This window comes from Massilia frigida, assembly GCF_011682175.1.
GTDB classification, from domain to species: domain Bacteria; phylum Pseudomonadota; class Gammaproteobacteria; order Burkholderiales; family Burkholderiaceae_D; genus Telluria_A; species Telluria_A frigida.
This window is the reverse complement of record NZ_WHJG01000039.1, coordinates 1-56496: the sequence shown is the minus strand read 5'-3', so window position 1 is coordinate 56496 and position 56496 is coordinate 1. Positions and strand designations below refer to the sequence as shown.

The 56496-nt window shown below is 64.9% G+C and carries 54 protein-coding genes and 1 tRNA gene (1 of these 55 only partly in view); 22 read left to right on the top strand and 33 right to left on the bottom strand.

The window, feature by feature from the left end:
• From F2P44_RS27390 to dgoD, 13 genes are all read right to left on the bottom strand, one after another.
• A protein-coding gene (locus F2P44_RS27390) for a hybrid sensor histidine kinase/response regulator (protein WP_167091594.1) crosses the window boundary here: on the bottom strand, positions 1-42 show its 5' portion. It extends 2490 nt beyond the left edge of the window; the window shows 42 of its 2532 coding nt (coding positions 1-42); its start codon is at positions 40-42; the stop codon falls past the left edge of the window.
• A gap of 143 nt (positions 43-185) precedes the next feature.
• A complete protein-coding gene (locus F2P44_RS27385; protein WP_167091592.1) occupies positions 186-611 on the bottom strand; it encodes a 4-fold beta flower protein in 426 nt (141 codons plus the stop codon).
• A gap of 91 nt (positions 612-702) precedes the next feature.
• Positions 703-1467, bottom strand: a complete 765-nt coding sequence (locus F2P44_RS27380) for an SDR family NAD(P)-dependent oxidoreductase (RefSeq protein WP_167091590.1) — start codon at positions 1465-1467, stop codon at positions 703-705.
• Positions 1468-1508: 41 nt separating this feature from the next.
• Complete coding sequence (locus F2P44_RS27375; protein WP_167091588.1) at positions 1509-2132, bottom strand: 2-dehydro-3-deoxy-6-phosphogalactonate aldolase; 624 nt, start codon at positions 2130-2132, stop codon at positions 1509-1511.
• Positions 2133-2134: 2 nt separating this feature from the next.
• Positions 2135-3010 (bottom strand): 2-dehydro-3-deoxygalactonokinase, encoded by an 876-nt coding sequence (locus F2P44_RS27370; protein WP_167091586.1) that lies wholly within the window; start codon positions 3008-3010, stop codon positions 2135-2137.
• Between the two features lie 8 nt (positions 3011-3018).
• Entirely contained in the window at positions 3019-5583 is a 2565-nt protein-coding gene (locus F2P44_RS27365) for a TonB-dependent receptor (protein ID WP_167091584.1), read from the bottom strand.
• A gap of 133 nt (positions 5584-5716) precedes the next feature.
• Positions 5717-6676 (bottom strand): LysR substrate-binding domain-containing protein, encoded by a 960-nt coding sequence (locus F2P44_RS27360; RefSeq protein ID WP_167091582.1) that lies wholly within the window; start codon positions 6674-6676, stop codon positions 5717-5719.
• A gap of 169 nt (positions 6677-6845) precedes the next feature.
• Positions 6846-7832, bottom strand: coding sequence for an L-arabinose ABC transporter permease AraH (gene araH / locus F2P44_RS27355; protein WP_167091580.1), 987 nt, complete (start codon positions 7830-7832; stop codon positions 6846-6848).
• A complete protein-coding gene (araG, locus tag F2P44_RS27350) occupies positions 7829-9352 on the bottom strand; it encodes an L-arabinose ABC transporter ATP-binding protein AraG (RefSeq protein ID WP_167091578.1) in 1524 nt (507 codons plus the stop codon). The genes araH and araG overlap by 4 nt, the downstream gene beginning before the upstream one ends.
• 6 nt (positions 9353-9358) lie before the next feature.
• Positions 9359-10348, bottom strand: coding sequence for a substrate-binding domain-containing protein (locus tag F2P44_RS27345; protein ID WP_167091574.1), 990 nt, complete (start codon positions 10346-10348; stop codon positions 9359-9361).
• A 17-nt stretch (positions 10349-10365) separates the two neighbouring features.
• Entirely contained in the window at positions 10366-11208 is an 843-nt protein-coding gene (locus tag F2P44_RS27340) for an SMP-30/gluconolactonase/LRE family protein (RefSeq protein WP_167091572.1), read from the bottom strand.
• A 4-nt stretch (positions 11209-11212) separates the two neighbouring features.
• Positions 11213-13651 carry a beta-galactosidase gene (locus F2P44_RS27335; RefSeq protein ID WP_167091570.1) on the bottom strand — a complete coding sequence of 813 codons (2439 nt, stop codon included), beginning with the start codon at positions 13649-13651 and terminating at the stop codon, positions 11213-11215.
• Positions 13652-13699: 48 nt separating this feature from the next.
• Complete coding sequence (gene dgoD / locus F2P44_RS27330; protein ID WP_167091567.1) at positions 13700-14848, bottom strand: galactonate dehydratase; 1149 nt, start codon at positions 14846-14848, stop codon at positions 13700-13702.
• Positions 14849-15033: 185 nt separating this feature from the next.
• Here dgoD and F2P44_RS27325 point away from each other — a divergent pair, with 185 nt between their 5' ends.
• The 4 genes from F2P44_RS27325 (at position 15034) to F2P44_RS27310 (ending at position 19366) form a co-directional block, all read left to right on the top strand.
• On the top strand, positions 15034-15636 hold the full coding sequence (locus tag F2P44_RS27325; RefSeq protein WP_167091565.1) for a PEP-CTERM sorting domain-containing protein: 603 nt from the start codon (positions 15034-15036) through the stop codon (positions 15634-15636).
• A 78-nt stretch (positions 15637-15714) separates the two neighbouring features.
• The gene (locus F2P44_RS27320) at positions 15715-15915 is read left to right on the top strand and encodes a hypothetical protein (RefSeq protein ID WP_167091562.1); all 201 of its coding nucleotides are present in this window, start codon (positions 15715-15717) and stop codon (positions 15913-15915) included.
• 393 nt (positions 15916-16308) lie between these two features.
• Positions 16309-17634, top strand: coding sequence for a PLL family lectin (locus tag F2P44_RS27315; RefSeq protein ID WP_167091559.1), 1326 nt, complete (start codon positions 16309-16311; stop codon positions 17632-17634).
• A 376-nt stretch (positions 17635-18010) separates the two neighbouring features.
• Complete coding sequence (locus tag F2P44_RS27310; protein ID WP_167091556.1) at positions 18011-19366, top strand: DUF4214 domain-containing protein; 1356 nt, start codon at positions 18011-18013, stop codon at positions 19364-19366.
• A 171-nt stretch (positions 19367-19537) separates the two neighbouring features.
• Here the strand turns inward: F2P44_RS27310 and F2P44_RS27305 are convergent, their stop codons facing one another.
• Together F2P44_RS27305 and F2P44_RS27300 are read right to left on the bottom strand one after the other, a co-directional pair.
• A complete protein-coding gene (locus F2P44_RS27305) occupies positions 19538-20695 on the bottom strand; it encodes a PQQ-dependent sugar dehydrogenase (RefSeq protein ID WP_167091553.1) in 1158 nt (385 codons plus the stop codon).
• Positions 20696-20851: 156 nt separating this feature from the next.
• Positions 20852-22348: a DUF1565 domain-containing protein gene (locus tag F2P44_RS27300; protein WP_167091550.1), complete on the bottom strand. Its 1497-nt coding sequence runs from the start codon at positions 22346-22348 to the stop codon at positions 20852-20854.
• A 196-nt stretch (positions 22349-22544) separates the two neighbouring features.
• Between F2P44_RS27300 and F2P44_RS27295 the strand changes: the two genes are divergently transcribed.
• The 3 genes from F2P44_RS27295 (at position 22545) to F2P44_RS27285 (ending at position 24195) form a co-directional block, all read left to right on the top strand.
• On the top strand, positions 22545-22916 hold the full coding sequence (locus F2P44_RS27295) for a DUF1566 domain-containing protein (RefSeq protein ID WP_167091548.1): 372 nt from the start codon (positions 22545-22547) through the stop codon (positions 22914-22916).
• Between the two features lie 135 nt (positions 22917-23051).
• Positions 23052-23243, top strand: a complete 192-nt coding sequence (locus F2P44_RS27290; RefSeq protein WP_167091545.1) for a Thivi_2564 family membrane protein — start codon at positions 23052-23054, stop codon at positions 23241-23243.
• Between the two features lie 103 nt (positions 23244-23346).
• Complete coding sequence (locus F2P44_RS27285; RefSeq protein WP_167091617.1) at positions 23347-24195, top strand: MBL fold metallo-hydrolase; 849 nt, start codon at positions 23347-23349, stop codon at positions 24193-24195.
• Between the two features lie 7 nt (positions 24196-24202).
• Here the strand turns inward: F2P44_RS27285 and F2P44_RS27280 are convergent, their stop codons facing one another.
• The 6 genes from F2P44_RS27280 to F2P44_RS27255 form a co-directional block, all read right to left on the bottom strand.
• Positions 24203-25639 carry a M20/M25/M40 family metallo-hydrolase gene (locus tag F2P44_RS27280; protein WP_167091542.1) on the bottom strand — a complete coding sequence of 479 codons (1437 nt, stop codon included), beginning with the start codon at positions 25637-25639 and terminating at the stop codon, positions 24203-24205.
• 139 nt (positions 25640-25778) lie between these two features.
• On the bottom strand, positions 25779-26051 hold the full coding sequence (locus F2P44_RS27275; protein ID WP_167091539.1) for a hypothetical protein: 273 nt from the start codon (positions 26049-26051) through the stop codon (positions 25779-25781).
• Positions 26048-26215, bottom strand: coding sequence for a hypothetical protein (locus tag F2P44_RS27270; protein WP_167091536.1), 168 nt, complete (start codon positions 26213-26215; stop codon positions 26048-26050). Before F2P44_RS27270 ends, F2P44_RS27275 begins: the two co-directional genes overlap by 4 nt.
• Positions 26216-26287: 72 nt before the next feature.
• Positions 26288-26935 carry a DNA methyltransferase gene (locus F2P44_RS27265; protein ID WP_167091533.1) on the bottom strand — a complete coding sequence of 216 codons (648 nt, stop codon included), beginning with the start codon at positions 26933-26935 and terminating at the stop codon, positions 26288-26290.
• Positions 26936-26937: 2 nt separating this feature from the next.
• Positions 26938-27014 (bottom strand) — tRNA-Pro (locus F2P44_RS27260).
• Between the two features lie 75 nt (positions 27015-27089).
• Positions 27090-28223 (bottom strand): metallophosphoesterase, encoded by a 1134-nt coding sequence (locus F2P44_RS27255; protein ID WP_167091530.1) that lies wholly within the window; start codon positions 28221-28223, stop codon positions 27090-27092.
• A gap of 214 nt (positions 28224-28437) precedes the next feature.
• Between F2P44_RS27255 and F2P44_RS27250 the strand changes: the two genes are divergently transcribed.
• A complete protein-coding gene (locus tag F2P44_RS27250) occupies positions 28438-28971 on the top strand; it encodes a YMGG-like glycine zipper-containing protein (RefSeq protein ID WP_167091527.1) in 534 nt (177 codons plus the stop codon).
• A gap of 190 nt (positions 28972-29161) precedes the next feature.
• On the opposite strand, the gene F2P44_RS27245 is transcribed toward F2P44_RS27250, so the two are convergent.
• Positions 29162-29707 (bottom strand): AraC family transcriptional regulator, encoded by a 546-nt coding sequence (locus F2P44_RS27245; RefSeq protein WP_167091524.1) that lies wholly within the window; start codon positions 29705-29707, stop codon positions 29162-29164.
• 141 nt (positions 29708-29848) lie between these two features.
• Here F2P44_RS27245 and F2P44_RS27240 point away from each other — a divergent pair, with 141 nt between their 5' ends.
• The 4 genes from F2P44_RS27240 to F2P44_RS27225 are packed head-to-tail and all read left to right on the top strand — an operon-like array spanning position 29849 to position 35178.
• Positions 29849-30853, top strand: coding sequence for a serine/threonine-protein kinase (locus F2P44_RS27240; RefSeq protein ID WP_167091521.1), 1005 nt, complete (start codon positions 29849-29851; stop codon positions 30851-30853).
• Positions 30850-33246, top strand: coding sequence for an FtsW/RodA/SpoVE family cell cycle protein (locus tag F2P44_RS27235; RefSeq protein ID WP_229423784.1), 2397 nt, complete (start codon positions 30850-30852; stop codon positions 33244-33246). The genes F2P44_RS27240 and F2P44_RS27235 overlap by 4 nt, the downstream gene beginning before the upstream one ends.
• Complete coding sequence (locus tag F2P44_RS27230; RefSeq protein WP_167091518.1) at positions 33207-34724, top strand: hypothetical protein; 1518 nt, start codon at positions 33207-33209, stop codon at positions 34722-34724. Before F2P44_RS27235 ends, F2P44_RS27230 begins: the two co-directional genes overlap by 40 nt.
• A gap of 10 nt (positions 34725-34734) precedes the next feature.
• Positions 34735-35178: an SH3 domain-containing protein gene (locus F2P44_RS27225; protein ID WP_167091515.1), complete on the top strand. Its 444-nt coding sequence runs from the start codon at positions 34735-34737 to the stop codon at positions 35176-35178.
• Between the two features lie 6 nt (positions 35179-35184).
• Here the strand turns inward: F2P44_RS27225 and F2P44_RS27220 are convergent, their stop codons facing one another.
• On the bottom strand, positions 35185-35640 hold the full coding sequence (locus F2P44_RS27220) for a GNAT family N-acetyltransferase (RefSeq protein ID WP_167091512.1): 456 nt from the start codon (positions 35638-35640) through the stop codon (positions 35185-35187).
• A gap of 115 nt (positions 35641-35755) precedes the next feature.
• Here F2P44_RS27220 and F2P44_RS27215 point away from each other — a divergent pair, with 115 nt between their 5' ends.
• The 3 genes from F2P44_RS27215 (at position 35756) to F2P44_RS27205 (ending at position 39694) form a co-directional block, all read left to right on the top strand.
• Positions 35756-37009 (top strand): MFS transporter, encoded by a 1254-nt coding sequence (locus F2P44_RS27215; protein WP_167091509.1) that lies wholly within the window; start codon positions 35756-35758, stop codon positions 37007-37009.
• Between the two features lie 66 nt (positions 37010-37075).
• Complete coding sequence (locus F2P44_RS27210) at positions 37076-38059, top strand: PP2C family protein-serine/threonine phosphatase (RefSeq protein WP_167091506.1); 984 nt, start codon at positions 37076-37078, stop codon at positions 38057-38059.
• 117 nt (positions 38060-38176) lie between these two features.
• Positions 38177-39694 carry an FHA domain-containing protein gene (locus tag F2P44_RS27205; protein WP_229423783.1) on the top strand — a complete coding sequence of 506 codons (1518 nt, stop codon included), beginning with the start codon at positions 38177-38179 and terminating at the stop codon, positions 39692-39694.
• A gap of 2 nt (positions 39695-39696) precedes the next feature.
• On the opposite strand, the gene F2P44_RS27200 is transcribed toward F2P44_RS27205, so the two are convergent.
• Positions 39697-41043, bottom strand: a complete 1347-nt coding sequence (locus tag F2P44_RS27200) for an MBL fold metallo-hydrolase (protein ID WP_167091503.1) — start codon at positions 41041-41043, stop codon at positions 39697-39699.
• Positions 41044-41161: 118 nt separating this feature from the next.
• On the opposite strand from F2P44_RS27200, the gene F2P44_RS27195 reads away from it, so the two are divergent.
• From F2P44_RS27195 to F2P44_RS27175, 5 genes are all read left to right on the top strand, one after another.
• Positions 41162-41872, top strand: a complete 711-nt coding sequence (locus F2P44_RS27195) for a hypothetical protein (RefSeq protein WP_167091500.1) — start codon at positions 41162-41164, stop codon at positions 41870-41872.
• Between the two features lie 52 nt (positions 41873-41924).
• Entirely contained in the window at positions 41925-42464 is a 540-nt protein-coding gene (locus F2P44_RS27190; RefSeq protein ID WP_167091497.1) for a hypothetical protein, read from the top strand.
• A gap of 64 nt (positions 42465-42528) precedes the next feature.
• Complete coding sequence (locus tag F2P44_RS27185) at positions 42529-43515, top strand: thioredoxin domain-containing protein (protein WP_167091494.1); 987 nt, start codon at positions 42529-42531, stop codon at positions 43513-43515.
• A gap of 53 nt (positions 43516-43568) precedes the next feature.
• Positions 43569-43868 (top strand): hypothetical protein, encoded by a 300-nt coding sequence (locus F2P44_RS27180; RefSeq protein WP_167091491.1) that lies wholly within the window; start codon positions 43569-43571, stop codon positions 43866-43868.
• Between the two features lie 15 nt (positions 43869-43883).
• Complete coding sequence (locus F2P44_RS27175) at positions 43884-44564, top strand: thioredoxin domain-containing protein (RefSeq protein WP_167091488.1); 681 nt, start codon at positions 43884-43886, stop codon at positions 44562-44564.
• 54 nt (positions 44565-44618) lie between these two features.
• Here F2P44_RS27175 and F2P44_RS27170 read toward each other — a convergent pair whose 3' ends face one another.
• Complete coding sequence (locus F2P44_RS27170; protein ID WP_370662754.1) at positions 44619-46493, bottom strand: glycoside hydrolase family 16 protein; 1875 nt, start codon at positions 46491-46493, stop codon at positions 44619-44621.
• 784 nt (positions 46494-47277) lie between these two features.
• On the opposite strand from F2P44_RS27170, the gene F2P44_RS27165 reads away from it, so the two are divergent.
• Positions 47278-47781: a hypothetical protein gene (locus F2P44_RS27165; protein ID WP_167091486.1), complete on the top strand. Its 504-nt coding sequence runs from the start codon at positions 47278-47280 to the stop codon at positions 47779-47781.
• A 216-nt stretch (positions 47782-47997) separates the two neighbouring features.
• Here the strand turns inward: F2P44_RS27165 and F2P44_RS27160 are convergent, their stop codons facing one another.
• The 8 genes from F2P44_RS27160 to F2P44_RS27125 form a co-directional block, all read right to left on the bottom strand.
• Complete coding sequence (locus F2P44_RS27160; protein ID WP_167091483.1) at positions 47998-48975, bottom strand: DUF2804 domain-containing protein; 978 nt, start codon at positions 48973-48975, stop codon at positions 47998-48000.
• Positions 48976-49130: 155 nt separating this feature from the next.
• A complete protein-coding gene (locus F2P44_RS27155) occupies positions 49131-49541 on the bottom strand; it encodes a hypothetical protein (protein WP_167091480.1) in 411 nt (136 codons plus the stop codon).
• A 10-nt stretch (positions 49542-49551) separates the two neighbouring features.
• Positions 49552-50748 (bottom strand): porin, encoded by a 1197-nt coding sequence (locus F2P44_RS27150; protein ID WP_167091477.1) that lies wholly within the window; start codon positions 50746-50748, stop codon positions 49552-49554.
• 371 nt (positions 50749-51119) lie between these two features.
• The gene (locus F2P44_RS27145; RefSeq protein ID WP_167091474.1) at positions 51120-51530 is read right to left on the bottom strand and encodes a hypothetical protein; all 411 of its coding nucleotides are present in this window, start codon (positions 51528-51530) and stop codon (positions 51120-51122) included.
• Between the two features lie 10 nt (positions 51531-51540).
• The gene (locus tag F2P44_RS27140; RefSeq protein ID WP_167091472.1) at positions 51541-52737 is read right to left on the bottom strand and encodes a porin family protein; all 1197 of its coding nucleotides are present in this window, start codon (positions 52735-52737) and stop codon (positions 51541-51543) included.
• A gap of 372 nt (positions 52738-53109) precedes the next feature.
• Complete coding sequence (locus F2P44_RS27135) at positions 53110-53979, bottom strand: pirin family protein (protein WP_167091469.1); 870 nt, start codon at positions 53977-53979, stop codon at positions 53110-53112.
• On the bottom strand, positions 53976-54380 hold the full coding sequence (locus F2P44_RS27130) for an OsmC family protein (RefSeq protein ID WP_167091466.1): 405 nt from the start codon (positions 54378-54380) through the stop codon (positions 53976-53978). The genes F2P44_RS27135 and F2P44_RS27130 overlap by 4 nt, the downstream gene beginning before the upstream one ends.
• A 104-nt stretch (positions 54381-54484) precedes the next feature.
• Positions 54485-55015, bottom strand: coding sequence for a hypothetical protein (locus F2P44_RS27125; RefSeq protein WP_167091463.1), 531 nt, complete (start codon positions 55013-55015; stop codon positions 54485-54487).
• Between the two features lie 314 nt (positions 55016-55329).
• On the opposite strand from F2P44_RS27125, the gene F2P44_RS27120 reads away from it, so the two are divergent.
• On the top strand, positions 55330-56379 hold the full coding sequence (locus F2P44_RS27120) for an IS4 family transposase (RefSeq protein ID WP_229423782.1): 1050 nt from the start codon (positions 55330-55332) through the stop codon (positions 56377-56379).
• Positions 56380-56496: the final 117 nt, after the last annotated feature.

The window sequence follows — 56496 nt, the reverse complement described above, 5'->3', positions numbered from 1 at the left end:
GAGTTCTCCGCCGTTGGAGAGAAAGTCAAATGTCAGACGCATCCAGTGCCCGGGTTATTGTCGTCGATGATGAAGGCATGCGGCCGGCCAAGCGCTGGCGCATGCGTGATCGCGATCGTATCATCATGCTCGGGTAAGCGACGTACCGTTTGTCTAGCGTCGGCGTGCTGCAACACCGGGCGCCGTCAGCCCGGAAGCTCGTTCAGCGCGGCGCGCGCTGCGGGCTGCGGTGTCTCCAGCGCGGCCAGGGTGGCGCTGGCGTCGATGTAGCCCGGCAAGCCATGCGGCGACCAGCCGCCGGCGGGCCGGCGCACCGGCCGCGCGCGCAGGGTCGGCACAGTCGGGCGCTTGCCGAACACCGGTTCTGGCGGCGGCGGCAACAGCGCCGGAAAGTCGTGCGCCATGCCCCTGGCGCCCGCCAGGAAGCCGAGGCGTTGGTTGTCGACATCGTACAACACCCCATCCTCGAACCAGCCGATATGCTCGCCCCTGAGTGAAAACGCGCTCAGGCCGAACACCAAGCCGGCCGGCTCGCCACCGAGGGTGCGCAAGCAGAATTCATCCAGGATGGCGGCCGCCCTGCCCGCCTCGTCATATAGCCAAGTAAGCAAAAATCACCCCCTCAACGCGCTTTATGGTTTCCTCCCTCGATTTTAACTTGCAACATTCACAACTTGGCGCACCGTTGAAACGTGGGCCGCGTCACGTCCAGCCGGCATCGACGACGAATTCCTGGGCCGTCACCATGCGGCTATCGTGCGCGCCTAAAAACAGCGCCATGCTGGCCACGTCCTGGCCGACGATGCGTCCCGGCAGGCACTGGTTTTCATCCATGGCGCGCTCGCCGGCCGGGTCGACCCATTTGTCGAGCTGGCGCGGGGTCATGACCCAGCCCGGCGTGAGCGTGTTGACGCGAATGCCGCTCTTGCCGAATTCGCGCGCCAGGCTGCGCGTGAGGCCGTTCACGGCCGACTTGGCCGAGGCGTACACCGGGTAGCCGGCCACCTTGTTCTTCCAGCCGGTCGAGCCGAGGTTGATGATGGCACCGCCGCCGCGCCGCTGCATGCCTTCCATCACCGCCTGGGCCGCGAAGAACGCCACCTTGAGGTTGATCGCGATCTTGGCGTCGAAGTACTCCGGACTGACCTGCAAAAAATCGTGGCGCTCGTCGTTGGCGGTATTGTTGACCAGCACATCGAAGTCGCCCAGTTGCCCGGCCGCCGCCTTCACGCTGGCGCGCAGCGCATCGATGTCGGACAGGTCGCAGCCGATGAAGTACGGGGTGTGCGGCACCGTGCCGGCCAGGCCGTCGACCAGCTCGGTGGACGAGGCGAGGTCGCGGTCGGCAAAGGCCACGCGCGCGCCCTGGCGCGCAAAGGCGGCCACGATATCGGCCCCGATGCCCGAACCGCCGCCGGTCACGAAGACGGCTTTGCCGGCCAGGCTCGGGTAATTCGCAAATTCCATGGTGTTTCCTTGTTCTCGTTGTGGAGGTGTGGTCCGGGCGGCTAGCCGGCCTGGGTGGCGCGCCAGGCGGCGACAAATGCGTCCGCACGCACGCCCAGCTGGTCCGGCGTGACGCCGGGCGTGTACAAGGCGCCGCCGATGCCGAAACCGGTGGCCCCGGCCGCGACCCAGGCTGCCATGGTGTCGGGCGAGACGCCGCCGACCGGCCACAGCGGCGTGCCTGGCGGCAGCACCGTCTTGAACGCTGTCAGGCCGGCATAACCGACCATCTCAGCCGGGAAGATCTTGAGCGCATGGGCACCGGCGCCGAGCGCGTCGAACGCTTCGCTTGGGGTTGCCACGCCGGGCGCGCACAGCATGCCCAGGGCGGCGGCGCGCGCGATCACTTGGGTGTTGCAGTTCGGCGCGACCAGCATGCGCCCGCCGGCCGCATGCACCGCGTCCACATCGGCCACGCTGAGCATGGTGCCGCCGCCGACGATGGACCCGGCCGGCGCCATGCGCGCGAGCAGCGCGATCGATTCCAGCGCGCCGGGGCGGTTGAGGGGCACTTCAAGCAGGCGAAAGCCGGCCCCGAACAGGGCCGCGCCGGCCGCCTCGGCGTCAGGCGCTTGCAGGCCGCGCAAGATGGCGACCAGTGGTGGCGTGAATTGGGTCAGGTCCATGCTCAGAGTCTTTCAAAAAAGTGGGCCAGCGCGGCCAGGTAGACCTCGTCCGGATCGTGGGCGCGCGCCGGCATGCCGTAATGCGCGGCCGCGCTCTCGTAGCGGGCACTGAGCGCGGGCGAGGCGATGATGTCGATGGCGCTGTCGGCGTGGCCCTGCGCCGCCACGAACTCGGTGCCGATCAGCAGGCCGCTGACGAAGGAGCGCGCCTGCGCCGCCGCCATGGACTTCGAGACCACACGCGCGCGCACCCCGAACAGCGCGTTCGATAGCGGCCGCGCGCGCCGCGCTTCCTGCAGGCCGGCGGCAAAGGCGCTGTCGTCATCGGGGCCGTCGGCCATCAGTGTGGACAGGGTGCCGCCAGCTGCCAGCATCGAAAACAGTTCGCCGGTCATGTAGGTGACCAGCTGGTCGATGCGCCCGCCGCGCAGGTAGACCCACTTGCTGTGGGTTCCCGGCAGCACCACCCAGCCGTCGCCCAGCCCGCGCCCGACGGCGCCGAGCAGTTGCGTCTCTTCGCCGCGCATCACGTCCACCGCGCCGTCGCGGGTACAGTAGCCGGGCACGATGAAGCAGCCGGGGTGGCCCGCCACGCTCGCCAGGTGGGCTGGCAGCGCGGTCAGCGGCACGCTGGTATCCAGATACGCTACTTCCTGCCAGCCGCTGGCCGAACCGACCATGCCGGACATGACGACCGGGATGCCGGGGTCGACGCCCATGCTGGCGCGCAGCGCCGCCAGCGCGCCGGCAAAGTCGCCGCCGACGGCCAGCATGCCCTGGTCGTCGGCATGGTGCGCGAGACATTTGCCATCGCGTCCGACCAGGTAGGCGCGGCGGTTACTGGTTCCCCAGTCGATGCCAAGTAATTGCGTGTGCATGGTTCCTCTCATAATTTGAACGACAAGCCCAGGTTGAAACGCCGTCCGAACTCGGTGACTTCCTGCTCGTACGGATTGTTGGCGCTGGTGTAGACGACTTTTTGGTTGGTCTGGTTATCGACACCGAAACGCAGCTGAAGTGTCGGCGTGAGGTGCTTGGCGAACGATAGCGCGACGTAGGTTTCCGCGTCGTTTTCGACCAGTTGGCCCGCGCCCCAGGTCGGGTTGCGCACAAACGCGCTGTGGTAGTTGGCGGACGTGCGTGCTTGGTAGCCGGCTTGTTCGTACCAGACGGTCAGGCCGCCGTTGTGCCGCATCAGCCCTTCGATCGGGAACGGTTTGCCGGCCGGGATATTTTCGTGGACGTTACTGGCAGTGTAGGCGTAGTTGCTGGAGACGCCAAGGCGGTTGGCGAACGATTGCTGGTACACCAGCTCGACCCCGCGAATATTGCCGCCCTTGCCGTTGAGCGAGCGCGTCACCAGCGCACTGCGCCCGTCCAGCGTGGCCTGGTCGCTGGTGATGCCGATGTAGCGGCTGATCTCCTTGTAGAACAGGCCCGCCGACAGCAGCGCCCCTTTGTCGAAATACCACTGGTACGCCAGGTCGATCTGGTCGGCCAGCATGGGCTCCAACTGCGGATTGCCGGCGCTGCCGGTGAGCGGCTGGGCGGGATTGGCGTCCACGTTCAGGTTGCGCGAGGCACGCATTTCGTCGAGCGGCGCGCGCGACATGGCACGCGCGACGCTCAGACGCAGCTGGCGTTCCTGCTGGTCGTCCATGTTGAAAATCAGGTTCACGCTGGGCAGCACTTCGGTGTACGAGGTGCCCTCGCTGACCGCCGTCGGCGCGCCGCCGTTGAGCGCCTGCATGCCTTCGCCGGTCTGTTTGGTGTGGACCACGCGCACGCCGGCGTTGCCGCGAAAGGTCTTGCCGAACAGCGTGCCATCGAGGTCGGCCTGGCCGTACAGCGAGGCGCCGCGCTCGCGCACCGTCCAGCCCGACAGCAGGTCGTTCTGGCTGCGCGGGCAGCCCGCCGCGTCGAAAGCGCCCGGGCCGAAAGCGGCAGCCGTGCTGGCGCCGAAGTCGCGCAGCGCGATATAGGGCGCCATGCCGGCCACGTTGACGGTTTCGTAGTCGGCGTCGGGAATCGCCGCCAGCGGCGCGACCTCCCAGGTGGTCTGGCCGTACGATTTTTCGCGGTGGGTGGCGCGCGCGCCGAACTTGAGGCGGTTGACGGGACCGACGTCGATATCGCGCGCCGCGTTCAGGTGCAGCGCGCCCAGTTCATCCTTGAGGTGGCCGTCGGTATCGATATGCATGGTCGGCCCCCAGAAGCCGGCGGGGTTGCCGCTGTCCTGGCCGAGCGAGAAGTCTTGCCGCTCATTGCCGGTGAAGGACCAGCTGATGGTGCCCGTGCCACGGCTGAACTGGCGCAGGTCGCGCCACTGGCTGGCGCGCTGCGCGCGCGAGGTGGACAGGTCCGCTTCGAGCTTCCACGCGCCGGCCGTGGTTTTGCCGTTCACGCCCAGCGCCAGGGTGCGGGTATCCTGCACCCATAGCGAGTCGTGGTTGCTCAAGCCCACATCGGCCACGCTGGCGCCGGCCACGTAGCCGTCGCGGATATCCAGCTTGCTGTAGCGCGTCTTCTGGGCGTTGTCCCAGTTGCCGATGTCGCCGCTCCAGTGCTGCAAGCCCGGTTCGCGAATCTTGGCCAGCGCGTAGTAGGCGTCGGCGCTGAGCAGGCTCTCGCCATTTTTCCATTCGGCTTTCCCGAGGACGCTGGAGCGCTCGTCGGTGCCGCGCAAGACCTTGTCCTGGAAGCCCCACGGCGTTTTGTCGGCCTTGCCGTCGCCATCCAGGTCGCCCGAATGCGTTTCGTTGAAGCCCCAGTGATCCTTGTTCTTTTGCAGCGACGGCTGGTCCTGGTAGCTGAACGCGAGCGCCACGCCGAGCGACTTGCCGAAGAACTGGTCAAGGTAGATGCCACCGACGCGCGGCGCGGTTTTTTTCGCGCCCGGGATATCGCGCCCCAGCGCGTAGTACAGCGCATCGGCGCGCAGCCAAGCCTGGCGGCCGCTGTATTTGAGCGGCTGCACGGTTTTCAGGTCGATCGTGGTGGCCACGCCGCCTTCCACCAGTTCGGCCGACTGGGTCTTGTAGACAGTGGCGCCGCTGAGCGACTCCGATGGAAACTGCTCGAAACGCACCGAGCGATCCGGCTCCGAGGTGGCCAGTTCGCGTCCGTTCAGGGTGGCGCCGATGAAGCGCGGTCCCAGGCCGCGCGCCACCACCTGGCTGGCGTTTCCACGGTCCATGCCGGACGACAGGCCGGGCAAGCGCGCGAGCGATTCGGCGATGGTGGTGTCGGGCAGCTTGCCGATGTCTTCGGAGGCGATCACTTCGACCATGCTGTCCGACGCTTCCTTGACCGCCAGCGCATTGCGCACCGAGCAACGGATGCCGGACACGCTCACTTGCTGCACCTGGTCCGCTTGGGCGTGGGCGTCCGCCGCGGCGAGCGGCAAGGCGAACAGGCTCGCGATCAGCCAACTGAGCTTCTTCTGTTTCATACGGGTCTCCTGGATTGTAGGGTCCTGCCATGCACAGTTCGCTTTGCTGTCCGCGACTCCGGGTCATGGTCAGGATCGTACGGACTCCAGGGATATGATTCCAATTGCTTATTTACAAAAAAGCATGCTCAAATCATATGGCTTGAGAAGGGGGATAGCGCAGGGCCGCCACTTCGCGCATCGTGGCCAGCATGCTCTCGGCGCCGGGCGACAGCTGGTGATGGCGGCGCGTGATGATGCCGTACATGTCCATGCGGATGTTCAGGTCGAACGGCAGCACGGTCAGCAGGCCCGTTTGCAGGTAGGGCTGGGCCAGTTCCAGCGGCAGCGCCACCACCATGTCGCTGCCGGTCAGCAGGTGCGCGATCACGGGCAGGGCCAGCGTTTCGACCGTTTCGGCTGGCGGTTCGAGGCCGCGCGCGAGGAACAAGGCGGTCAGGCGGTCGCGCAGGATGCTGCCGTTGGGCGGCAAGATCCAGCCCTGGCGCGCCAGTTCGTCGAGCGTGAGGTTGCTGCGCTCGGCCAGCGGATGGCCGGCGCGCACGATCAGGCTGTGGGGTTCGTCGGTGACCGGTTCGAAATGCAGTTCGGCGGCGGCGCCGGTGTCGAGAATGCGGCCGATCACCAGATCGAGTTCGCCGGCGCGCAGGCGCCGCACCAGGATCTTGCTGGTATCGACGCTGATCGAGACGTGCACGCGCGCGTGGCGCGACTTGAGCAGGTTGACCGCCTCGGGCACCAGGCTGGTGGACGGCGTGAGCACGGTGCCGACGTCGACCCGGCCGCGCAGGCCGGACAGCAGTTCCATCACTTCCTGGTGGGCGGCGTCCATCTCGGCCAGGGCGGCGCCGGCGCGGCGGATCAGCACCTGGCCGTACCAGGTGGGCGCCACGCCGCGCGGCAGGCGCTCGAACAGCTGCACGCCAAGGGCGTGTTCGAGTTCGCCGAGCAGCTTGGAGGCGGCAGGCTGGGTCAGGTTCGCGGCCTGCGCGGCGTGCATGATGGAGCCGTGCCGGCCCAGTTCGACCAGCAGCACCAGGTGGCGGGTCTTGAGATGCGAACGGACAAAGCGGTCGGAGCGTGGATCGGACATGGATGGCTGTCGGGAATCAGGGAGGTCGATGATATATGCTCACTAGCCAAAACGTCAACACATATGACATCGGACGTTCCGATCACTATCTGTCGTTCCCGCGCAGGGCTAGACGCGGGAACGACGAGAAAGTGGCGGGAACGACGTGCAGGTGGTGGCGGAAACGAACTTAGGTCCGGCGCTCTCCCCGCGCTTTCAACTGATCGAGCAGCACCGCGGCCAGCAAAATCGACCCGCGCACCAGATACTGGTAAAACGAATCGACGTTCAGCAGATTCATGACGTTCTCCACGGTCCCCATGATCAAGACCCCGATCAGCACACCGAAGATGCGCGCCTTGCCGCCCTGGAGCGACACGCCACCGAGCACGCACGCCGAAATCACATCCAGTTCGAAGCCCTGCGCCGCATTCGGCTGGCCGCTGGTAATGCGCGACGCCAGGATCAGGCCCGCCAGCGCGGTCACCAGCCCTTGCAGCAGAAAGATCCACACGCGTAGCTTCTCGACCTTGACGCCAGCCAGGCGCGCCGCTTCCGGATTGCCGCCGATGGCCAGCGTATTGCGTCCAAAAACCGTATGATTGAGCAGCACGCCGAAAATCAGGAAGCAGGCGCCGGCCACCAGCACCGGCAGCGGCAGCCCGAACACCTGGGCGTCGCCAAACGCGATAAAGGCGTCGGAATTGATGCCTACCGCCTGCCCTTGCGAGGCGATGAAGGCCAGCCCGCGCACCATCAGCATGGTGGCCAGGGTGGCGATCAGCGCGTTGACGCGCAGGTAGGCAATCAGCACGCCGTTGCCGGCGCCGATCAGCGCACCCGCGCCCAGGCCGGCGCCCACCGCCAGCGTGACGCTGCCGGTGCGTTCCAGGACCATGGCCCCGAGCACGCCAGCAAAGGCGATGGTGGAGCCGACCGACAGGTCGAAGTCGCGCGAGGCCAGGCACAGCATCATGGTGCAGGCGACCATGCCGATCTGCGCCACCGACAGCATCAGCCCGACCACGTTGGCGACCGAGAAAAAGTTATCGACCGTGGCCGCCAGCACGGCGAACAGCACCGCATACGCCAGCGGCATGCTGTATTCGATCAGGAGCGCGCGCTGGCGGCCTGCCGGCGCGGGGACGCCGGTGTGGGTGAGTGGGATGGTGCTCATGCGGTTCTCCGGGAGGTGATATCAGCGTTGTCGCTGTCGTTATTGGTATCGGGCAGCGCCAGGCGCAGCACCGCTTGTTCGTCGGCGTCGGCACGCGCCAGCTGGCCGACGATGCGGCCGCCGCGCATGACCGCCACGCGGTCGGAAATGCCCAGCACTTCGGGCAGTTCGCTCGACACCACGATCACGCAGCAGCCGCGCGCGGCCACTTCGTGGATGATGCGGTAAATGTCGTTCTTGGCACCCACGTCGATGCCGCGCGTCGGTTCATCGAGCACCAGCACTTTCAGGCCCGGTTCGGCCAGCCAGCGCGCCAGGATCACTTTCTGCTGGTTGCCGCCCGAGAGCAGGCGGATTTCCTGCTCGCGGCTGGGGGTCTTGATGCGCAGGCGGGCGATGAATTCATCGGCCAGCGCCGCCTCGCGCGCATGGCGCAGGAACACGCCGCCCAGCAGCGCGTGGCGGCGGCAGCTGATGTTGATGTTCTCGGCCACCGAGGACTGGGCCAGGATGCCCTGCTCCTTGCGGTCTTCGGGACAGAGGACGATGCCGGCGCTAATAGCCGCCGACGGCCCGCCCATGGCGACCTGCGCGCCGTCGAGGACCACGGTGCCGGGAGCGCGCTTGTCGGCGCCATACATCTGGCGCATCAATTCGCTGCGGCCGGCGCCCACCAGGCCGAAGAAGCCCAGCACTTCACCGGCGCGCACCGAAAAATCGCAGCCGTCGGCCATGCCGCACACCGTCAGGCGCTCGGCACCCAGCTCGCGCTCGCGGTAGTCGTAGATGTCGCTCAGCTCACGCCCGACCATGTCGCTGATCAAACGGTCGCGCGGCACGTCGGCCATCACCGGATGGGTGGCGACCTTGCGCCCGTCCCGGAAGATGGTGCAGGCGTCGCACAGCGCATACAGTTCTTCCAGCCGGTGCGAGATGTAGATCAGCGTGCGGCCTTCGGCGCGCAGGTCGCGCACCAGGCGAAACAGGATTTCCGTTTCGCGGTGCGACAGGCTGCTGGTCGGTTCGTCGAACGCAATGACCTGGGCGTCCTGCATCACGGCCTTGCAGATCTCGACCATCTGGCGCTGCGCGATCGACAGGTCGGCCAGGCGCGCGTTCGGGTCGAGGTCCACGCCGATCTTGGCAAAACGCTCGGACACCAGCTTGTTGGCGGCGCCCTTGTCGAGAAAGCCCATGCGGGTCGGCATGCGGCCCAGCAGGACGTTCTCGGCGACCGTCAACTCGGGAACGTACTGCAGTTCCTGGTGGATGATCGACACGCCCGCCGCGATGGCGTCGCTGGCCGACCCGAAGCGCACTTCGCGCCCGTCCAGCAGCAGGCGCCCGCCGTCCGGGCGGTACTGCCCGCCCAGGATCTTGAGCAGGGTCGACTTGCCGGCGCCGTTCTCGCCCAGCAGGCCATGCACGGTCCCGGCATGGGCCTCGAAGCTGACGCCCCCGAGCGCAATCACGCCGGGGAAGTGCTTGGAGACCTGGTCAAACTGGAGGTAAGCGGACATCGTGGATCACTGCTCCATTTCGGCGTGTACCTTGGCGGCATTGGCACGTGTCATCAGCGTGCCGGCGGTGAGCGTTTCCGCAGCCGCCGCCTTGTTGGTGGCGATCCAGTCGTACAGATTGGCGGCGGTTTCATAGCCATGGCGTTTCGGGCTGATCATCACGGTGCCGAAGAAACCGGTCGGCTGCGGCTTGGCGAATTCGTTCAGCGCCGTCTTGCTGCCGCCGATGCCGATGCCGATCATGGCGTCGCCGCGCATGCCGCGTCCTTCGGCCGCGCGCACGGCGCCGAGCACCGCTTCATCGTTCAGGCCCACCGCCACCCAGCGCTTGAAGCGCTGCTGCTTGGTGTAGGCGATGTTGGCGGCGTTGAAGGCCGATTCGGTATCGGTCTTCGATTGCGCCGCATCGACCACATTCGCCGCCGGCACGCCGGCCGCTTTGAGCGTATCGACCGCGCCCATGGTGCGCTCGCGCGCCGTCGGCAGCTGGTCGTACGACACGCGCAGGATGCCGACTTCGGCCAGGTTCCAGCCGCGCGCCTTGATTTCGGCGGCCAGTCCGGCACCGGCCTGCTTGCCGATTTCGTAGCCCGAAATGCCCATGTGCGGCACCGATGCCAGCGGTTTGCCGGCGCCATCGAGCAGGCGGTCGTCGACCGAGATGACTTTCATGTTATTGCGCGTGGCGGCGCGTTCGACCGCCTTGCCCAGCTTGACGTCCGGCGCGCAGATGACGAAACCTTGCGCTTTTTGCGCGGCCAGGTTGTCGATCGCGGCAATCATTTTTTCGCCATTCGGGATGCCGATCTTGATCAGCGTGAAGCCCTTGTCCTTGGCGGCTTGCTCGGCGAAGCGCCATTCATCCTGGAACCATGGTTCCTCGGCCTGCTTGACCAGGAAGCCGATCTTGACCGGATCGGCCGCCTGGGCGGCGCCGAAAGCGCATGCCACGACAGCGGCTGCGGCCAGTCTTGCGAGAGTAGGGAAGGTTTTCATGGTGGTCTCCTGTTGAATTATTGTGATGGATGATCGTCGAATGGACTGTCTGGCTGGCCCGCGACGCCGGGTACAGACACGGTAAACAAACCGCCCTCGCCTACCGCGGCGAGCTGCGTAAGACCAGCACCGCCAAAAGCGATGCTGCTGCAATCGAGCGCAATGCGCCGTACTACTTTGCCGCCGGGCGCGTACTGGACCAACTGGCCCGACTGGGCGTTCCACAGGCAGCCGGCGGCGTCCAGCGCCGCGCCGCGCGGGGTGGCGCCGGCATCGAGCTGCGCGAACACCCTGACGGCGCCCACGCGGCCACGCTCGGCGTCGTAGTCGCAGTCGAGCAGTTGGCTGCCACGCGCGTCGGCGAAGAACATGCGCTTGCCGTCGGCACTGAAGCAGATCGCGCTCGCCTCGGCCACGACCGGCAACGCCAGCCGGCGCAAGCCGTGCTTGCTTGACAACTGATAGAAACTGCCGATCGCGCGCCCATCCTTGGCCACGTTGCGGGTACCGAACACCAGGAAGCCGCGGCGGTCGGTGCAGCCGTCGCTGATCGCGGTGCGCGGCTCGGCGGCGTCCACCGCCACCAGCGGCTGCACACGCAACTGGCGCGCTCTGGCGTCGCGGCCCGGCTCGGAAAAGCCGAGGCGCTTGCTCAGGCCGAGCAGCACGCGCCCGGACGCGCAGTGCGCCAGCAGGCCGGCGGCATCGGGCAGGCGGCAGGCCAGCGGCGCCGGGTCCCGCTCGGCGACGGCGTGCACCGCGTGCGCGCCGTCGCCCGCCCACCACCAGCGGTGGCTGCGCGCGTCCCAGCGCAGGCAGCGCCCGGGGTGCTGCGATAAACGTAAAGATGGCGCCGTCATCGGTTCACGGCTTCACGTCGAGACGGTAAATCGGGGTCACGCGCACGGCGCGCAGTTCGGCGATCGGCTCCTTGCCGCCGAAGTCCGGGCGGCCTTCTTTCGGAATATAGACCGGGGCGTCGGCGCGCAGTGGCAGCACCGACAGGGTCAGCGGACCGCTGCCTGCGTGGCGCGCCGCGAATTGCCAGCCGTAGCCGCTGTAGTACCAGTCGTCCAGCATGCGGGTGCCGTTGAACAGGCGTCCGATGTCGCCGACGAAATCGAGTTCGACCAGCGCATCGAGCCGGTTCGTGTCGCGCGGCAGGTCGATCGACCAGGCTGCGGCGGCGCTGAAACTCTCGGGCAGCGGTTGCAGCGCGGCGTTGGCCAGGCCGCCGATCATTACCGGGCGTGCCGGACGCGCCGCGCGCACCGGCTTGAACGTCGCCTCAGGGCTGCGCGCCGGCAGCGTGGCGGCAAACGACTGGAACATGCCGTCCTGGCCGGCGTGGAGTGGCATGTCGGCTTTCGGCATGCGCGCCAGCGCCGGATAGACGGCGAAGCGGAAGGCCGGATTGCCGTCCGAGCGCATGCGCAAGCCACCGTCGGCAAACCAGGTTTGCTGGGCGCCGATCACGAGACGGCGCTGGCCGGCCAGCTGGCCGATGGCCAGTTGCTCCGATTGTTCCGGCGTGAGCACCAGCAGCGTCACGGGTGGCTTGCCGTCGCGCCGGATCGTCACCGCCGCCTGCGTGCCGGGAGTAATGCCGTCGATGACGGTCTTGCCGCCGTCCTGGGCAATGCGGGCGCCGGGCGCTGTCAGGCTGCTTGCGGCGGCGGCGGCGAACCCCAGTTCGACCGGAATGCCGGCGCTGGCCGCGAACACGTACACGACGCCTGCCTTGCCGTTATCGAGCCGCGCCACCGGCTGCGCCGTGGCATACGCCAGGCGGGTGCCGTCCAGGTCCATGTTGACCGGCCAGATGAAATAGCTGCCGTCGGCCAGGTCGACCGGCTGGCGCGGGAACTCCACGGTCTGGGCGGGCAGCTTGACCGAGAAGCGCACCTGGCGCTGCACCGGCATCGGATACTGGCGCACGTGGTTGCTCACGAACAGAAACGCGCTGTCACCCTGGCTGCGCACGGAAAAGCGCGGCGTTTTCAGGTCGTCCGGGCCGGTGGGCACCACGTCGGGTTTACGCACCGTCATGGGCGCGAGGCGCTCGCCGAAGTCGCGCATGAACAGGTGAAAGGGACGCAGGCGCGTGAGCACGGGACGCTGCTGGCCATCCGGGCCGAGTGGCGCCTGGAAGTCGTAGCTGATCATCGGCGTGTCGTTGTAGCCGCCGGTGAGCGTGCTTTCTTCGAGCGTGGTCATGCCGGCCGGATTGCGCCCTCCGTGGAACATGTAGTAACCGACCAGGTTCACGCCGGAACCCAGCTGTACCGGCAGCATCGACGCGATGTCGTCGCTCGACACTACCGGGCGGCGGCGGTACATGAACGGCAGGCCCGCGCCATATTCGGCGCCCAGGAACGGGGTTTTGTCGATATCGGTGTCGGCGGTGCCGCGCGCGCTGGCTTTGGTCTGCGCACCAAGGTCGCCGCTGACGCGGCTGTCGAAGCGGAAGGCGTAGGTTTCTTTCGGCGGCAGTTCACCGGTGGCGCGTGCCCATGGCTCGTCGGGATAGCCGCCGAACACCGGCGTGACTTCACCGGACCGATACACGGTCTGCTCCCAGCCGGTGACGGTGTACAGCGGCACGTCCAGGCCGGCGGCGCGCGCCATGCGCTTGAGGGTGCTGATATGGCCGGCGCCTTCGCCCGGGCCATTGAGGTTGTATTCGTTTTCGATCTGCACGCCGATCACGCGGCCGCCATCCTTCCACAGCAAGCCCTTGAGCTGGCGGCCGATCTGGCCGTACAGGCCTGCCACCTGGCGCAGGTACTGCGGGTCGTCGCCGCGTGTGGGCATCGCGCCCACGACCCAGTCGGGAATGCCGCCATAGCGCACTTCCGCGTGCACCCAGGGGCCGATCCGCACCACCACGTCGAGGCCCGCGCTAGCGGCCAGTTGCACGAAGCGGCGCAGGTCGCGCTGGCCGTTCCAGACGTAAATGCCCTGCCGCTCTTCGTGGTGGTTCCACATGATGTAGGTGGCGACGACGTCGATGCCGGCCGCCTTCATCTTGCGCAGCTCCGCTTCCCATTCGTCGGCCGGGGTGCGGCTGTAATGGAATTCGCCCATCACCGGCATCCACGGCTTGCCGTTGCGGGTCAGGTACTGGCTGTTGGCGCCGATGCGCTCACCCGACGGCGACACCGTGGCACCCATTTGCAGCTGGTTTTCGAGCGGCGCCCTGGCCGGCGCGCTGGCGTCGATGTGCAGCAGGGCCTGGCCGCACGCGGTGCTGGCAAAGGTGCCCGCCACCAGCAGCGGCAGGCATTTAACGCTCAGGTGCATCTTGTCTCCGTTATTATTATGGTATTGCTTGCGTCTTTTTTTTGACTGCTACCACTCGGCGACGCTGCCATCTTCATGGCGCCACAGCGGATTGCGCCAGTCGGGCGCATGCTTGCTGGCCTCGATCACGCGTTCTTCGTCCACCTCGACACCCAGGCCCGGCTTGGTCAGGGCCGCGATGTAGCCGCCTTCCATGCGGAAGTCTTCCTTGTTCTTGACGTAGTCGAGCAGTTCGGCGCCCTGGTTGTAATGGATGCCCATGCTCTGCTCCTGCAGCACGGCGTTGTGCGATACGAAGTCGAGGTGCAGGCAGGCCGCCAGCGCCACGGGGCCGAGCGGGCAATGCGGGGCCACGGCGACGTCGTAGGCTTCGGCCATGGCGGCGATCTTGACGCATTCGGTGATGCCGCCGGCATGCGACAGGTCCGGTTGCAGGATCGCCAGGCCGCCCTGTTCAAGCACGCGCTTGAATTCGAAGCGCGAGTACATGCGCTCACCGGCCGCCAGCGGGATCGAGGTCGATTCGGCCAGGCGCGGATAATACTCGGCCTGCTCGGCCAGCACCGGCTCTTCGACAAACAGGGGGCGGTACGGTTCGAGGGCGCGCAGCAGCACCTTGGCCATGGGCGCTGCCACGCGGCCGTGGAAGTCGATGCCGAATTCGATCTCGTTGCCGAAGGCTTCGCGAATTTCGGCGATGCGTCCGACCGCCTGGTCGACCGAGCGGGCGCTGTCGAGCATGCGCATTTCCTCGGTGCCGTTCATCTTGAAGGTGTCGATGCCGACTTCGCGCAGCTTGCGGATGCCTGCGATGACGTCCGACGGACGGTCGCCGCCCACCCAGCTGTACATCTTCATCTTGTCGCGTACCCGGCCGCCCAGCAGGTCGTAGACCGGCACGCCGAGCAGCTTGCCCTTGATGTCCCACAAGGCCTGGTCGATGCCGGCGATGGCGCTCATCAGGATCGCGCCACCACGGTAGAAACCGCCACGGTACATGGCTTGCCACAGGTCGTTGATGCGGCCCGGGTCCTGGCCGATCAGGAATGGCGTCATCTCGTGGACCGCCGCTTCGACCGTGCGCGCACGGCCTTCGATCACCGGTTCGCCCCAGCCGACGAAGCCTTCGTCGGTCTCGATCTTCAACAGCATCCAGCGCGGCGGAACCCGATACGTCGTCAGTTTGATGATTTTCATTGCTTAGCCATTAGTCAAGAATGACAAGCAGTCTAAGCCTCCGAGCTAGCTCTGAAATATGAATATTCGATAAAAAGCTATACGCAAATCGCATAGCTCTGGCGCCATCGGGTAGTCGCTATGATGGGACTTCTCCGTCGTATTTCATCCTTGGAAATATCAGATCTGATGCAGGGAGCGCGCGCATGACATTCTTTTCTCGACTCATTGCCGGCGGCGTGGCCTTGACCGCGCTACTCGCGCCCGGGGCGGCGTTCGCCATTCCCATCGCCTCGCCCGGAACCGAGGGGCTGGCCGTGCTCGCCGCGAACGCGGGCGCCATCGTGGCAACTTATCAGGGCAGCTCGGCCAACTATGCCAACGACCTGTATTTGTTTACCGATGACGGGATCGACAATAACGATGTGTTCATGTTCAGCAACCGCAGCACGCCGCCCGGCGGCATCTTCAACCTCGGCCGGTTCGTGGTTGGCAGTGAACTGATGTTTCGCCTGCACGTGAATACGACGGGACGCGATTTTTACAGCGGTTCCGCCAGCCGCAATCCGGACCGGCGCCCGCACGCGCGGGTGCAGCAGGATTGGATGCCGGGAAGCGCGCTGGTCAGTTTTGAAGATTTGCGTGGCGGCCCTTACCAGTTCAACGATCTGAGTTTCTCGTTGAGCAATGCGACGACCACGGTGCCGACCATTCCGGTGCCGGTTCCGGTGCCGGAGCCGGCTTCGCTCGGCCTGATCGGCATCGGCGTCGCCGGCCTGCTGATTGCACGGCGGCGCCACGCCGGTTGATGCGCGCGCACAAACCGGGCGGGAACTTTGCAGGGTACGCCCTTGTCCAACGAGTCATCACTTTAGTGGAGACTTGCCATGTCCAATGCTCACGAAAACGACCAGTCCGGCGCCATGCCGTCACCCTTGTCGCGCACGCGCGGCGTGCCGGACGCGAGTATCCCGTTTCCGGACGACGATCTGCAAACGCCGGACGGACCGGATGACGACGAAGAAGATGACGACGATCTGCGGCTGATGGCGGACACCATGCCTGGCGAGGGGCCGGGCGACGACTAGCGAAGGCGCCGGCGGCGGCACCGGTAGCAGCGGCAACGGCAGCGGCAGCGGCAGCGGCAACAGTACCGGCAGGACGGGCACTGGCGGCAACGCCAGTACCGGTGCCAGTGCCAGTGCCAGTGCCAGCGCCAGTGCCAGTGCCAGCGCCGCAGGGTGTCGCAGGCGGCAAGTTCGCGCGGCAGGTGTCGCAATTTAGTTTCCAGCTGGAAATCTATTGCTTTGATTTCTCGATAGGTATTTTTATTCCCGCATCCGGAAACGGCAGCGTCGCCCCTTCACCCCCGTCAAAAGTTCCCTTGTGGAATGCGTCGATAATTTATACAGGCCTGCGCGTCTGCGCCGTCATCACGACGCCGTGCAGGAAGACCATCAACGAACCGAAAGGGAAACAGCATGAAATCGATGCAATCGGAAATGACGGATTCAATCACCAGTGGCGGGATGTCGGACGCCGGCAGCGCCGCCGCCCCGGCCAGCGCGCACGGCATGCCGGGCGCTCACATGATGAGCCAGCCTGCGGCGGCCGGCATGGCGCAGGCGGACACGCCCGACGCGCAAGCGCTGGCGATGCAGGCGGGTCCGCGTCGGCCCAGTTCGTCCCCGGTGGTGTCGTGGGGTCCGAACCGGCTCGACGTGTTCGCGCTGGGAACGAACCGTGGCATGAACCACAAGTGGTGGAATGGCGCCAGCTGGAATCCGTCCGTGACCGGCTACGAATTCATGGGTGGTATCGGCACCAGCGCGCCGCAGGCGATCTCGACCCAGCCCAACCGCCTGGACCTGTTCGTGACCGGCACCGACAGCGCGCTGTATCACAAGTCCTGGAACGGCAGCACCTGGTCGCCTTCGCTCACCGGCTATACCAATCTGGGCGGCGTGTGCATCGGCGACCCGCGCGCCATTTCGTGGGGTCCCAACCGGCTCGACGTGTTTGTCATCGGCACCGACCGCGCCCTGTACCACAAGTGGCGCAGCGGATCGACCTGGGGACCATCGCTGACCGGCTACGAAAACATGGGCGGCATCATCATGGAGCAGCCCGAAGTCGTCTCGTGGGGACCGAACCGGCTCGACGTGTTCGTCGTCGGCACCGACCGCGCGCTGTATCACAAGTGGTGGGATGGCAGCAACTGGGGGCCATCGCTGACCGGTTACGAAAAGCTGGGCGGCGTATGCACCTCGGCGCCGCGCGCGGTGGCATGGGGCAACAACCGCCTCGACGTCTTCGTCACCGGCACCGATGGCGCGCTGTATCACAAGTGGTGGAACGGCAGTGCCTGGCTGCCTGCCGGGAACAACCTGGAACGCCTCGGCGGCGTGTGCGTTGGCAACCCCGAGGCGGTGTCATGGGGTCCGAACCGCATCGATGTGTTCGTGGTCGGCACCGACAGCGCGCTGTATCACAAGTGGTGGGACGGCAGCAACTGGGGTCCGTCGCTGACCGGGTTCGAATACATGGGCGGTATCCTGTCCTCGCAACCGCGCGCGGTGTCGTGGGCCGCCAACCGGCTCGATGTGTTTGCCACGGGCTCGGACAGCGCGCTGTACCACAAGTGGTGGAACGGCTCGTCGTGGGGGCCGTCGCTCACCGGGTATGAGTTCATGGGCGGCACCATCCAGTCCTTCGGCCAGACGCCGGTAGGGGCGTCCGAGTCTGCCAGCAGTGGCGCGGGCGCATCCGGCCAGAGCGCGCAGTTGAGCAACGATACGGATAGCTGACGCTTCTTCCGTCCGCGGCAGCGCGGCGCAGGCGAACCCGACGCCGGCGCCGCTCGCTGCCCCATTGCGGCTGGCGCGGCGGTAACGCCCTTGCCCAGCCAGGAAACAGCCCACGCATGCGTGGGCTTTGCTTTGCCGCTCATGCTCCACCCGCGCCGGCGCGTACTTTGCCTTGCGCAGCGAAACGAGCGATGCGGGAAACGGCAACGCGTCCCCTGAGCTATCGTGGCGCCCGTTCATCCTGCGACGTCATCAGCATCGGCAGCGGCGCTCGTTATCCAATACGCAAAATTATATATTTACAAGCTCTTCCTTTTTGACCAGCATTGCCCTTAGAATCCCCGCTTTGGCTTCGGCCGGCCGATAAGGGCGCAGCATGACGACCACGACGATAACCACCGAATTTCACTTGCTTCCCGAGGACATGGCTGCGGCCACCAGGCTAAACTTGCAGGCTTACATCCCCGCGCCCATGGAATTCGGATGGGATCTGTCGGCTGGAGTCGGCGACCCGGCTCCGGGCCCCAACTACAAAAAAGTCCTGAGCTGGACTGCAGTGGCCGGCAAGCAATACGCGATTCGCGCGACAGACGACCAGCAAGCGCCCATGATTTGGGTATACAACGAACGCGGCGAAGCAATTGTCCAGGAATACCGCTATTCCGCCGATGGCAGCACTTATCTGCACGATTTCATTGCTCCCTCCTCGGGAACCTTCTATGCCAGCGTCTTGATGTACCCGGGGTCATCCGGCAGAAGCGTGCGTCTCTACGCGGACCTGGAGACGGCGACGGTGAGCACGCCCACCCCCATTGCCGGCACCAGCGCAAACGACAAGCTCTCTTCCACCATGGGCGGCGAGAAAATCGATGGCGGCGCCGGCGACGATGCCCTGATCTATTCCGGCGACCGGGCGGCCTACAGCATGGTCAATATGGGTACCCGCCTGACGATCTCAGCCAAAGACGGCCTGGAGGGTACCGATGAGGTGCGCAATGTGGAGCAGGTCGCCTTCGCCGATGGCGTTATCGACCTGCGCTACAGCATGCTGGCGGAATCGCTGTATCTGGGCTATTTCGGACGCGCCGCCGATCCGGCCGGCTTGCGCGCCTTCCAGTCGCAGCTGGCGGCGTTGAAGGCACCCGACAACGTCAGCGAATTGAGCGGCAAATACGGCAGTGATGCGGGCATCCGGAACCTCATCGACTCGTTCGGTACGAGCGCCGAATCGAAGGCGCTGTACCCCGGCGACACCCACGTGTTCGTCAAATCCATCTTTAACAATCTGTTGAACCGCGACCCGAACCAGGCAGGGCTCGATTTCTGGACGTCCGCCATCGATTCGGGCCAGCTCACCCGCGCCAATGCCTCGCTCGCGATCCTTGGGGGTGCGCAGTCGAACACATCGGCCCAGGGACTGACCGACAAGCAAACCATCGCAAACAAAGTCAGCGTTGCCTGGAACTTCACGGCCGAGCTGGATGTGCCCACAGAAATTGCCGCGTATAAGGGCAGTGACGCAGCCGCGGCAGCGCGCACTCTGCTGTCGATGGTGTCGGCGACGACGGCAATCGATAGTTACCAGGTGCACGTCGACTACGCAATCCTGTTGTTTTCACCGCAGCGCACGCCGTCCGATCATGCGAACGACATGCCGTCCGCATTCGCGCACGACACGACGATCGACCTGTTGGGCATGGATACCGCAATGGTCTCGACCTTGTTGGCCTGACCCGAGGGAACGCGGGCGCACCGGCGCACCGCGAATCCGGACCCGGCTCCGGGCCGTCCGCGCCGGAACAGCGCCGACCCGAGCCTGCCGCGCCGCTGCCGGGAACATGGCGGTGCGGGCGCTGGCCCACCCTGGCCCAAGCCCGATACCCGTATCGCCACCCGGCGCCGCTTACTGCGCCACGATACGCAGCAACTGGCCGTTGTCTTCATCGGTAATCACGTACAAATGCCCGTCAGGCCCCTGGCGCACATCGCGCACGCGCTTGCCGATTTCCAGCCGCTCCTGCGACAGCACATTGCCGTCCTTGTCCAGCACGATGCGCCGCACGTCGGTACTCGCCAGCCCGCCGCTGAACAGGCTGCCGCGCCATTGCGGGAACTGGCTGCCGCTGTACTGGGTCAGGCCGGACGCGCCCGGCGAAGGCACCCATGCAATCTTCGGTTGCGTCATGCCGGGCACGACCAGCTGGCCGACCGGTTCACCCGTTCGATAATCGCGCCCATAGCTTTGCACGGGCCATCCATAGTTTTGACCCGCTTCGACCAGATTAAGTTCATCGCCGCCGCGCGGCCCGTGTTCGGTGGCCCACACGCGGCCATTGGCATCGAGCGCCATGCCCTGGATGTTGCGGTGGCCGTAACTCCAGATTTCCGGCAGCGCACCCGGGCGCGCCGCCAGCGGATTGCCGGGCACCGCCTTGCCGGCATCGGTCAGGCGCAAGATGGAGCCGTTATGGCTGCCCAGGTTCTGGGCCTGGTCGCGCGCCAGCATGCCGCCCACCTGCTGGGGCGGATTGCCGCCGTCGCCGATGCTCATCAACAAGCTGCCATCCTTTTGCCACAACAGGCGCGCGCCGAAATGCTGGCCACCACTCTTGTCGGGCTGGGCGCGGAACAAGGTCTTGATGCCATGCACGCGATTGCCGTCGAACACGCCCTGGACCAGGGTGGTGCGGTTGGCCTCATCGGTGCCGGTGGCCATGGTCATGTAAATGCGCGGATTTTTCTTGTCGCCCGGATGGATGGCAATATCGAGCAGGCCGCCCTGCCCGTTCGTAAACACCGGCGGCAAGCCCTCCAGCGCGACTTGCTGGAAACGCTTGCCCTTGAGCAGATGCAGCGTGCCTTCCTTGGTAGTGACCAGCAGGCGTCCGTCAGGCAACCACGCCATCGACCACGGATGGGACAGGCCTTCGCTGACCAATTCCGCGCGCCAGCCTTTGGCGGCAGGCGCCGCATCGCTGGTGGGCAACTGGGCCAGCGCGGCAGGCAGCGCCAGCGTCATCAGCGCAACGCTCAGGCAATGGGACATCGGAATTCGCAACATCGGGGATCTCCTTCAACAATGGGGGTTCGCCCTTCATCGTACCGGATCGCTGCGCGAAGCGCACGCCCGGCTTGGATACCGGACGTGGCGTATTGACATGCGCCGGCCATGACAGGCCGGTGGCATCGGGGAAGTTTACCGCTGTTTTACCGCTGTTTAGTGCTGATAGGCGCCGATGTCGAAACCGGTGGTCGCATTGCGCGGATTTTCCAGGAAGTCGTAGTCGAGCGCCTCGGTCGGCGTACCGCGTCCGATCGCAGGCGAGCTGCTGCTCAGGCGCAGGTCCGGCGTGCCGGTCCGCGCGTACGCCACGAACAAGGGATCGGAGGTGACCGTCTCGGTATGTTTCAAGCCATTGTTGAGTTTCCAGTTATAGGTCGAGTTCTGGAACACCAGGTTGTTGCGGTAGGTATTGTTCTTACCGGTCTTGCCCTGCTCCGACACGCCCATCTTGTTGTCGTACACGATGTTGCTGTACACCGCAGTGAAATCGTTCGGTCCCCTGGTGTGATAGAAGTCGCCGCCGCCGACGATGATGCCGGTGTTCGAGGTCGTCACCGTGTTGTTGGTGATGATCACGTGGTTGGCATCGTGCCACAGGTGGATCGCCCCTTCCGCCACGCGGTACACCACGTTGTTCTTCACGCTGCCCGAGGTGCTGACGTAAATACCCTGCACAAAGCGGCAGCCGGCGGGGCCGATGTCGTGCACGAGGTTGCCGATCACGTCCGACTTGACGCCCTTGTAGTAGCTGTCCACGCCGATGGCCGAGCCGCCGGCGCTGGTGCAGCTGACGCCCTTGGCGATGTGATGCACGTAATTGGCGCGGATCATGTCGTAGGAGCCGCCGTTGTAGATGCCCCCGGTCCACTTGCCGCCACTGCCGTCGACGTGAAAGCCGACGATGTCCACATAGCTGCCCCGGTTATCCCAGCCGGTCTTGCCGCTGGAACCGGCAGCCACGATCTTGGCGCCCCACTTCGTGGTCGACACGAAATAGATACGTCCATTCGCGGAGCCGCTGACGTTGGTCTTGATGCCACCCGGATAGGTGCCGGGCGCCACGAACACGGTGGTGCTTGCTTTAGCCGCTTTCGCCGCGCGCGCCAGCGTCTTGAACGGCGCGGAGGCGCTGCCCGCGTTACGATCGTTGCCGTTCGGTGCCACGTACAACGTGTAGGTGGTCGATGGAATGACGGGTGCCGCCTGCGCCGCTCCTTGCGCGCCGGCGGCGGTGGCGGTGGTGGCCGTGGCGGCGGCCAGGGCGGCGGCATCGCTGGCGCCGTACGCCATCGCGCCGGTCCGGGCTGGCATGGCGTCGCCGGCGCCATAGCCGGTCAGGGCGAAATCTTTCTCGGTGTAGATCGTTGCGCTGCTGCTCGCGGTATCGGCACCAGTGTCCTGCGGAGCAACGGCGGCGGGTTCGGCCTGGTCGCCGGCGGCGCGGGTCGCCATCAGCGCATCGACCGGCGCCGTGGCGGCAGCGGTCGTTTCGGTGCTGACGATATAGCCGGCCGTCTGCGTTTGCTGCTTAGCCTGGGACAAGCCCTGCTCGTCGGCACCACCGCCGCACGCGGTCAGCAAGACCGTCATGCTACTGCACAGCAACGTACCGACACGGATGTCCGAAGCAAAAGTGACAAATTTATTCATTACAGGTTCCTTACCTTGTGACGTGAATGAGTAAGGTTTGAGCCCGATCAAATGTTTAGGTTCAACTGTTTGACAGGAAAATTTTTGTCAAGTATAAGAACCGCACTTCTAATTCCCATATAGAAATCAAACACTTAAGTGCAACTTGGCTTCGTCCGGCCGCTCTAAGCAAGACATGTAAACTGACGGAGAACCCATGCGCGACTATACGAGTGTCAAACACACCCTGCCCACTGGCGAGCTCTATGCCGGTCTGATTCTTGGAAAGAACAACTGCCGGGACCACCATCTGGTGTTGCTGCCGGACGAGCTAGAAGAGGTTCCGTGGGGACTTGCGTGCGACTGGGCGGCGCAATGCGGGGGCGAATTGCCAACCCGGCGCGAGCTGGCGCTGCTGTACGCCAACCTGCGCGAGCATTTCCAGCGCATGTGGTATTGGTCATGCGAAATGCAGTTGCCGCGCGCGCACCTGGTGTGGGGACAAAATTTCACCAGCGGCATCCAGACCATGTACGGCCGGCCATTTCGCGGCCGGGCACGCGCCATCCGCCGCCTGCTTATCGATTGACAGCAGCCACGCCGGCGTCATGCAAGCATGCGCTATGTGCCCTACCGAACGGATCGACCGATGCTTTTCCGATATCGTCCGTTCTGTCTACTCCGAAGCACTACTTATATAACAACAGCCGTATTGGAAACCATCATGAATATCCTCATCAGCCTCATCGTTTACCTGGTCGTCTTCGGACTGATCTGGTGGCTCGTCAGCATGCTGCCACTGCCGGCGCCTGTGGCGCAGATCGTCCGCGTGCTGTTCATCATTCTCCTGATCCTGATCGTCCTGTCGGTTTTCGGCATCATCCCGGGTAACTACCTGCCGCGACTGAATTTTTAGTCGCGCCACAGCGCAACCGGCCCGGCCAGTTCCGAAAGGAAGCGCCGGGCTTTTTTACGTGCCGTGGGAATATAATCAGGCATCCATGACAGCCGCCTTCTCCATGCAAGCACAGATCCAGGCCTTTTTCGACGACGCCACCGCCACCATCACCTACGTGGTGTTCGCCGGCCCGGGCACGCCCTGCGCGATCATCGACCCGGTGCTCGATTTCGATGCGTGCTCGGGCCGCACCGCCACCGCATCGGCCGACCGCGTCATCGATTTCGTGCGCGCCAATGCGCTCAGCGTCGCCTGGCTGCTCGAAACCCACGCCCATGCCGACCACCTGTCGGCGGCGCCCTACCTGGCCGCGCAACTGGGCGGGCGCACCGGCATCGGCGCCGGCATCCGCACCGTGCAGCGTGCGTTTTCCGCGCTGTTCGCCGATCCGGGCGGGGCCACCCGGTTTAACCATCTGTTCGAGCCCGACGAACCGTTCGCCATCGGCGAACTGCAAGCGCGCGCGCTGCACGTGCCGGGCCACACGCCGGCCGACATGGCGTACGCGATTGGCGATGCCGTCTTCGTCGGCGATACCTTGTTCATGCCGGATGTGGGCACCGCGCGCTGCGACTTCCCCGGCGGCAGCGCGGCGCAGCTATACCGGTCGGCGCGGCGCCTCCTCGCGCTGGCGCCCGCCACGCGCCTGTTCATGTGCCACGACTATCCGCCCGACGGCCGCGCACCGGCGTGGCAGACCACCGTGGCCGCGCAGCGCGCACACAATATCCACGTGCGCGATGGCGTAAGCGAGGCCGATTTCGTCGCCATGCGCAGCGCGCGCGACGCCACGCTCGCCATGCCGACCCTGATCCTGCCCGCGATCCAGGTCAACTTGCAGGCCGGCGAACTGCCGCCACCCGAAGCGAACGGCGTGCGCTACCTGAAGATTCCGCTCAACGCGTTCTGAGCCGGTTTCACTCTTTGGTGGCGTCGACCCAGCGCGCCACCGGCTTGTCGGTATTGGCCAGGAACCAGCTGGTGGCGGCCATCAGCGCCACGTGGCGGCGCAGGTTGGCCGGATTGACCTTGTCGAGCGTATCGGCGGCCGAATGGTGGTAATGGAAGTAGTCCGAGGTGTCGAGCAGCGGCGTAAAACTCGGCACGCCGGCCTGTTCGAGTTCGTTTAGGTCGCCCGACCCCATGACATCGACACGCTGGAAGGCGCCGGCGCCCATCGGTTCGAGCGCGGCTTGCAAGGGCGCGAACTGCGCCGCATCGCGCGCCGTCACGCTGGCGCGCAGGCCGAACGGACGCCCCGCCCCGCTGTCGCTCTCGATCGCGGCAATCTGCTTGCCGAGCGCCGCCTTGTTCGCCTCGAAATACGCTTGCGCCCCGCGTCCGCCGTTTTCTTCGTTGGCCCAGGCGATTACGCGGATCGTGCGGCGCGGCCGGTAGTCGAGCTTTTTCAGCGTCTCGATCACCCCCATCGCGCTGGCCACGCCGGTGCCGTCGTCATTGGCGCCGGTGGCCAGGTCCCAGGAATCGAGGTGGCCGGAGACGACCACGATTTCGTCGGCCTTGTCGGTGCCGGGCCAGTCGGCGATGACGTTGAAACTGTCGGCGTCTGGCAGGATCTGCGGGGTGAGCGTCAGGCGCATGCTGAGCGGACCGCGCGCGGCCAGGCGCACCATCAGCATGGCGTCTTCGGCGCTGACGGCGGCGGCCGGAATGCGCGCGCCATCCTTCATGCCGCTGTTGCCGGTATGCGGCAGGCGGAAGTCGGCGCCGCCGACCGAGCGCACCAGCGCCGCCGCCGCACCCATTTCAGCGGCCATGCGCGGGCCGCCGACCCGGTATTTCGAGCCCTGGCGGTAGGCTTGCGAGGCCTGGCCGCGATCGGCCATGCCCTGGTCGAAGGCCACGTCGAACAGCACGATGCGGCCTTTCACCTCGGCGCTGCGCGCCTTGAGTTCATCGAAGCTGCGCACCACGATCACGCTCGCCACCAGCCCCGCCGCCGGGGTGGCCGATGAACCGCCCAAAGCGGTGAGCACCACGCGCTGGGTCACGCCGGACGGCCGGCCGCGGTAGTCCACCAGCTCGCCCTTTTCTTCGCCCCGCACCCAGTGCGGCACCTTGACCGGTTGCAGCGTCACCGTGGCGCCCAGCTTGCGCATGGCGTCGGCCACCTGGGTGACGGCGGCGGCGGCGCCGGCCGATCCGGACAGGCGCGGCCCGATCAGATCCGTCATGTCGGCCAGGCGCTCGTAGGCCCAGCCGCTTTCGAGCGCGGTGTCGCGGATTTTCGCCAGGGCGGCGGGGTCGTTGCCGGGGGCGGCGGCGAACGCGCCGCCACTGAACAGGCTGGCGGCGAGAAGGGACAACACAGGCTGGTGGAACGTGCGTGACATGCGTGACATCCTGGAAAAGGGCGGAAGGATTCCAACGATAGCGCATTTGCGGCAAGCGTGCCGGAGTGATGGCGATCCGTAGTCGTCCGGACGCCGTAGCGCTTACTCGTATCGCAGGCGCCCTGCCGCGGACAGCCCGTCATCGACGAGTTGCTCGTCGGCGCGCCGGAAAACAAGGACGTGGTTCCCGCCATAGCGGCGCGGCGTCCTTGCGCTGCGGCCCATCAGGGAAAATGGCCGCCGTTTGCCCGGTTTTTACAAGCTGCACAAACGACGAGTCCGCCGTGATGGTAACGACCGTTTCGGGCATGACATGCGCCGTATGCTCCTTCAGCTTGTTGATGACGGCGGCGGCCTCTTTCAAGCCTTCGTGGCTTTCGCGGTTTGCCAGGAACACATAACCGTAATTCAAGACATGCGCGGTGGGCCGACGCTGCCCGCGGCCGACTGCTTGCGAAGCTTGCCGAGTTCTTTCGGATTGGCGAGGCGCTTGTAGTCATCGCGCAAATTCTGGAAGCGCGCCACGATCGCGCTGATGTGCCGCTCTTGAAACACCATCGGATCGATACGGCTCACGCTTGCTCTCCTCCCAGTTTGCCGAACCGGAAGCCACGCGTCAGGTCTGCCGGAACTTCTCGCAGATTGTTTTCATTGACCATTCCCGCCAGTGCCGCCGGGGTCCAGGTGTAGACGATCGCGCCGGTGGGCGGGAATCTGGCGCGCGCGGGCGTAGGCGAAGCCACCGCCCAAGCCGTCGATCTGCTGGTCCTTGCTGGACGCATATCCTTGCGCCGCGCGGCGCACCCGGGTGGCGCACACGTCGCGGCATAAGTTCTTCTCGGGCTCGGCGTCGGTCGCCTCGGCATTCGATGCGAGAATAGAGCGCCGATCGCCCTTCCCTTCCTTGTTGAGCTGCAGGATCGCTTGCGCGAGCGTACCGAACCCGGCGAAAAAATCCACGACCAGGTCGCCGGGATTGGTGGCCAATCGCAAGATCCGGTCCATCAATTGCAGCGGCTTGGGGGTCGAGAAGACATCCTCGTGACGATCCTTCGGCAAGATCTCGTTGAGCTGCTTTTTTGCGTCTTGCGTGTGCCCGACGGCCTCGTAAGTCCACAAGGTCTGCGGTACCACACCTTGCTTGACCTCGCTCAGAAAGCGCTTCTGCGCCGGGATGTTATTGCCATCCTTGTCCCACCAGACGCGCTTGTCGGCGTCCAGTTCCTTGAACCGCTCCGCGCATGCAAGGCTTGAATGCGAAAAAGCCGACAATATCTTGTCGGCTTTTTCAATCATGCTGGTCGGAGTACAAGGATTCGAACCTTGGACCCCCTGGTCCCAAACCAGGTGCGCTACCGGACTGCGCCACACTCCGCTGACCCGAATCATACTGGCAGCGGCGGGTGACGGTCAAGGGCCGCCGCCATTTAATTCGGCCGGCCGCCGTCCCTCACGCCGCAACCAGGCGCACGCGCGTGATCTCGGACGGCGCGCCGAAGCGCTTGGGCGGGCCCCAGTAGCCGGTGCCGCGGCTGGTGTAGACCCACAGCTCGCGCATGCGGTTCAGGCCCGCCGTGAACGGCTGCTGCAAGGGCACGAACAGGTTCCACGGGAAGAACTGGCCGCCGTGCGTGTGGCCCGAGAGCTGCAAGTGAAAGCCGGCGTCCGCCGCGGCAGGGGCGCTGCGCGGCTGGTGTGCCAGCAGGATGCGCACGGTCACGTGGTCCGGCGCGCCGGCCGCCGCCGCGCGCGGATTGCTGCGGTGCGATTCGTCGAAATGGTGCGCCGTGAAGTCGGTCACGCCGGCGATCATCAGGGCGGCGTCGCCACGCTCGCACACCACGTGCTCGTTCATCAGCACCGTCAGGCCAAGGCGGCGCATCTCGGCGATCCACTCGTCGGCGCCGGAATAGTATTCGTGGTTGCCGGTGACGAAAAAAGTGCCATCGCGGGCCGACAGGCGCGCCAGCGGCTCGGTGTGGGCGCGCAGGCGCCGCACGCTGCCATCGACCAGATCACCCGTGATGGCGATGGCGTCCGGATTGAGCGCGTTGACCTTGGTGACGATGGCGTTCAGATAGCCGCGCTTGATGGTCGGTCCCACGTGCACGTCGGATATCTGCACGATCGAGTAGCCGTGCAGCGCAGCCGGCAAGCCGGCGATCGGCACGTCCACATCGACCACGCGCGCCACGCGGCGGGCATTGACCAGGCCAACCAGGGTCACGCCCAGCGCCAGCAGCGGCACCGCCATGGCCGTGCCACGCACGATGGCGGGGGCGGCGGCGCCGGCCAGTCCAAGCGCCAGCAAGCCCAGGTCGCGCACCAGCGTCAGTACCAGCAGCGAGGAAAACAAGCCCATCGTCAGCATTCCGGCCCACGCCAGCTGGTCGGCCCAGCGCCAGCGCTTGAAGCGCACCGACAGCAGGCCGGCCGGCATCAGCAGGGTGGACGCGGCCAGCAAGGCGACCGCCACGGCCACGCCCAGCGGCCCGGGATCGATGGCCGGCACCAGCCGCATGCCTATATAGACATGCAACATTGACAGAAGGGCCAGGACGATGAAGATGGCGCGCGCAGGCATGGGCAAGTCCGGAAAAGGAGGGGTAACCGAGGTCAGATGGGGCGCCAGGCGGCTTACGCAAGGGCAAAGATCGCACGCGACCGTTGTTACAGTACCCGCGCATTTGTAAGATTCTGTATTACCAATGGAGTTCCCATGGAGTACGGCTATAGTGGCGTCATGCCCCAGCGCTTGCGTGATCATCCCGATCTCGGTTGAGGCCAAAGGAAACGCTATGTTGAACACAAAATTTGTTGGTGCGGTGATTCTGGCCGCAGCGGCCATCTCCTCCACCGCAATGGCTAGCGACCGCGGCGTCAATACGGCGATCGGCGCCGTCGCCGGCGCAGCGATCGGCAACAGCACCGGATCGCGCAACGGCGCCTTGGTCGGTGGCGTCATCGGCGCGGTGGTCGGCAATTCGATCCACACCCGCGACCGCGACAACCGCGCGTACTCCGACAACCGTTACGACACGCGTTATGAAACCCGCTACGAAGAGCCCCGCTACGAAGAGCCCCGCTACGAGCGCCGCTACCGCGAACCGGCTCCGGTGTATGTCGAATCGCGCAGCTACTACCAGCCAGCTCCGGTCTATTACGCGCCGCCTCCGCGCTACTACGGCACTGCGGCGGTCGTGTATGTCGAGCGTGGCCGCAGATATCATCACGGCTACGGCCATGGTCACGGCCATGGTCACGGCCATGGTCACGGCTACGGTCAGGGCTACGGTCAGGGCTACGGTCACGGATACGGATACGGCCGTTAATACCAGGTAGTCTCCCAGTTTTGCCCGGGCACGAGTTTCTCGTGCCATTTTTTTTGGTCCTGCCTTCCGCTGTTCCACTCTTGCGTCCCGGATCGCCCCCCCCGAGATCAGCGCATGCCGTGCCCCCCCTCCCCACGCCGGCTGGTCAGCCGTTTTCGCGGGCGCCCTCGCCCGCTTCGGGGCACGCCATCTACAATCCCTTGACCCAGCGTTTGGGCGCCTGCCCAAACCATCGGCGTGCAGCGCGGCCGACGCTGCTCGCATCGTGGTATCCAAGCCGCTGCGCGGCAGCGTCGAGCGAGCAGCCCTCCTTGAGCATGCCCGAGAGGGCCGCGCGGCGCGCCTCGTCGAGCAGCCGTGTCCATGAGCTGCGCTCGCCATGCAGGGCGCGCTGCAAGTTGCGCACGCTCATGCCCAGTGCTTCAGCCAGATCGCCCAGGCCGACGCTGCCGAGAGGCTGCGTGGCCAGCCACAGCACGGCATAGCTGGCGCCGTACCCGGTTTCGGGCAAGCCGGCGTGCTGCCGATCCGCGTACTCGGCATTCACGCGACAGAGCGCTTCGTCGGCGTACGGCAAGGCCAGTTGCAAGTCGTCCGACCACAGGATCATCATATTGGCGTCAGCACCAAACTGCGGGACCAGGCCGAAGCAATCGACGTAGCGTTGCACCGCCCCTTGCGCCGAATGCCGGAAACGCAGGGCCAGCGGCACGATCGCTTGTTGTGTCAGCGACATGGAGTTCGGCCAGACAAAGCCCTGGCCCCCAGTTTTACCCGGGCACGCGTGTCTCGTGCCTTTTTTTCGTCCTGCCTCCCCCTTTCCCGTCCCCCCGGCTATGGCTTGCTGACGGCAGGTGCCGGCAACCGAGGGGGAAGCATGGAAACAGCGGACGCAATCATCGCGCTTGGTGCGGGGCAGTACCGCCTGTGCGGCCAGCTGGGCGGCTCCGCCTACGGCGTAGTCTGGCGCGCGCTGGGGCCGCGCGGCGAGGTGGCCCTCAAGCTGGTCAACCGCGACCAGATGGCGCGCGCCCATCCCCTGCAGCAGGAGCGCTGGATCACCAGCGCGCGCAACGAAATCGCCTTCCTGCGCTCGCTCGCCCCGTGGGACGAGCGCCACGTCGTGCGCCTGCTCGACAGCGGCGAACACGATGGCTTGCCCGTCATGGCACTCGAACTGCTCGACACCGACCTTGGCCGCCATATCGCCATTGAACGCGATGCCGGCCGCCCGCTCGCCGCCGGCCAGTTGCTCGACTGGCTAGCGCAAATCAACCAGGCGCTGGCCAAGGTTCACCAGTACGGCTGGTCGTATCTCGATTTGAAGCCGGCCAATGTACTGCTTTCACGCCGTCACGGCAGCGTCAAGCTTGCCGATTTCGGCACCAGCCGCCTGCTGGCCGACGGCCGGGCCAGCGCCTATGCCGGCACGGCCAGCTGGCAGGCGCCGGAACAGTTCTTCCCGGACTCCGCCGGCGGCTACCATACCGACACGCGCACCGATTACTTCGCCCTCGGCGCCCTGTTTTACTACCTGGTCACGGGCGGCCTGCCGCTGCGCTTTTGCAGCGATTGCGGCCAGGCTTACCGCGAACACCGCACCGAGGGCGCCGCCATGCTGCTGGCGCGCCACGGAAACCGCCCTCCTCCCACCCTGCACGACGATGAAGCCGCCCATTTCGCGCGCGCCTTCGGACGCCGGGCTGACGCCTGCACGTGGAGCCCGGCGACCGAAACCAGCACCGGCGGCGCGGACGAGGCACTGCTCCTGCTGCGCGCCCTGCTCGGCGCCGAGCGCGCGCGGCGCCCGCGCCACGCCATGCAAATCAGCCGCATGATCGGCGCCATCCGCGCCGCCCTGCCCGCGAGCATCCAGCCATGATGCGCTTTCGGCTTGCGGATCGTTCGCCCGGCTTCATCCTGACCGCCGCCCTGCTCGCGGTCCTGTGCCTGCTGCAACTGGTGTGCCTGTGGCGCGCGCCGCCGGCATGGTCGCCCGAGCGCATCTCGGTGGCGCTGCGGCCGGGCGAATCGCTCACCGTCGGCAACGCCGAACTGGCCGCGCCCCAGGCCGACAGCGCCCATCTGGCACTGCGCCGCGCCCCTGACGGCAGCTGGTGGGCCAGCAATGTCAGCGCCGGCAAGCAGGTGCTGCTCCAGCGCGATGGCCTCGAGCGCCGCATGGGATCGAGCGCCCTGCGCGCCGGCCAGTCGCTGCGCATCGGCGCCGCGCGCTTCGATGTCGCCGCTGCCAGTGCGAGGCAAGTCGCGTTCGGCGGCCCCGGCGCCGCATGGCGCTACGACGGCGCCACCCTGTACCGCAACGACAGCGCCCAGCCAGCGTGCCCGGACGCCGGCCTCGCCGCGCGCGCCGTCGCGCTGTGGAACCGCGCCATGCCGCACGCGCTGACGGTGGCGCGCCCGCTCACTTTCGGCGGCAATCTGTATTGCGGCAACCGGCTCGGGATCGCCTATGTGGACGGCGCCAGCGCCACCATCGCGCGCGCCCGCGACGGCCTGCTGCTTTCCGGCGCGGCCGAACGCGCACCGCTCATGATCTCGTCCGCCGCCGGTTCGGTCGACCTGGCGCGCAGCGCCGAAGCACTGGCCGGCGTGCAGACGCTGGTGGCCGGGCGCACCCGGTTCGGCGTGCACATCGACGACGGCGTGCTGTACCTGCTGCCGCAACGCCACGTGGCGCTGTACGCGCAAGCGCAAGCGCTGCTGCCGGCCCAGGTGGCGTGGCAGTGGAAAAAGCGCGGCCTGTGGACGCTGCCCAGCGGGCGGCCATGGTCGCTTGCGCTGGGCCTGTGCATCTTGCTGGCCGCCGCGGCGGCCGTGCACTGGCAGCGCGGCGCCTGGCCATTTACACGCAATACGGCGCACGCGCTGCGCGCGGCGGCCGGCGCCAGCGTGCTGCTGGCCATTGCCGGCGTGGCCGCGCTGCTGTTCCAGCGTTCGGGCAGCGCACCGGGCGTGGGCTGGTCGATGCTGCTGGCGTGGAGCGCGCTGTGGGGCTGCCTGCTGGTGCCGGCGCGCCTGACCTTGGCCACGGCGGCGGGCCTGCTGCTGCTGGCGGTGGGCTTGCTGGCGCAGCTGGAACTGGGCTTCGGCGGCGCCGAATCGGCCGCGCTGCGCCACTTCCAGAAATCGGTGGCGCTGCTGGCGATCGGCCTTGGCATCGGCGCGCACCTGCGCCTGCGGGTGCGTTCCGGCGCCCCGGCGATGCCGCAGGCCAGCCTCGAATGGGTGCTCGCCCTGTTTGCGCTGGCGGCACTGGCGGCATTGCTGATGCAGGTCGTCTTCGGCGACGAAACCGGCGTGTTCGACTTGCAGCCGGTCGAATTTGCCAAGCTGGCATTGACCGCGCTCACCGCCCACTGCCTCGCCATCGGCCTTGGCTGGCATGCGGACATGCCGCAACAATCGAGTCCCGCGCGGCGCTGGCTGCGGCTGGCGGCCCCGGTCCTGCTGTTCGCCGCGCTGCTCGGGCTGGCGCTGGTCCAGGTCGACGATTATTCGCCCTTGATCCTGCTGCTGGTGTGGTGCATGGCGATGGCGCTGGCCTGGGCGCTGGCCACCCGCACCCACGCCGCGACCGCCGTCTTGTTAGGCCTGGCGTGCCTGGCCGCCGGCGGCATCGCCTGGCTGCGCAGCGCCGGCGTGGCGGAAGTGGCGCAATGGGGCTTTTACGCCGACCGCTTTCTGGTATGGCTCGACCCGGCCCAGCATCCGCATACCGGCCAGCAGTTGCTGCTGGCGGCGCGCGCCATCGCCGAAGGCGCCTGGTGGGGCGCCGACAATGTGCTGGGATTGGGGGCCATGGGCCAGCTTGGGGGCAGCGCGCTGCATATTCCGGCGGTGCAGGATGATTTTGCGCCCTCCTTCTTCCTGAACCGCCACGGCCTGCTGGGCGCACTGGCGCTGTGGGCCTTGCAGGCGCTGTTCCTGGTCGGCCTGCTGCAGACGGCGGCGCGCGCCTTCGGCGCCAGCGAGCGCACGCGCGACTTCCGCCAGGCCTGGCTGTGGCGCTTCCGCTGCTTCGCCCTGTGCGGCGGGGCCGCATTCGTGCTGGGCCACTTCCTGCTGTCGTGGGGGACCAACCTGGCGATCTTCCCGATCATGGGCCAGCCCATGAGTTTTCTGTCGGCCGGCGGCAGCCATCTGCTGTTTTTCATCTGCCCCCTGCTAGCGTTCAGTGCAATCAGTGCGCAATCATTCGAGGAGAATCAAGCATGCCGGTCTACGTCCAACATGAAGTCCTGGGCAAGGTGAACGATGTGTTCAACGCCGAAACCCTGTGGCAGGCGCCCGGCCTGGCGCTGTTCTCGCGCCGCCCGCTGCTGCGCGACCTGCTCGAACGCTCCCCGCGCGAACACCGCGGGCGCGCGCCCACGCGCTGTTTTTCCCATATCACCCTGATGCTGGCGCAGGATGAGGTCGACGACGACCGCCACCTCACACGCGGCGCGCGCGTGCGCGACCTGGCGCAGTCGCTCACGGCCCTGCACCAGAAAGACTTCGGCGACCTGCTCGGCAGCGACGATGTGCGCTACGACGTGATCGGCACCGATGCGCTGGAACCGGGCCAGGTCGAGGTCAAGTTCGGCCACGCGGTGTACCTGCCGGCCGCCGGCGAGCAGCCCTTGTATACAGTGGAAAGCTCGCGCGACAGCGCCATCTGGCAGGCGGTGTGCCCGATCTACCCGCAGCAGCGCCTGGCCCTGATCGGCCACGATGCCGACCTGGCCAGCCACGCGGTGCCGGCCTGGCCGTTCGCCACGGAAGGTGCCATTTTGCTCATTAACGATGGTCCCGACGCCCCCATCGAGGTGCAGGTGCGGCCCAAGGGCGCATTCGACTGCGCGCTCGATCCACTGAGCGGCCATTACATCGTGAGCGCCAAAGGCGACGCCGGCACGCGCCTGCTGATGCGCGTGCGGCGCGCCGGTGCGGCCCCCATCCCCGCGCCCTGCGCCAAGCCGGCGGCGGTCTGGAAGGCACGCGCGCCGCTCGCTCCCGACAGCGGCGACACCGCCGTGCCGTTCAGCCACCGTCCCGCCGCCGCGCCAGTCGGGAGCGACGCCACCTACGCCCCGCTCGCGCAGCAGCGCGTCAGCCTGGCCGGCCTCGCGCTGCCTTGCCTGAGCCGCTACCACGAGACCGGCGCCGTGTCGATGGAGATCGGCCTTGCACCCTCGCTGCTGCTGGCCGCCGATGGCGAGGAGGTGGCACTCGGCTTCGCCGTCGACGCGGCCGACCAGCTGTTCGCGGTGACCGGCGCCGGACGCCAGCCGATCAAGGCGCCCGCCATCTTCACGCCGGTCGACGCGCGCGCGGTGGAACTGCTGGCGGTCGCTCCCGCCATGGCGGAGCGCTACCGCGCCCTGCTACGCCTGCCGCATCCGGTTTCGGCTCCCGTGGCCAGCGGCGCGCGCTTTGCGTTCGGGCGCAATGCGCCGATGCTGGCGGCGCTGCGCGTGCTCGATTCGGCGCGCTTCCTGCGCCTGGCCGGCGGGATGGACAGCGCCAGCGCCGACCGCATCGGCCTGTCGCGCAGCGCGTTCAGCTTCGAGGCGGGGCCAGGCGGCTACCGGATCGGGCGCCTGAGCGCAACCCAGGCGCTGTACCACCTCGACGACAAGCTGGCGTTCGTGGCCAGCATCGGCGAGGCGAGCGCCGAAAAGCCTTACATGCTGCCATCCGGTCATCACCTGGTGGCGGGCCATTACGTGCTGCGTTTCGACGCCTAAGGAGAGCACCATGCCAAGCGCACCTTACCTGGCCATGGGCGCCTATGCGGCGGGCCTGGTCGCCACCCTGGTGCTGGCGGCGTGGCTGACGCCGGCGCGCTGGTGGCGCCGGCCGAACCTGCGCGCGGCAAGCATCCTGGTGGCCGGCACCTGGGCGCTGGGCGCCCTGCTGCTATCGCTGCTGCCGCCGCAGCCACCAATGCAGCCGGCGCTGGCAGCAGCGCCGCCTTCGTACGCGGGCGTCAGCTACACCGTGTTCGACGATTTGAACCTGCGCGCCAACAAAGGCATCGGCGCGCGGCGCATCGCCGTGGCGCCGGCGGGAACCGTGGTGACCACGACCGGCCTGCGCGACGGCGACTGGTGGCAGGTCAGCGCGCGCATCGAGGGCAAGGACGTGCGCGGCTGGTCGAGCAGCCTGTGGCTGCGGCGCGCCGAGGAAGCGCGCCGCTGAAGGTGCTCAGGCGGACAGCTTCATCGGGTTGAAATACAGGCCGTTGACGCTCTGCATGGGCGCGGTGCGCTCGAACCCCATGGAATGGTAGACCGGCAGCGCGTAATTGGAGGAATTGACGGTAAAGCTGCCGTCGCCGCCGCCCGCAAGCGCCGCGCCCCGGGCCACGTTCCACATGGCGCGCGCGACGCCGCGTCCGTGGAACTTCTTGGCCACGAACATGTGATACAGATGCTTGCACTCGCGTACGGCGATGAAGCCGGCCGGTTCGCCGTCGATCTCGGCCACATGGTACACATAGCCCTTGGCCAGAAAGCCCTGGAAACCCTGCTCGTCATTCTCGCGCAGGAAAGTGGCGACCACTTCCGGCGGCGATTCGTGCACGATGAACTCGGTGGCCAGCGCGCGAAACATCGCGACGACGGCCGGGATGTCGCTGCGCTCGATAGGACGGATATGCATTGTCGGTTTGGTCAGGTTGGCAGAGCACCATTGTGCACGTTTGGCCGCGATTGTGCAGGCCATTTTCGCCCGGATGTTGACGCCCGGCACGAGCGCACCGTAGACTGGAACGATCATGTCTAAACCTAGCCTGTCCGTTCCGCTTCCGGCGCCCTCGCTGTGCGCCAAGGTGCCCTTGTCCAAGCCGCTGCGCCACGCGCGCTTCCGCCATCTGTGGAGCGCCAACCTGATATCGAACCTCGGTACCTGGACCCAGACCTTCGCCTCGGCCTGGCTGATTGCCTGTGTGGCAAGCTCGGCGTCGACGACGAGCCTGGTGCAGACCGCCAGCTACATTCCCATCTTTCTGTTTGCGCTGTTCGCCGGCGTGATTGCCGATGCGGTGGACCGCCCCAAGTTTTTGTTCTTCTGTAATCTGTTCATGGCCCTGTGCGCCTGCGCCATGGCGGCGCTGGCCATCAGCGGCCGGGTCTCGGCCGCGCCGGTGCTGGCGTTGACGTTCTGCATGGGCTCGGGCGCGGCTTTCATGTGGCCGGCCTGGCAAGCGTCGATGTCGGGCCTGGTCGAACCGGACGAGGTCGAAGCGGCCGCCACCCTCAACAATCTCAGCTACAACGTGGCGGCCATCCTCGGACCGGCGCTGGGCGGGCTGCTGTTCAACTGGGTCGGCGCCGGCGCGCTGTTCCTGGTCAATGCGCTGTCGTTTATCGGATTGCTGGCGGTGTACTGGTCGTGGTGGCGCGACGGCGTGCCCGAGCCGCGCGCCAAGGTCGATTTTGCAAGCAGCCTCAAACTCGGCCTGAGCACCGCCCTTGGCTGCGGGCGCTACCGGCGCATCCTGCTCAATGTCTGCACGGTGTTTTTCGCGACGATTGCGTTCGCCGCCCTGCTGCCGGTGTTCGTGCGCCAGGTGCTGCACATGGATTCGGGCGTGTTCGGCACCCTGATGGGCAGCCTGGGCGCGGGGGCCGTGTGCGGCGCCTTCCTGCTGCCGTCGCTGCGCACGCGGGTCGGCAAGACGCGCTTGCTGAGCGGCTCGCTGCTGGTCTACGGCGCCATGCTGTGCCTGCTGCCATTCATCCGCTCGCTGGCCTTGCTGGTGCCGCTCATTGTCGCGGCCGGCATGGCATGGTCGGCGACGGTCTCGACCCTGAACGCGGCGGCGCAGCTGGCTTTTCCGGCCAGCATACGCGCGCGCACCCTGTCGATCTACCTGTTCGTGATGGCGGGCGGCTACACCGCCGGCAGCATGGTCTGGGGCGCGCTTGCGGACCGGGTCGGCGTGCAGGCCGCGCTGGCCATTGCCGGCGCTTGCGTAATCGTCAACGCCATCGCGCTCGCGACAGGAAAGCGGGAAACCGCCATCTGATCGTCGTTTTGGTGCGGCAAGTTTACCGATAAGCTGTCAGGATTGCCAAACACTGCGCCCAGCCCGATGACAACAGCCGCCCCCAGCCTGGATTTTGGCCCCTATCTCGACGTGTCGGTGCACTCCAGTGCCGGCGCCAACGCGCCGCCGCACCTGGAGAACCAGGATAATTACCTGGTGATCGACAGCACCGGCAGCGCCGTGTTCCTGCGCGAGCAAGCCGGGCAGCGCCAGCAGGTGGCCCACTGGCCCGCCGGCCACATGCGCGTGGCAGTGCTCGACGGCATGGGCGGCCATGGGCGCGGACGCGAGGCGGCCGAGGCGGTCGTGGCCGGCTTGCTGGAGATTCCCGCGTGCCGTACGCTGGGCGAGCTGTCGGCCCGGCTCGACTTGCTGCACGGGCAATTGCAGCACCATTTCGGCTGCGATCCGACCACCGGCAAGCGGCCCGGCACCACCCTCACCATGCTGGAACTACGCCCCGGCAAGCCGGCGCTGCTGTACCACGTGGGCGATTCGCGCCTGTATGAAATGATCGATGCGCAGGTCACGCCGATGACGGTCGACCATGTTCCCGCGACCGCGTTTGCGATGGCCGGCTTGCTGGGCGAGCACGAATGGTGGCAGCAGGTTCATGGCGAACACCGCTCCCAGATTTCGCAAGCTTTCATTTTAGGCAATGCATTCGCCAATCCGGCCGAGCTGGCCGATGACTTGTATGAACTGTCGCCGCGCAACCTGCCCTCGTATCTGTACCACTTGCCGGACCGGCGCGCACTGGAACTCGATCCGCGCGCGGTGTACTTGCTGGCCAGCGACGGTTTCTGGGCGTGCGCCGACCCGCGCGCGTGGCTGGCCCGCTGGCCGCGGCTGTTCAACGGGCACCACAGCGCACATGGCATGAGCGCGGCCCTGTTTGCGGAAATGAGCAGCAATCCACCACCCGAGTTGCACATCGATAACCTGACGGCCATCGTGCTGCGGCCCTTGTACAACGACGAGACGGCGGCGCCGATATCGACCCAACAACTTTACCGAGGCGAGCCTTGATGCCCGGACAACACTCTGTTTCAAAACACAAATATTGTTGTATGGCATGGGCGTTTGGCGTGCCACGCATCGTTAAAAGCGCGTAAGCTTTAACACTCATGAACGGCGAGTATTGCTATGAAAAAATGCAACAATCCCCTGCATCCGCATTGCACCTTCTGGGTCATGCCAGGGGAAAACGCCTGTTCGAACGGCCATGCCCAGTCGGCCATACCGGCCCCGGCGGGGCCCGCGAATTCCAGCTATGAACTGATCAGCGCCCTGCGCAGCTCGCGTCCGACGGCCAAGCCCGGGGCGGCGCCGTTCACCTACCCTGAGGAAGCGACCGTGACGCAGCTGCGTCCGCACCTGCACATCTCCGGTTTCGATCCGCGCGCGGCGGGCGGACGCCAGTCCATCAAGGTCGAGCTGCGCGGCATGCCGCCCGATAGCGCGCCGCTGGTGACCATGCAATTGCAGTCGGCGCTGATCCCGCAGGGCAACGCGCGCCACTCCTTCGTGCGCACCTTGCGCGGCGACTGGCGGCCCCTGTTCATCGAATTTTCGTCGCGCGACAAGGAACACGGGCAGTACCGCATCGAGGTCGAGCTGTTCAACCTGCAGGACAACCGCATCCGCCATAAGTGGGTGTGCACGCTGGTCATCCTCGTACCGCGCCCCGATGCAACCCTCACCGAAATCCACCAAACCTTCCTGTCGACCCACAAAAACGTACGCGTGATGGCCGATGACGCCTCCATCGCCCGGGTCAACGCCCAGGCTGGCGGCGGACGCCTCGATATCGACGTGCACGCACGCAACGCCTCAATCGCCAACCTGAATCTCGACGCCAAGCCCGGCAAGGTCGACCTGGGCTTTTCGACCATCGCCTGGGACGAAGACCTGATCGAAATCGACGTGCCCGAGGATTCCGATCCGCATCCGCACCCGACCGCCTGCGCCTGCCTGGTCAACGCCGCGCCCGAAGCCGGATCGCAGCGCCAGGTGCGCCTGTTCGCCATGGCGGAGTGCGTGCTGGGCCGGTTTGAACTGTACGACCCCGAGGCGGACGTGCTGCTGACCCACTTTGGCGACGATGGCCAGGACCGTGACGGCCTCACGCGCCGTCTGTCGGGGCGCCACGCGGTGATTCGCCGGGGCTTGAACGGCTTTGAAATCGAAGATGTGTCGCGCTACGGCATCTTGCTCGACGGCGTGTGGCCGGGCAAGAACAAGCCGGTACCGCTGCGGCTGGGCATGCGCATCGAGCTGTCGGCCAGCATCAAGGGGATCGTGGAGCTGAATGTGACGGCGATCATGCCGCACGGTGTGATCGTGCACCGCATCGACCAGGGTGCGCATGCGGAGTGCTTCTATTTCCTGGAGCCGGGGCGGCATCCAGGTTTTCCGCTGGCGCCGTTCGGTGCGGCGCCGCGGGCGTCGGTGATGCCGGTTATATATCACCAGAATGGCGGTTTCTGGCACCTGGACCCGGCGACCGGCAAGGAAACCGCGCTCAGTCCCGGCGCCGCGCTGGACCGGCTGGCCCAGTTTCCCCGCCATACGCGCTTTGCCAGCGAGCCGTATCCGGAATGCTGGATCGTGCGCTCGGCGTTGAAATCGACGCACGGCGCGGCGGAAATGCAGACCGCTTGACGCTAGCCGCGCTCCTGGATGCGGCGTAGCTGCGCCGCCTGATAGGCGCCAAATACATCGTTGAACAGGCAGCGGATCAAGGGATCGTCCACCAGTTCGGCGTCGAGCAGGTCGGCTTCGGTCTGCGCGTCGAATACCGCGTCATTCATCCGCAAATACATCGACGTCAGGGCCTCGCCCAGTTCCAGCGCCGCATACAGCCGCGCGAGCGGCACCTCGGTCGTCCACGACAGGGCATCCGGCACGCCGGCCAGCGGCGCGATATGGTCGCCTTCGATCCGGTAATGAAAATGCCTGCCCTGCCCTTCATGGTCGAATACCGATAAACGCCACACGCGCGGCGTTGCGAAAAAACTCTCTTCCGGCAGTTCCATGTCGCGGTATTTGTCCAGCAGGCCCGCTTCGCAGTAGCGCATCACGCGCTCGTGCTGCGCCGCCGTCAAGGGCGGAAAATGGCGCGCGATATCGGCCGTGCGCGGCGCCTGCGCGTGCCCCTGATACTGGTAATCGACATCCTGCTCGCCCACCGGGACCACCCAGCTCAAGGGCGGCGCGGCGCTGAGCGCATGCTGGCCCAGCACGAACGACACCGATGGATTCATCCTGACGATGCGCGCGTCCGGCAGGGCCGCGCCCATCTCTTCGCCGAACTGGCGGTACGTGACCGGGAAAAACGCGTGGTTATACCAGGACCATGGCTCCTGCACGAACTGGCAGGAACTGGGCACCACATAGCGCGGCTTGAGTGCGGCCAGCTGTTCGAACCACTCTTGCGGCAGGTGCACCGGCGCGGCCACGGCGCGCGATGGCGACAGGACTTCGATTTCGCGCATGGTCTGGAATGGCCACAGCACCATGTCCCACGGCGCAAAATGCGCCAATGCCGGCAGGGTCGCCGGATCGATCCACGAATCGACGACGTTGAGCACATTCAGGCCCGCAGCCTGGATATGGAACATCGAGTCGACGTCCGCATCCATGGCTTCGCGCGGGGTCACTGAGAAAGCGCCGATCGGCACCGGCACGTCGATGCGCAGCGGGTGAACATGGGTAAAGCCCAGCGCGCGCACCATGGCGAACAATTCGTCGAACATGCAGTAGATATAGATGGGCGTGGCGCGGTCCAGCAAATCCAGGCTGTCGAACGAGCAGTGGTCGTCATGGAAATGCGAAATGAAGACGGCGTCGAAGCGCAGGTCGCGGACCTGCGCATGCTCGAAACGGACGTCGGGAAAGGCGTGGCAGTTGCGGCTGAAGGGATTTTCGAAGACCGGATCGCAAGCGATCAGCGTGCCCGCGCATTCGAATACATAGCCGGCGTGGAGAATCCTGGAGATTGTGAGCGTCATGCCGGCCATTATCTCACGCGGCCGGCCCGCTCAAAACGCTTGTCCTGCCCCGCGATCGCCTATGATGGCGGTATTGGCCGCGCATCGCGGCCGCCGAACTCCTGTAAGTGGACAAACAATGACGATCATCGAACTGCCGTTTCGGGCGACAACAGAACAAGCCTGCGGGTGGATGGAACAGCAAACCGGTTCGCCCTGGACCCTGGCGCGCCTGATAGAACATGCGCTCACGCCTTATGTGTGGCTCGATTACGACGCCACGTATCCCGACCTGTTTGGCGACGCCAATGGCGGTTATGCGGCGCCGATCTTCTTTGAAGGCGATACCGCGCGCCTGGTGGCCGGCAGCGACGATGTGCTGATCACGATTACCAAGGACGCGTACAAGATCGTGGTGCAGCTGCCGGCGCCGGGTTTCCGGCGCGAGCTGCACGAACTGCGCTTTCTCAAGAAGGAGCTGGAAAAGCTGGCCGCCAAACTGAAACGCGATGCGGAACCGAAGCCGTTGGTGCTTGAAACGGCCCAGGAAGCGCGTGTTGGCATCAGCAAGGATGAAGCGATCGCCGCGTTTGCGGGCATGCTGCGGATCGATATCGGCAAGGCGCTCGATGAGGCCGGCGGCATCTTCGGCGATGAAGGCGCGCGCATCAAAGGCAGCGCCAGGAAATCGAAAAAGCACGCGATGTGGAATCCGGTGACCCTGGCGCTGGGAATGAACGATCTGTACCGGGTGCCGGTATCGCAGCTGAAACGGGCATTCCAGGGCCACGATTTCCTGCATCCGTGGCTGGGGCAATGGAATGCATCGCTTGCGCTGCTTGGCAAGTGAGCGATAGGTTAAACTACGGCTCTATCACCTACGACCATTAAGCACTGAATCTATGACCACGAAAAAACAGCCTTCGGTAAAACGCGTACCCGAGGAAGCAGTCGGCCGGCCTGAAAATCCGTTCATCAGTACCGAATTTTTCACCCGGATGCGCGATTACACCGAACGCGATGCGGCCTTTTCCAAGGAAATCAAGGCGATCGGGGAACGCGGCGCGGGCAAGCTGTCGACCGATGCGCGCACGGCGCCGTCGCTCGAACCGCTGCGCGGCGTGATCAAGAAAGGCTTGCCGCTCAAGGATATGTTCGGCCGCATCGTGCAGGGCGTGGAATCGGGCCTGTGGGAGCCGTGGCTGACCAGCTTCGGTTTTGAATTGCGCGGCGTGAATTACGCCAAAACGGGGGCGCGCAATGCCCGCCTGGCGCTCGATATCAGTCTCGCATCGAAGGCCACCACGGTGTTTGCCAACGCCGGCATTCCCAACTGGCGCAGCCTGGTCGCGGAAGACTGCGCCCAGGTCCAGATTGAAAAGCCGACCGAGAAAACGCCGGCCAAGGCCTACGCCATTTTCTGGCTCGACGCCGCCGAGTGAAGCAACGGATCGTCCGGTCCGGGCGATTCCCGCCGCCGCACCGGGCCTGCCGGCAGCGCCCTGCTTGAGCACGGCGTTATTTCGGCACGCCACCTCGCATGTCTATTTTTATGAAGGCTTCCCATTGAAAATCAACGCACATCGTGCGGGCTTCCCCGTCATTGCCACATTGCTGGGCCTGGCCTGTGTCATGGGAACGGGCAGCGCACTTGCCGACAGCAGCAGCGCCAAGGCAAATTTGCAGGCGAATATCCGCCGCGCCGGGGTGACCTTGCCGGACCTGGACGCGCCGGGCGTGGTCACCGTGCCGGCCATGGTGAAGGGCATGTATGGGATCTACACCGCCGACGGGAGAATCGTCAGCCTCACGAATGAGGCGGGAACCATCACCGGCAAAGGAACCGGCCTCAGTACCGTCGGGCTGCAACCCGGAAAACCGCGCCCGATGACCCCTGAGCAGCTGGCCGAGTTGCGTAACGAGATCATGGCCAATCTCGCGTACGACAAGCTGATCAAGGTCTCGTATGGAAATGGCGGAGGCCGCAAGATCCTGATGTTTACGGCTGTCGATTGCCCAGCCTGCAATCAGCTGGAAAAGGATCTGCGCAAGGCGGCACCGCTCATGAACACGACCTTCTACCTGGCGACTGGCTCATTGCGGGACAGTTCGGCGGGCGGCTTGCCTTTCCTGGACAAGGTTGCCCGGATACGATGCGACGACAATCCCGGCCAGGCATGGCAGACCTACTGGGCGAACCGGTCCGTCCCGCCAGCGCGCGCATGCGCGATCACCGCAGCGAGTGCTGAATATGACTTTTACTTGCTGTTCCGCATTATGCAAGCTGTGAAAGCCATCAAACCGGCTATTCCCATGCTGGTATCCGAGGATGGGACGGGGCTTCCCCTGTTTGCGGGGCTGACACCGGCCAAAGCGGCTGCGGCGTTCGGTCCGGAGCGCAAGACATCCGCACTTCAACCGACGACGCAATGGCTGGCCGCAGCCCAGGCTAGCAAGCCGGCCCAGCCAGCGCCGGGCGGCAAAGCCAGGTAAGCGGGGCAAGCCGTTCGCTACCTGCGGCCGCCCGCCCCTGGCGCGGTTGCGCAATGATTTTCCCGTATCGCTATTTTGTACGTTCAATTAAAAGAGGCAATCAAGTGAAATCACATATGCATCGCGCGGCAATTGCCTCGTTCAAGGTGCCCGGTGGCACCACCCGCCCATCCATTGCCGCTTTGCTGGGACTGGCTGCGGTAATGGCATCGACCAGCGCATTCGCCGATGGCAACAGCGCCAAAGCCAACCTCCAGGCAAACCTCCGCCGGGCGGGGATGACAGCGCCGGACCTCAATGCCCCGGGTATCACCGTATTACCGGCGCTGGTGAAGGGCATGTACGGCATCTAGGCTGCCGACGGGACAGTGCTCACCGTCACCAACGAGGCGGGAACCATCACCGGCAAAAGCAAACCAGGCTATCACACAGTCGGGCTACAACCGGGCAAACCGCGCCTGATGACGCCCAGCCAGCTCGACGAGTTACGCGCCGAAGTCATGGCCAATATCGACTACGACAAGCTGATCAAGATTACTTATGGCAATGGCGGAGGACGCAAGATTCTCATGTTCTCCGCTCTCGATTGCCCAGCCCGCAACCAGTTTGAAAAAGGCTTGCAGAAGGCAGCAGCCGTCATGAACACGACCTTCTACCTCGTGCCCGGCACATTGCGGGACAGTGCGGATGGCGGCTTGCCCTTCCTCGAAAAAGTGATCCGGATAAAATGCGACGGCGATCCATCAAAGGCATGGCAATCCTACTGGGCCACACGGTCCGTGCCGCCGGCGCGCGCATGCGCACTGACGCCTCAACGCGCGGAGCAGGATTTTAACTTGCTATATGGAATCATGCTGGCTGTGAAATCGATCAAACCAGTCATCCCCATGCTGGTATCCGAAGATGGCAAGTGGCTTCCCCTGATTGCGGGGATGACACCGGCCAAGGCCGAAGCGGCCTTCGGTGCGGAACGCAAAGCGCCAGCGATTCAGCCAACGACGCAATGGCTGGCGGTAGCCCAGCCGGCGCCGTCCGGCAAGGCCAGGTAGACGGCACAGGGCGGTCGCAATCCGCGACCGCCCTGCTGTCTCCCTCGTACGCAATTACTTCATCGTGAAGCTTTGCAGGGCGGTGTCGACCGCATAGTTACGCGTGGTATCCCAGTACGTGAAGCTGTACTTGACCACATCGCCCGCCTTCAGGCCACCTGCCGAGTAGGTGTTATTGCCCGCGTCCTGGCGCATGCGTAGGTTTTGCTGTCCACCAGCGTTGACCGTGTAGTGCACGTCCGCCCAGCTTGACGTGCGCACTGCGAATTGCAGGGTTGTCGGGCCGGTCTGGGTGGCGCTGACCGAAACAGGGGTTGGTGTCGGCGTTGGCGTTGGCGTTGGCGTTGGCGTTGGCGTCGGCGTTGGGGTCGGGGTCGGGGTCGGCGTCGGCGTCGGCGTCGGCGTCGGCGTTGGCGTTGGCGTTGGCGTCGGTGTACCCGACTCCCACACAATATCGTCGATCGCCATCTGGAACGGCGCGCTCGGCAATTGCGTCGCTTCGCTCGAAAACTGGAACAGGTCCAGCATCGACTGCAACGCGACTTTCGGCCCGACCAGGGTCGATACCGGAATCGTCGCCGTCGCCCACTCACCGTTACGCACCAGGCCATACGTGGTCGCATTCGCCGGGAACTTGACCGCGTTCTGATTGGTGTAGGTATCCTGGATACTTACATTGAACGCCACATTGGCGGGAATCTTGATCCGGAACTTGAGATTGCCATTCCTGAAATTGCTCATGTCATGCGCCTGGCGCGACTGCACGCTGCCGCCAAACCACTGGTTGGGCGCGGTGTAGTTCAAGGCCATGACATTGCTGCCCTCGTAAGGCGGGATATTACCGCCGGACATGGACGCGTTATTCCACACAAAGACGTCGGAACTGGTGCCGGCCACCTGCTTGTTATTGACTGCGGTGTTATCGGTGAACACGCCGAACTTGCCCACTTCCGGCGTCGTCTGGCTACCCAGCTTGACCGCGCCCTTGCCATCGAGCTGGTACACGCGCACGTAATCGACATACATCGTGCCCGGCAGCGGCGCGGTGACTTGTCCCGGCGAAGCGGCGTCGGTAAAGTTACCGCCCACCGCCAGGTTCAGCAGCAGATAGAACGGCGCCTGCAAGGCGGTCGAATTGACCGGCAGCGGATTATCGTACAAATTGTGCTCGACGCCATTGTCGATCGCCGTGAAGCGCATCTGCGATTCGGTCCAGTACAGGCGGTAGGTAACGAAGCGATTGGCCATCGAGGTCGGGGCGATGTACCAGTTCTTGGTTTGCCACGCGGTCGACGCCGCGCAGCTTTCATTGCCCGGCACGCAGGCGGCTTGCTGATAGGTGATGACGTTCGAGCCGACGAAGTTATCGATCGGCGCATTGCCGGCGGCGGCGCGCGAACTGGCGCGGTGGCCCATCTCGACAATATCGATCTCGCCGTTGCGCGGCCAGCTTTGCGGGCTGGCACCGAGCAGCCACGCGGCTGGCCACAGGCCATTGCCAAGCTGCGGCGTGCTCACGCGAATCTCGACCATGCCGTACTGCACCTGCACCTTGCCTGCCGAGGTGATCTTGCCGGAGGTGAAGGAGTTGCTGCCGACCGTTTGTTGCAGCGCCTTGATCGCCAGGGCGCGCGAATTGGGCTCGAACGGCACATTGACGATGGACAGGTTGTTCGGGCTGTAGTACTGGAGTTCCTGGTTGCCGTAGCCGCACAGGTTGATCTGGCAACCGTTGCCGTCGTCCGCCGTCCAGACCGAGGTGTTGAGGCTGGGGCCGTTGAACTCTTCCGACCACAGCAACTGGCCGATCACGGGATTGGTCACGCTGGCGCTCGCGCCGGCGCCGTAGATGCCCAGGATACTGCCCGCGATGGCGGACAGGACGAATTTGCGTTTCCGGCTGACCAGCTGCTTGTTTTGATTATTCACAATGTCTCCTCGTAACTACTCTTCATAAAATGCGGCACCGCGCCGGAAGCGATTTGGTAGCGCTTCCGTCAGCGTCGGCATCGCGCTGTGCCAGGCTACGCGAGCTGCATGCGCGGTCGGGCAAGATTCAGGTCGAACATGCAGCTGGCCCTCTGCGCAGTGCGCGGCCCGGGCTGCATCGGGCGGGACAATCGAGGCGCCGGGGCGCCTGTGGCGTGAACGGTTTCACGCCGGACATCGGTCTCCTTGGCGGCCAGGCCGCATGCCTGCGCACGCAGTTTTTTTGGATGTATTGGAGAGTGGAAACTTACCGTTCCCCCGATTATGGAAACGCTTCCAAATCAGGAATGTGAAATATATGCCGATTGAATTTTGATGTCAAGATAAAAAGATATGCATGTTGTGCCTCGCCTTGGCGCCTCGCCTTGTGCCGGCCTCGGCGCGCCCGCGCTACGGCATCGCCCTGTGCCGGCAGGTCGAAGCGCACGACAAGCATGTGCTCGTGAAAGAAGCCGCTGAGCTACTTCCGAAGGATCCCCCTTCCGAACCGCTGCAGTTCACGTTCTACCGGGAAAACAGTGTGCGGGTTCCTTCGCGATAGCTGAATTGAGACGAAAAATTTACCTCTTTAACGCGAGCCCTGATATCGAACAAATTTTCAAGGTATCAGCAGCCTACTCTCGAACATGCAGCCAGGCGCGGTAACTGATCGATCGATTGGGCGCTTTGCAGCGTAGCAGTAGTAAAGATGTATTCGAAGCAGCACTTTTTCAGGGGCAACATCATGAAACTCAGAATCAATCATCTTGCAAAAACGATGGCATTGTGCGGGGCGCTTTTAGGCGCAACTACCACCGTTTATGCGGCGAATCCCCACTTTGTCGGGCGAGTGACGTCGACGCTGGTCGGAACCAGTGTGCAGACGTGCTTTAAAATAGCAGGATTGGGCGATAATGCTACTATCACCGTTAACGCCAGCGCTAATGCAACAGCGACCTTCGTTTGTCAAACTAAAAATGGAAACTGCCCCAGCGCAGCAAATAAGACCACGGTTAACACGGCAGTCTCGACATCCGGGAATTTCGTCAGCGATAGAAACGGCAACGTGTCAGGCTGTCTTACTCTCAATGCTCCAGGTCCTGGCAACTTTACCTGCCCACCTGGACAGAACTTGGTCTTGGCGAACGTCACCTTCTCAAATATCACCGTCCAGTCCGGCCCGACGGGATCCGCGACTGCAAACCCACCGGTACAAAGCGCCGACTTCCGGGCCTGCACTCGCCGATAAGCAAGGTTTTTCACAGCACGCGACGCGCTCGCATTCGTCCTGCTTCCGGGTGGGACCGCCCTCGCGAAACGCGTAAGCGTCTTGCTCGCACCGTCTGGATGTAACCAGGCTCGCCCGTAAAGTAGTTCCCACTCCTTTTTGATGGGAACTACTTTCGACACAGAAGTAAAGCCGGGCAAGCGCAAGGGCAAGCCGAACCAGTCACGCCGAGGTGCGCTACCAGCGCGACGCGTGGTCTTCGGTCACGCCGGCCAGACGCGTCACGGTACGGCGCGGCCCATCCGCACTCGCCCTCACCCACCCGGAAAACGTACCGATCGGCTGCACATAGCGGCTGGCCGCCACCAGCAGGTTCTTGTCCTCGCGGCGCGCCCCTTCCGGCGTGAAATGCAGGTCGAGCAAGCCGTCGTCGGTGAACACGTGCCACGGCGCCATCGGATCGCCCTCGACGAACTCGAACGTGGCGGCGCCAAGTCCGATCAGGCGGCCGTCCAGCCACAAGGCGTTCTCGTGCGAGCCGAAATAGCCGGCCTGCAAATTGAAGCCCAGTTCCAGGCTGTGCGCCGACGCCCAGCGCCACGCCGTATTGCGCGCCAGTAAACCGTTTGAATAGTCGAAGCTGGCAACGCCGCCATCGAGCTGGTACGCGCGCTCGCCGACGCGCACCGTGCCCGTGAGTGCAAGGCCCGATGATTTCTGCGTCGCATGCACCGCCCCGCCCTGCACCGGCCCCACGGCCAGCAACAGCGGCGCGCCCGCTGCGCCAAAGGCGGCATCGATCCGCACGTCCTTGCAGCGCAGCGACAGCGTGCTGGCCGACATGGCGATGCGGCTGCCGGCAAAACTGAAACGGCTCTGTTCACCCGCGTGACCGGCCAGGCGCGCCGTCAGCCCCGGAATACCGTCGCGCGAAAAGCCCGCGACCACCGCGCCCTGCCCGCGCTCGAACACATACGCAAAGGCCGTGTTGGTCCAGCCGACATCGACGATGGCTATGCCGCAAAACAATTGATCGGTAGCGAGCGCGGTGTAGTGCCAGCGCTTGTGGTGGAAGCGGCGCCACCAGCGGCTGCGCGCGTGCGGCGCGGCCAGGCGAGCCCAGTCGAAGCACGTGGCGGCGCCGGCAAAGCGGCCGAAGACGGGCACGCCGTCCGGTGCGGGAACGGTCAGGGGGGCGGCGGGAAGTGGCGTCATCGGATGGGCGTGGTGAGCGGCATGCCGCGGTCGCCCAGCCTAGCAGATGCGCGCGTGCGGCGGCAAGTTTCTGCGCCGGAAACGACAAGGCCCTTGCCGCACAGCGCAAGGGCCTTGTACCTGTTCTTGCGCGGGCCGCTGACGCCCGCCGCTGCTTACTGCACCGTGAGAATGACTTTCACGGTATCGTCCACGGCCGACTTGTCGATGTAGCCGATCGCGCTCACATCCGCCGCGACCGCCTTCTTCACCTCGGCGGCCGAATGATATTCCTTCGGTGCCGTGCCCTTGCCGGTGAACACCAGTTTGGACCAGATGGCCTTGACCTGCGCCGGTTCCTTCTGCAGCACCTTGCTATAGAACTCGGTGCGGATGGCCGCGCCTTCATTGAACTCGATCGGCGTGAACAAGGCCGACTTGCCGATGAAAAACTGAGCCGCTTGCTCGCTGAACATGCGCGTGGCCGGATTCTTGGGATTGACGATGACCACGATTTCCGCCAGGGCGGGCACGGTCGCCGCGAACAAGCCAGCCGCAAGCAGCATCTTGCCGATGATAGTCTTCATGCTGCTCTCCTTAAAATACGAAATCGATGCCGGCGGCATACACGTTCACCGTGTCGTGAAAGCCTGGCTTGGCTCTCAGGAAGGTGCCGGCGCCATCGCGTGGCTTGATGCGGTCGACCTGCACCTTGAGCGCGGCGGACTTGCTGAAGTCCCAGCGCACGCCGAGCGCGTTGGTCGATTGCTGCGCCGCCTTGACCACGCCGTTCACGCCAGCGGACAGCGGCGCCAGCGGGCCGCTGGTCGGCAAGCCGGCATATGTACGGGCGCTGTCCTGCTTGGTGTCGCCGTAGTAGTAGTACGGCGTCACCTTGCCGAAGCGATAGCCGAACATGGCGTAGTAGGAATTGGTGTCCACGATGATGAGCGAATCGGTCCTGCGCATCGCATATTCGGCCTGCACCAGGATGTTCTTGTAATCCATGGTGAAGCCGACCGAGGTGAAGGAGCCGTCGACATCGGTAATGCTGAGGTCTTGCGCGACCTGGGTCAGGCCAACCCGGCGCAAGGTGGCCAGCAAGCCGTCGAGCGCCTTGTTGTCTTCCACGGTGACCTTGGCATCGGCACGGCCGAAGCGCACGGTGAACGGCCCGTTTTCGGCCACGATGTGAATCGCCGTCGCCGGCCGGTACTTGACCTTGGCATCGTCAGTGCTCCTGGCCTTCATATTGCCGATGCCCGCCTGCGCCGTCACCGTGGTGTCGCCGAAACTGTGCTGATACACCACATCGACGCCATCGAAGGAGTCGCCGTTCACCTGGCGATACACCTCGGTGGGTGGGCGGATCATGGTGTTGGCGTAGCCCACCTGGCGGAAATCCGAAATCATGTAGATCGGCATGCCGATACGGCCGAGGCGAATCGACAGCTCGTCATTGACCTTGAACTTGGCGAACGCCCAGCTCAGCTCAGCGCCCCAGGCATCGCGGGCATTCTTGCGCGCCAGGCCCTGCACCGTGAACGACAACCAGTCATTCATCTTGGCCGCGCCCTGGATGCCGACATTGGAATCGACACCCGGACGCGGGCTCTTGCCCACACCGGCCTGCTGATTCGGCCGCGCGAATTCGACGTCGTCGGTATCGGTCGCGGTCAGGGCCGCGGTACCGAATCCGCTGATGGTGACGGTCGGGCCATCGGCCGCGTGCGACGCCATGCTGAAGGCTGCCAGGATTGCCGAGACCAGGGCAAGACGCAATGGTTGATTCATACTTTCTCCTCAATGGTTCACTAGTACTGAGGCTTCAGTGTGGGCCACGAGTAACTATTTGTGTACCGCGCACGCGTTCAATTTCACGAAAGCGTTGTATCGAAGGAACACAGGCGGGCATTGATGGGCTTTAATCTAGCCTAAGAAATAAGCTTCTTCTCGAAAGGTGATTTTATGGCATGCCAAAGTGAAAAGTTCCAGGCCTGGCCAAGCGGCAGCCGGCATTACGTACGGCAATCAATCGCGAGCCACTGGGAAATAGATGATGACGGGAGGGATGCAAGAGGAGGCATGCGCCGGCCGCAAGGACCGGCGCAATGGATGACGCCGTGTGACTGCTTGCCGGGCGCAACGGCCCGGGCCGCAATGGCTTACTGCACCGTGAGGATGACTTTCACGCTATCGTCCACGGCCGACTTGTCGATGTAGCCGATCGCGCTCACATCCGCCGCAACCGCCTTCTTCACCTCGGCTGCCGAATGATATTCCTTCGGTGCCGTGCCCTTGCCGGTGAACACCAGCTTGGACCAGATAGCCTTGACCTGCGCCGGTTCCTTCTGCAGCACCTTGCTATAGAACTCGGTGCGGATGGCCGCGCCTTCGTTGAACTCGACCGGTGTGAACAGGGCCGATTTACCGACGAAAAACTGGGCAGCCTGTTCGCTGAACATGCGCGTGGCCGGATTCTTCGGGTTGACGATGACCACGATGTCCGCCAGGGCGGGGACGGTCGCCGCAAACAAGCCGGCTGCAAGCAGCATCTTGCCGATAGTTGTCTTCATGCCGCTCTCCTTAAAATACAAAATCGATGCCGGCGGCGTACACGTTGACCGTGTCGCTGAATCCGGGCTTGGCCCTGAGGAAGGTGCCGGCGCCATCGCGTGGCTTGATGCGGTCGACCTGGACCTTGAGTGCGGCGGACTTGTGGAAGTCCCAGCGCAGGCCAAGCGCATTGGTCGATTGCAGGCCAGCCTTGATGGCGACGTTGACGCCGGCGCCGAGCGCTGCCAGCGGGCCGGTGGCCGGCAAGCCGGCGTACGTGCGTGCGCTGTCCTGCTTGACCGTGCCGTAGTAGTAATACGGTGTCACCTTGCCGAAGCGGTAACCGAGCATCGCGTAATACGAGCTGGTGTCCGGCAGGGTGAGCGAGTCGGTCTTGCGCACGGCATATTCGCCCTGCACCAGGACATTCTTGTAATCCATGGTGAAGCCGAGCGAGGTGAACGAACCGTCGACATCGGTGACCGACAGGTCGTTGGCGACCTTGCTCATCCCCACCTTGTGCAGCGTCGCGATCAGGCCGTCGATCGATTCGCTGCCTTCCACGCTGACCTTGGCGTCGGCACGACCAAAACGCACGGTGAACGGGCCGTTTTCAGCCACGATATTGACCGTCGTCGCCGGCTTGTACTTGATCCGGTTGTTGTCCGTAATCCTGGCCGACATCGTGCCGACGCCGATCTGGGCGGTCACGGTGGTATCGCCGAAGTTGTGCTGATACATGGCATCGGCGCCGTCGTACGAGTCGCCGTAGATCTGGCCATACACTTCCTGCGACGGACGGATCATGGTGTTGGCGTAGCCCACCTGGCGGAAGTCGGAAATCATGTAGATCGGCATGCCGATGCGGCCGACGCGGATCGAGATCTCGTCGCTGACCTTGAACTTGGCGAACGCCCAGCTCAGTTCGGCGCCATAGGCATCGCGTGCGTTCTTGCGGGCCAGGCCCTGCGCGGTAAACGACAGCCAGTCATTGATCTTGGCCGTGCCCTGGATGCCGAAGTTGGAATCGACACCGGCGCGCGGGCTCTTGCCGACGCCGGCGGCCTGGTTGAAACGCGCGTACTCGACATCGTCCGTATCGGTGGCCGTCAGGGCGGCCGTGCCGAACCCGCTGATGGTGACGGTGGGCGCGTCGGCGGCGTGCGACGACAGGCTGAACGCTGCCAAGATCGCGGTCGCCAGGGTCAGGCGCAGTGGTTGGTTCATACTGGTTCCTCAATGGGTTGCTGAATGCTGGGGATGCATTATGTCCCACTGGCAACATATTGTGTACTGAGGAAACATTCAAATCCGCGACAACGTTGCATCTCGGAAACATAACGCGTGGGGGGGGGCGCGCTTGACGAGGCCTTGGCGGTAGCGCCGTGTCGTGAAGCCGGCGGCAGCAGCGGCCGCCGGCATGGCGGGCTCAGCCGCCGGGGAGAAGTACCAGGAACACCATCGCCACGCCGAACAGCAGCGCCGCCTGCAGCGTAAAGACGATAGCGGGAATTTGCAGCTCATCAGGAATCTTCATGACCGCCTCCACGGTTTGTTGATGTGAAGGCTTAGACCGCTGCCCTGCCGCAAAGTTCCCTGTCAGCGCTTCGGCAAGGGAATGAACTCGGTCTCGCCAGGCACCTTGTCGAAACGCTGCTGCTCCCAATCGTCGCAGGCGCGCGCGATGCGCTCCTTGCTCGACGAGACGAAATTCCAGTACATGCTGCGCTGGCCGTCCAGCGGCGCGCCGCCGATGACCACGAACTGCGCGCCGGCGCTGGTGTACACGCTGGCGCCGCTGCCGGCGTCGATATAGGCCATCGTGTGCGGCGAGAGCAGCTCGCCGTCGATCGCGATCTCGCCCGCTACCGGATAGATCGCCGCTTCGGGCGGCAAATCATCGAGTTCGATGCTGCGGCCGGCGTCGAGCGCGATGTCGAGGTACAGCGTTTCGCTGAAGGTCGCCACCGGCGAGGTCTGGCCGAAGGCGCTGCCGATCAGCACCCGCACCAGCGCGCCGTCGAGCTGCGCCAGCGGGATCTCGCTCGCCGGTGTGTGCGCGAAGCTGGGCGCGTCTTCCTCGTGCGCGCGCGGCAGCGCGGCCCACAGTTGCAGGCCGTGCGAGCGGCGCGGCTTGCCGGCCAGGTCAGGCGGGGTGCGTTCGGAATGGACGATGCCGCTGCCAGCCGTCATCCAGTTGATCGCGCCCGGTTCGATGCGCTGCACCGAACCGACGCTGTCGCGGTGCTCGATGGCGCCTTCGTACAGATACGTCACCGTGGCCAGGCCGATGTGCGGATGCGGACGCACATCGTGATTGGCCTCGGCCGGCGCGTCGAGGGGACCGAAGTGGTCGAAGAAGATGAATGGCCCGACCGCCTGCTTGGCCGCGGCCGGCAGCACGCGGCGCACGCGAAAGCCGCCGCCGATATCCTTTTCGTGCGGCTTGAAAAAGTAGGCGATGCTCATGGCTGCACTAGGGTGGTGGTGATTTCGGTGGTCACGCCGGTCATCAGCTTTTGAATGGGGCATTTCTCGGCGGCGGAAAGCAGGTCGGCGCGCTGGGCCTCGGACAGGTCGCCGCCGAATTGCAGCGCGGCGGACAGGCGGTACACACCCTTGCGCTCGTCGCTGGCATCGCGCTCGATGGTCACTTCGATGTCCTCGACCGGAATGCCCTTGCGCTTCGCGTACCAGACCACGGTGAGGGCCTTGCAGGCGCCCAGGGCGGCATCGTACAGGTCGTGCGGCGAGGGGCCGGCATCGGCGCCGCCCTCTTCGACCGAACCATCGGCCGGGATCAGGTGATTGCGCACGTGGACGATATGGCGCATCGGTTGCGACAGATCGCGCTTGACGGTAATGGACATGATGTTCCTTCTTGATGAGGGTGGGTGTTGGCGGAATTTACACCCTTTCGCGGCATTGCGCATCCCACGGAATGGGGGGAAGGCCACCATTCACAGAATCGGATTCAGCAGGAATGAGCAATCAGCCCTGCCTTCATCTTGCTGGCGGCTGCGAACGGCTCCATCCATTCCTTCAGATAGGATATCCATTCGTCCGGCGACGCATACCAGTTGTTATACATGGATGCCGGTGCGATAGATCGCAGGTTCATCTTCTCGAATCGGGAGATCAGCGCCGACAGGGAATCGAGAAATGGATCAACACTTTCCGGGGCGAATGCAAACAACAAAAGACCGCAGTATCCGGTAAATCTCGGCGCATCGACCAAATCGTGATGAGAGTTCGCCTCGCCTTCGACCCCTGCCCAAAAAAATTCTTCAAAAACGCGGTCGGCGCAGGCCCGTTCCCCATCGTTCGTCATCAGGGGGCGGATCGCCTCCTCATAATAATCGCCTGCCCGATAAGCAGCCTTCCAATTACTTAAATGACGGCACTCCTCTTCCAGACTTTGGCACCAATGCGGTTTACTCACGCTCAATGGAATACCGCATTCGACCTCGAAAAAATACGTCGTAGCGTCGTCAATGATGTCCATGACTTCGTCGCCTGATCTTGGCAGGGATAAATACGGCCAATCCGTCACGAAGAAAAGCCTAACCCCAATACCCATCGCATCTCCTGATTGTCGATTTTCCAAAGCCGCGCCACATGCCCTGTGCGCTCAAGACCTCATTCTACAGAATGATGTCCATGCCGGATCGAATAGACGGATGGGGCAGCGAGGCAATCCATCCAAGTTAAGAGAATTGTGTGCATTTATGTAATTTATTTTCAATATTACCAAGTCCGTACTTGACACCAAATTAAAAGCGCGGTCGTCAGTGTGAATTTTTATTTCCACTGTCTGCCATGTCCGTTCTGTCCATGCTGTTTCAAGATTTCGCTGCCCGACTATGCTCAACAGAATTTTTGCAGGAAGCGCGCCACGCCGACCATCCAATGGCGTTCTCGCGCTGTCGCAAGCTTCCCTTGGCGACGCTGGTTGCCATCATGCTGACGGGCATGCGGATGAGTATCCAAGCCGAATTGGACACCTTCTTCGCCCATCTGCGCCAACAAGCCCAGCTCGTTCACGAGGTGTCCGAGCAGGCTTTCGCCCAGGCGCGCGCCAAACTATCCCTGACTGCCATTCCGGGTCTCAACGACTGGCTCATCAAGCGCGCCGAAACGGACGGTTTTGTGCCGCGCTGGCGCGGGTTGCGCCTGGTCGCCGCCGACGCCTCGACGGTGCGTTTCGGGCTGCGGGCCAGCCATGTGAAGCGGGCCGCTCTGGCCGATCAAATCCTGTTCGGCCTGTTCTTGCCGGGGCCTGACCTGATGCTCGCCGCCTCCCTGCACAACGTCCATCAATGCGGCGAACGCCAGTTCCTGTTCGAACACCTGGACCTACTTTCCCCGGACGACCTGTTACTGCTCGATCGCGGCTACCCTTGCCGCTGGCTGGTCGCAGTGCTGAACCACCGCGCCATCAAGTTCTGCATGCGCGTCGACAATGCAAGCGGCTTCACCTGCGTGCGCACGTTCATGCACTCGAAGGCGCTTGAGCAGGTCGTCACGCTGCCTGCGCCGAACAAGCCGGACGCGCTCGACTACGAATGTCCGCGCAAACCGCAGCGTGTCCGATTGGTCCGCAACGCCTCTCCCAGCGGCGAGCAACGCGTTCTGATGACCAATCTCTTCGACGAAGAAATTTACCCGGCAGAATGCTTTGCCGAGCTCTACCATAAGCGCTGGGGCATCGAGGAAGCGTTCAAACGGCTCAAGCACCGGCTCAATCTGGAGCACGTCACCGGCTTGAGCCAGCAAGCTGTGGCCCAGGATGTCGCCGCCAAAATCGTCTGCGATAAGCTGCAGGCCATCGTTGCCCTGACCGCTCATGCCGACGCGGAGGCTCTATGACGTTTTCGGTGAAACTTGACGACCGCCACGGTATCGCCTAATTGAAACCGACCGCTTCACGGCGGCCTGCAAGGGATTGACGGGTAAATGAGCGAGTTTGGACATGCGCAGATAGGC

What these genes read in the sequence shown, in the direction of transcription:
- F2P44_RS27165 (WP_167091486.1), top strand. Translation starts at nt 47,278, where the DNA reads ATGAAACTCAGAATCAATCATCTTGCAAAAACGATGGCATTGTGCGGG.
- F2P44_RS27255 (WP_167091530.1), bottom strand. Translation starts at nt 28,223, where the DNA reads ATGCCTGCGCGCGCCATCTTCATCGTCCTGGCCCTTCTGTCAATGTTG.
- F2P44_RS27340 (WP_167091572.1), bottom strand. Translation starts at nt 11,208, where the DNA reads ATGACGGCGCCATCTTTACGTTTATCGCAGCACCCCGGGCGCTGCCTG.
- F2P44_RS27365 (WP_167091584.1), bottom strand. Translation starts at nt 5,583, where the DNA reads ATGAAACAGAAGAAGCTCAGTTGGCTGATCGCGAGCCTGTTCGCCTTG.
- araG (WP_167091578.1), bottom strand. Translation starts at nt 9,352, where the DNA reads ATGTCCGCTTACCTCCAGTTTGACCAGGTCTCCAAGCACTTCCCCGGC.
- F2P44_RS27280 (WP_167091542.1), bottom strand. Translation starts at nt 25,639, where the DNA reads ATGTCACGCACGTTCCACCAGCCTGTGTTGTCCCTTCTCGCCGCCAGC.
- F2P44_RS27290 (WP_167091545.1), top strand. Translation starts at nt 23,052, where the DNA reads ATGAATATCCTCATCAGCCTCATCGTTTACCTGGTCGTCTTCGGACTG.
- F2P44_RS27220 (WP_167091512.1), bottom strand. Translation starts at nt 35,640, where the DNA reads ATGCATATCCGTCCTATCGAGCGCAGCGACATCCCGGCCGTCGTCGCG.
- F2P44_RS27235 (WP_229423784.1), top strand. Translation starts at nt 30,850, where the DNA reads ATGATGCGCTTTCGGCTTGCGGATCGTTCGCCCGGCTTCATCCTGACC.
- F2P44_RS27155 (WP_167091480.1), bottom strand. Translation starts at nt 49,541, where the DNA reads ATGAAGACTATCATCGGCAAGATGCTGCTTGCGGCTGGCTTGTTCGCG.
- F2P44_RS27285 (WP_167091617.1), top strand. Translation starts at nt 23,347, where the DNA reads ATGCAAGCACAGATCCAGGCCTTTTTCGACGACGCCACCGCCACCATC.
- F2P44_RS27135 (WP_167091469.1), bottom strand. Translation starts at nt 53,979, where the DNA reads ATGAGCATCGCCTACTTTTTCAAGCCGCACGAAAAGGATATCGGCGGC.
- F2P44_RS27305 (WP_167091553.1), bottom strand. Translation starts at nt 20,695, where the DNA reads ATGTTGCGAATTCCGATGTCCCATTGCCTGAGCGTTGCGCTGATGACG.
- F2P44_RS27180 (WP_167091491.1), top strand. Translation starts at nt 43,569, where the DNA reads ATGATTTTCCCGTATCGCTATTTTGTACGTTCAATTAAAAGAGGCAAT.
- F2P44_RS27150 (WP_167091477.1), bottom strand. Translation starts at nt 50,748, where the DNA reads ATGAATCAACCATTGCGTCTTGCCCTGGTCTCGGCAATCCTGGCAGCC.
- F2P44_RS27230 (WP_167091518.1), top strand. Translation starts at nt 33,207, where the DNA reads ATGCCGGTCTACGTCCAACATGAAGTCCTGGGCAAGGTGAACGATGTG.
- F2P44_RS27370 (WP_167091586.1), bottom strand. Translation starts at nt 3,010, where the DNA reads ATGCACACGCAATTACTTGGCATCGACTGGGGAACCAGTAACCGCCGC.
- F2P44_RS27125 (WP_167091463.1), bottom strand. Translation starts at nt 55,015, where the DNA reads ATGGACATCATTGACGACGCTACGACGTATTTTTTCGAGGTCGAATGC.
- F2P44_RS27325 (WP_167091565.1), top strand. Translation starts at nt 15,034, where the DNA reads ATGACATTCTTTTCTCGACTCATTGCCGGCGGCGTGGCCTTGACCGCG.
- F2P44_RS27265 (WP_167091533.1), bottom strand. Translation starts at nt 26,935, where the DNA reads ATGATTGAAAAAGCCGACAAGATATTGTCGGCTTTTTCGCATTCAAGC.
- F2P44_RS27320 (WP_167091562.1), top strand. Translation starts at nt 15,715, where the DNA reads ATGTCCAATGCTCACGAAAACGACCAGTCCGGCGCCATGCCGTCACCC.
- F2P44_RS27345 (WP_167091574.1), bottom strand. Translation starts at nt 10,348, where the DNA reads ATGAAAACCTTCCCTACTCTCGCAAGACTGGCCGCAGCCGCTGTCGTG.
- F2P44_RS27145 (WP_167091474.1), bottom strand. Translation starts at nt 51,530, where the DNA reads ATGAAGACAACTATCGGCAAGATGCTGCTTGCAGCCGGCTTGTTTGCG.
- araH (WP_167091580.1), bottom strand. Translation starts at nt 7,832, where the DNA reads ATGAGCACCATCCCACTCACCCACACCGGCGTCCCCGCGCCGGCAGGC.
- F2P44_RS27310 (WP_167091556.1), top strand. Translation starts at nt 18,011, where the DNA reads ATGACGACCACGACGATAACCACCGAATTTCACTTGCTTCCCGAGGAC.
- F2P44_RS27140 (WP_167091472.1), bottom strand. Translation starts at nt 52,737, where the DNA reads ATGAACCAACCACTGCGCCTGACCCTGGCGACCGCGATCTTGGCAGCG.
- F2P44_RS27200 (WP_167091503.1), bottom strand. Translation starts at nt 41,043, where the DNA reads ATGACGCTCACAATCTCCAGGATTCTCCACGCCGGCTATGTATTCGAA.
- F2P44_RS27225 (WP_167091515.1), top strand. Translation starts at nt 34,735, where the DNA reads ATGCCAAGCGCACCTTACCTGGCCATGGGCGCCTATGCGGCGGGCCTG.
- F2P44_RS27375 (WP_167091588.1), bottom strand. Translation starts at nt 2,132, where the DNA reads ATGGACCTGACCCAATTCACGCCACCACTGGTCGCCATCTTGCGCGGC.
- F2P44_RS27250 (WP_167091527.1), top strand. Translation starts at nt 28,438, where the DNA reads ATGTTGAACACAAAATTTGTTGGTGCGGTGATTCTGGCCGCAGCGGCC.
- F2P44_RS27240 (WP_167091521.1), top strand. Translation starts at nt 29,849, where the DNA reads ATGGAAACAGCGGACGCAATCATCGCGCTTGGTGCGGGGCAGTACCGC.
- F2P44_RS27130 (WP_167091466.1), bottom strand. Translation starts at nt 54,380, where the DNA reads ATGTCCATTACCGTCAAGCGCGATCTGTCGCAACCGATGCGCCATATC.
- F2P44_RS27380 (WP_167091590.1), bottom strand. Translation starts at nt 1,467, where the DNA reads ATGGAATTTGCGAATTACCCGAGCCTGGCCGGCAAAGCCGTCTTCGTG.
- F2P44_RS27120 (WP_229423782.1), top strand. Translation starts at nt 55,330, where the DNA reads ATGTCCGTTCTGTCCATGCTGTTTCAAGATTTCGCTGCCCGACTATGC.
- dgoD (WP_167091567.1), bottom strand. Translation starts at nt 14,848, where the DNA reads ATGAAAATCATCAAACTGACGACGTATCGGGTTCCGCCGCGCTGGATG.
- F2P44_RS27190 (WP_167091497.1), top strand. Translation starts at nt 41,925, where the DNA reads ATGACCACGAAAAAACAGCCTTCGGTAAAACGCGTACCCGAGGAAGCA.
- F2P44_RS27315 (WP_167091559.1), top strand. Translation starts at nt 16,309, where the DNA reads ATGAAATCGATGCAATCGGAAATGACGGATTCAATCACCAGTGGCGGG.
- F2P44_RS27205 (WP_229423783.1), top strand. Translation starts at nt 38,177, where the DNA reads ATGAAAAAATGCAACAATCCCCTGCATCCGCATTGCACCTTCTGGGTC.
- F2P44_RS27210 (WP_167091506.1), top strand. Translation starts at nt 37,076, where the DNA reads ATGACAACAGCCGCCCCCAGCCTGGATTTTGGCCCCTATCTCGACGTG.
- F2P44_RS27300 (WP_167091550.1), bottom strand. Translation starts at nt 22,348, where the DNA reads ATGAATAAATTTGTCACTTTTGCTTCGGACATCCGTGTCGGTACGTTG.
- F2P44_RS27160 (WP_167091483.1), bottom strand. Translation starts at nt 48,975, where the DNA reads ATGACGCCACTTCCCGCCGCCCCCCTGACCGTTCCCGCACCGGACGGC.
- F2P44_RS27245 (WP_167091524.1), bottom strand. Translation starts at nt 29,707, where the DNA reads ATGTCGCTGACACAACAAGCGATCGTGCCGCTGGCCCTGCGTTTCCGG.
- F2P44_RS27295 (WP_167091548.1), top strand. Translation starts at nt 22,545, where the DNA reads ATGCGCGACTATACGAGTGTCAAACACACCCTGCCCACTGGCGAGCTC.
- F2P44_RS27195 (WP_167091500.1), top strand. Translation starts at nt 41,162, where the DNA reads ATGACGATCATCGAACTGCCGTTTCGGGCGACAACAGAACAAGCCTGC.
- F2P44_RS27215 (WP_167091509.1), top strand. Translation starts at nt 35,756, where the DNA reads ATGTCTAAACCTAGCCTGTCCGTTCCGCTTCCGGCGCCCTCGCTGTGC.
- F2P44_RS27360 (WP_167091582.1), bottom strand. Translation starts at nt 6,676, where the DNA reads ATGTCCGATCCACGCTCCGACCGCTTTGTCCGTTCGCATCTCAAGACC.
- F2P44_RS27335 (WP_167091570.1), bottom strand. Translation starts at nt 13,651, where the DNA reads ATGCACCTGAGCGTTAAATGCCTGCCGCTGCTGGTGGCGGGCACCTTT.